Origin of the sequence: Micromonospora sp. WMMD710 (genome assembly GCF_029626045.1) — a bacterium.
Taxonomy (GTDB): domain Bacteria; phylum Actinomycetota; class Actinomycetes; order Mycobacteriales; family Micromonosporaceae; genus Micromonospora.
On the sequence record NZ_JARUBD010000001.1, the window covers coordinates 4,746,239 to 4,802,219 of the forward strand.

The 55,981-nt window shown below is 71.7% G+C and carries 57 protein-coding genes and 2 pseudogenes (2 of these 59 cut by a window edge); 21 read left to right on the forward strand and 38 right to left on the reverse strand.

What is annotated here, in order from left to right; genetic code table 11:
* From O7620_RS21860 to O7620_RS21870, 3 genes are all read right to left on the reverse strand, one after another.
* Positions 1–147, reverse strand: the 5' portion of a protein-coding gene (locus tag O7620_RS21860) for a hypothetical protein (protein WP_278124807.1). Its footprint begins 507 nt before the window's first position; only the first 147 of its 654 coding nucleotides appear in the window; it begins with the start codon at positions 145–147; the stop codon falls past the left edge of the window.
* A 74-nt stretch (positions 148–221) separates the two neighbouring features.
* On the reverse strand, positions 222–1,103 hold the full coding sequence (locus O7620_RS21865; RefSeq protein WP_278124809.1) for a hypothetical protein: 882 nt from the start codon (positions 1,101–1,103) through the stop codon (positions 222–224).
* A gap of 6 nt (positions 1,104–1,109) precedes the next feature.
* Complete coding sequence (locus O7620_RS21870; protein ID WP_278124810.1) at positions 1,110–1,421, reverse strand: hypothetical protein; 312 nt, start codon at positions 1,419–1,421, stop codon at positions 1,110–1,112.
* A 61-nt stretch (positions 1,422–1,482) separates the two neighbouring features.
* Between O7620_RS21870 and O7620_RS21875 the strand changes: the two genes are divergently transcribed.
* The 4 genes and pseudogenes from O7620_RS21875 to O7620_RS21890 all read left to right on the forward strand — a co-directional run bounded on the left by O7620_RS21875 (position 1,483) and on the right by O7620_RS21890 (position 5,657).
* A complete protein-coding gene (locus O7620_RS21875) occupies positions 1,483–3,207 on the forward strand; it encodes a DEAD/DEAH box helicase family protein (RefSeq protein ID WP_278124811.1) in 1,725 nt (574 codons plus the stop codon).
* Between the two features lie 32 nt (positions 3,208–3,239).
* On the forward strand, positions 3,240–3,830 hold the full coding sequence (locus O7620_RS21880; protein WP_278124813.1) for a helicase-related protein: 591 nt from the start codon (positions 3,240–3,242) through the stop codon (positions 3,828–3,830).
* 53 nt (positions 3,831–3,883) lie between these two features.
* Positions 3,884–4,261 (forward strand): annotated as a pseudogene (locus tag O7620_RS21885) (hypothetical protein); the annotation flags it as partial.
* A gap of 133 nt (positions 4,262–4,394) precedes the next feature.
* Positions 4,395–5,657, forward strand: coding sequence for an ATP-binding protein (locus O7620_RS21890; protein ID WP_278124816.1), 1,263 nt, complete (start codon positions 4,395–4,397; stop codon positions 5,655–5,657).
* Positions 5,658–5,703: 46 nt separating this feature from the next.
* On the opposite strand, the gene O7620_RS21895 is transcribed toward O7620_RS21890, so the two are convergent.
* The 4 genes from O7620_RS21895 to O7620_RS21910 all read right to left on the reverse strand — a co-directional run bounded on the left by O7620_RS21895 (position 5,704) and on the right by O7620_RS21910 (position 8,579).
* Complete coding sequence (locus O7620_RS21895) at positions 5,704–5,931, reverse strand: superoxide dismutase (RefSeq protein ID WP_278124817.1); 228 nt, start codon at positions 5,929–5,931, stop codon at positions 5,704–5,706.
* A 39-nt stretch (positions 5,932–5,970) separates the two neighbouring features.
* Entirely contained in the window at positions 5,971–6,171 is a 201-nt protein-coding gene (locus O7620_RS21900) for a Fe-Mn family superoxide dismutase (RefSeq protein WP_278124818.1), read from the reverse strand.
* A gap of 2 nt (positions 6,172–6,173) precedes the next feature.
* Positions 6,174–6,584: a hypothetical protein gene (locus O7620_RS21905; RefSeq protein ID WP_278124819.1), complete on the reverse strand. Its 411-nt coding sequence runs from the start codon at positions 6,582–6,584 to the stop codon at positions 6,174–6,176.
* A gap of 636 nt (positions 6,585–7,220) precedes the next feature.
* Positions 7,221–8,579 carry a glycoside hydrolase family 6 protein gene (locus tag O7620_RS21910; RefSeq protein WP_278124820.1) on the reverse strand — a complete coding sequence of 453 codons (1,359 nt, stop codon included), beginning with the start codon at positions 8,577–8,579 and terminating at the stop codon, positions 7,221–7,223.
* A 260-nt stretch (positions 8,580–8,839) separates the two neighbouring features.
* Here O7620_RS21910 and O7620_RS21915 point away from each other — a divergent pair, with 260 nt between their 5' ends.
* On the forward strand, positions 8,840–10,042 hold the full coding sequence (locus O7620_RS21915) for a low temperature requirement protein A (RefSeq protein WP_278124822.1): 1,203 nt from the start codon (positions 8,840–8,842) through the stop codon (positions 10,040–10,042).
* A 64-nt stretch (positions 10,043–10,106) separates the two neighbouring features.
* On the opposite strand, the gene O7620_RS21920 is transcribed toward O7620_RS21915, so the two are convergent.
* From O7620_RS21920 to O7620_RS21960, 9 genes and pseudogenes are all read right to left on the reverse strand, one after another.
* Complete coding sequence (locus O7620_RS21920) at positions 10,107–11,378, reverse strand: cellulose binding domain-containing protein (RefSeq protein WP_278124823.1); 1,272 nt, start codon at positions 11,376–11,378, stop codon at positions 10,107–10,109.
* Positions 11,379–11,721: 343 nt separating this feature from the next.
* Positions 11,722–12,867 (reverse strand): alanine racemase, encoded by a 1,146-nt coding sequence (locus O7620_RS21925; protein ID WP_278124824.1) that lies wholly within the window; start codon positions 12,865–12,867, stop codon positions 11,722–11,724.
* Positions 12,864–14,462 (reverse strand): IucA/IucC family protein, encoded by a 1,599-nt coding sequence (locus O7620_RS21930; RefSeq protein ID WP_278124826.1) that lies wholly within the window; start codon positions 14,460–14,462, stop codon positions 12,864–12,866. Before O7620_RS21930 ends, O7620_RS21925 begins: the two co-directional genes overlap by 4 nt.
* Complete coding sequence (locus tag O7620_RS21935) at positions 14,459–16,084, reverse strand: IucA/IucC family siderophore biosynthesis protein (RefSeq protein WP_278124827.1); 1,626 nt, start codon at positions 16,082–16,084, stop codon at positions 14,459–14,461. The genes O7620_RS21930 and O7620_RS21935 overlap by 4 nt, the downstream gene beginning before the upstream one ends.
* A complete protein-coding gene (locus O7620_RS21940; RefSeq protein WP_278124828.1) occupies positions 16,081–17,253 on the reverse strand; it encodes a siderophore biosynthesis protein in 1,173 nt (390 codons plus the stop codon). The genes O7620_RS21935 and O7620_RS21940 overlap by 4 nt, the downstream gene beginning before the upstream one ends.
* A gap of 15 nt (positions 17,254–17,268) precedes the next feature.
* Positions 17,269–17,499, reverse strand: a complete 231-nt coding sequence (locus O7620_RS21945; RefSeq protein WP_278124829.1) for a hypothetical protein — start codon at positions 17,497–17,499, stop codon at positions 17,269–17,271.
* Positions 17,500–17,507: 8 nt separating this feature from the next.
* Positions 17,508–17,861: pseudogene (locus tag O7620_RS21950) on the reverse strand (MFS transporter); the annotation flags it as partial.
* The gene (locus O7620_RS21955) at positions 17,858–19,117 is read right to left on the reverse strand and encodes an MFS transporter (protein ID WP_278124830.1); all 1,260 of its coding nucleotides are present in this window, start codon (positions 19,115–19,117) and stop codon (positions 17,858–17,860) included. The pseudogene O7620_RS21950 and the gene O7620_RS21955, both read right to left, overlap by 4 nt.
* A complete protein-coding gene (locus tag O7620_RS21960) occupies positions 19,114–19,824 on the reverse strand; it encodes a siderophore-interacting protein (protein WP_278124831.1) in 711 nt (236 codons plus the stop codon). Before O7620_RS21960 ends, O7620_RS21955 begins: the two co-directional genes overlap by 4 nt.
* Before the next feature lie 137 nt (positions 19,825–19,961).
* Here O7620_RS21960 and O7620_RS21965 point away from each other — a divergent pair, with 137 nt between their 5' ends.
* Positions 19,962–20,522, forward strand: coding sequence for a GNAT family N-acetyltransferase (locus O7620_RS21965; protein ID WP_151491636.1), 561 nt, complete (start codon positions 19,962–19,964; stop codon positions 20,520–20,522).
* Positions 20,523–20,533: 11 nt separating this feature from the next.
* Here O7620_RS21965 and O7620_RS21970 read toward each other — a convergent pair whose 3' ends face one another.
* From O7620_RS21970 to O7620_RS21980, 3 genes are all read right to left on the reverse strand, one after another.
* Positions 20,534–21,160, reverse strand: coding sequence for a hypothetical protein (locus O7620_RS21970; protein ID WP_278124832.1), 627 nt, complete (start codon positions 21,158–21,160; stop codon positions 20,534–20,536).
* Between the two features lie 90 nt (positions 21,161–21,250).
* Positions 21,251–21,850, reverse strand: a complete 600-nt coding sequence (locus O7620_RS21975; protein WP_278124833.1) for a DUF305 domain-containing protein — start codon at positions 21,848–21,850, stop codon at positions 21,251–21,253.
* A gap of 30 nt (positions 21,851–21,880) precedes the next feature.
* Positions 21,881–23,773: a sigma-70 family RNA polymerase sigma factor gene (locus tag O7620_RS21980; protein WP_278124835.1), complete on the reverse strand. Its 1,893-nt coding sequence runs from the start codon at positions 23,771–23,773 to the stop codon at positions 21,881–21,883.
* A 331-nt stretch (positions 23,774–24,104) separates the two neighbouring features.
* On the opposite strand from O7620_RS21980, the gene O7620_RS21985 reads away from it, so the two are divergent.
* Together O7620_RS21985 and O7620_RS21990 are read left to right on the forward strand one after the other, a co-directional pair.
* Positions 24,105–24,290, forward strand: coding sequence for a hypothetical protein (locus tag O7620_RS21985; RefSeq protein ID WP_278124837.1), 186 nt, complete (start codon positions 24,105–24,107; stop codon positions 24,288–24,290).
* A gap of 236 nt (positions 24,291–24,526) precedes the next feature.
* The gene (locus O7620_RS21990) at positions 24,527–25,333 is read left to right on the forward strand and encodes an RNA polymerase sigma factor SigF (RefSeq protein WP_278124838.1); all 807 of its coding nucleotides are present in this window, start codon (positions 24,527–24,529) and stop codon (positions 25,331–25,333) included.
* A 65-nt stretch (positions 25,334–25,398) separates the two neighbouring features.
* Here the strand turns inward: O7620_RS21990 and O7620_RS21995 are convergent, their stop codons facing one another.
* The 7 genes from O7620_RS21995 to O7620_RS22025 all read right to left on the reverse strand — a co-directional run bounded on the left by O7620_RS21995 (position 25,399) and on the right by O7620_RS22025 (position 31,275).
* Positions 25,399–26,466, reverse strand: a complete 1,068-nt coding sequence (locus tag O7620_RS21995) for a DUF2855 family protein (protein ID WP_278124840.1) — start codon at positions 26,464–26,466, stop codon at positions 25,399–25,401.
* 63 nt (positions 26,467–26,529) lie between these two features.
* The gene (locus tag O7620_RS22000) at positions 26,530–27,753 is read right to left on the reverse strand and encodes a PP2C family protein-serine/threonine phosphatase (RefSeq protein ID WP_278124841.1); all 1,224 of its coding nucleotides are present in this window, start codon (positions 27,751–27,753) and stop codon (positions 26,530–26,532) included.
* Positions 27,754–27,929: 176 nt separating this feature from the next.
* Positions 27,930–28,103, reverse strand: coding sequence for a hypothetical protein (locus tag O7620_RS22005; RefSeq protein WP_167627081.1), 174 nt, complete (start codon positions 28,101–28,103; stop codon positions 27,930–27,932).
* 318 nt (positions 28,104–28,421) lie between these two features.
* Positions 28,422–29,453 (reverse strand): medium chain dehydrogenase/reductase family protein, encoded by a 1,032-nt coding sequence (locus tag O7620_RS22010; protein ID WP_278124842.1) that lies wholly within the window; start codon positions 29,451–29,453, stop codon positions 28,422–28,424.
* Positions 29,454–29,541: 88 nt separating this feature from the next.
* Positions 29,542–30,084 carry a TetR/AcrR family transcriptional regulator gene (locus tag O7620_RS22015; RefSeq protein ID WP_278124843.1) on the reverse strand — a complete coding sequence of 181 codons (543 nt, stop codon included), beginning with the start codon at positions 30,082–30,084 and terminating at the stop codon, positions 29,542–29,544.
* Between the two features lie 42 nt (positions 30,085–30,126).
* Positions 30,127–30,459 (reverse strand): nuclear transport factor 2 family protein, encoded by a 333-nt coding sequence (locus O7620_RS22020; RefSeq protein WP_278124844.1) that lies wholly within the window; start codon positions 30,457–30,459, stop codon positions 30,127–30,129.
* A 36-nt stretch (positions 30,460–30,495) separates the two neighbouring features.
* Positions 30,496–31,275 carry an SDR family oxidoreductase gene (locus O7620_RS22025; protein WP_278124846.1) on the reverse strand — a complete coding sequence of 260 codons (780 nt, stop codon included), beginning with the start codon at positions 31,273–31,275 and terminating at the stop codon, positions 30,496–30,498.
* 104 nt (positions 31,276–31,379) lie between these two features.
* On the opposite strand from O7620_RS22025, the gene O7620_RS22030 reads away from it, so the two are divergent.
* Positions 31,380–31,895 (forward strand): helix-turn-helix domain-containing protein, encoded by a 516-nt coding sequence (locus O7620_RS22030; protein ID WP_278124848.1) that lies wholly within the window; start codon positions 31,380–31,382, stop codon positions 31,893–31,895.
* A 4-nt stretch (positions 31,896–31,899) separates the two neighbouring features.
* Here O7620_RS22030 and O7620_RS22035 read toward each other — a convergent pair whose 3' ends face one another.
* Positions 31,900–32,775 (reverse strand): helix-turn-helix transcriptional regulator, encoded by an 876-nt coding sequence (locus tag O7620_RS22035; protein ID WP_278124850.1) that lies wholly within the window; start codon positions 32,773–32,775, stop codon positions 31,900–31,902.
* Between the two features lie 130 nt (positions 32,776–32,905).
* Here O7620_RS22035 and O7620_RS22040 point away from each other — a divergent pair, with 130 nt between their 5' ends.
* The gene (locus O7620_RS22040) at positions 32,906–33,775 is read left to right on the forward strand and encodes an oxidoreductase (protein WP_278124852.1); all 870 of its coding nucleotides are present in this window, start codon (positions 32,906–32,908) and stop codon (positions 33,773–33,775) included.
* Between the two features lie 11 nt (positions 33,776–33,786).
* Here O7620_RS22040 and O7620_RS22045 read toward each other — a convergent pair whose 3' ends face one another.
* Positions 33,787–35,334 carry an MFS transporter gene (locus O7620_RS22045; protein ID WP_278124853.1) on the reverse strand — a complete coding sequence of 516 codons (1,548 nt, stop codon included), beginning with the start codon at positions 35,332–35,334 and terminating at the stop codon, positions 33,787–33,789.
* Between the two features lie 106 nt (positions 35,335–35,440).
* Between O7620_RS22045 and O7620_RS22050 the strand changes: the two genes are divergently transcribed.
* From O7620_RS22050 to O7620_RS22070, 5 genes are all read left to right on the forward strand, one after another.
* Positions 35,441–35,920 carry a helix-turn-helix domain-containing protein gene (locus O7620_RS22050; RefSeq protein WP_278124854.1) on the forward strand — a complete coding sequence of 160 codons (480 nt, stop codon included), beginning with the start codon at positions 35,441–35,443 and terminating at the stop codon, positions 35,918–35,920.
* Positions 35,921–36,018: 98 nt separating this feature from the next.
* On the forward strand, positions 36,019–36,516 hold the full coding sequence (locus O7620_RS22055) for a PfkB family carbohydrate kinase (protein WP_278124855.1): 498 nt from the start codon (positions 36,019–36,021) through the stop codon (positions 36,514–36,516).
* A gap of 47 nt (positions 36,517–36,563) precedes the next feature.
* The gene (locus tag O7620_RS22060; protein WP_278124857.1) at positions 36,564–37,448 is read left to right on the forward strand and encodes an SMP-30/gluconolactonase/LRE family protein; all 885 of its coding nucleotides are present in this window, start codon (positions 36,564–36,566) and stop codon (positions 37,446–37,448) included.
* Positions 37,449–37,552: 104 nt separating this feature from the next.
* Positions 37,553–38,656 (forward strand): L-dopachrome tautomerase-related protein, encoded by a 1,104-nt coding sequence (locus O7620_RS22065; RefSeq protein WP_151490157.1) that lies wholly within the window; start codon positions 37,553–37,555, stop codon positions 38,654–38,656.
* A 40-nt stretch (positions 38,657–38,696) separates the two neighbouring features.
* Positions 38,697–39,224 carry a YetF domain-containing protein gene (locus O7620_RS22070; protein WP_151490159.1) on the forward strand — a complete coding sequence of 176 codons (528 nt, stop codon included), beginning with the start codon at positions 38,697–38,699 and terminating at the stop codon, positions 39,222–39,224.
* Between the two features lie 28 nt (positions 39,225–39,252).
* Here the strand turns inward: O7620_RS22070 and O7620_RS22075 are convergent, their stop codons facing one another.
* On the reverse strand, positions 39,253–40,008 hold the full coding sequence (locus O7620_RS22075) for a dienelactone hydrolase family protein (protein WP_278124860.1): 756 nt from the start codon (positions 40,006–40,008) through the stop codon (positions 39,253–39,255).
* Between the two features lie 182 nt (positions 40,009–40,190).
* Between O7620_RS22075 and O7620_RS22080 the strand changes: the two genes are divergently transcribed.
* The 4 genes from O7620_RS22080 (at position 40,191) to O7620_RS22095 (ending at position 42,110) form a co-directional block, all read left to right on the forward strand.
* Complete coding sequence (locus O7620_RS22080; protein ID WP_278124861.1) at positions 40,191–40,685, forward strand: SDR family NAD(P)-dependent oxidoreductase; 495 nt, start codon at positions 40,191–40,193, stop codon at positions 40,683–40,685.
* A gap of 95 nt (positions 40,686–40,780) precedes the next feature.
* Positions 40,781–41,185: a hypothetical protein gene (locus tag O7620_RS22085; protein ID WP_151490165.1), complete on the forward strand. Its 405-nt coding sequence runs from the start codon at positions 40,781–40,783 to the stop codon at positions 41,183–41,185.
* Complete coding sequence (locus tag O7620_RS22090) at positions 41,182–41,685, forward strand: universal stress protein (RefSeq protein ID WP_278124862.1); 504 nt, start codon at positions 41,182–41,184, stop codon at positions 41,683–41,685. The genes O7620_RS22085 and O7620_RS22090 overlap by 4 nt, the downstream gene beginning before the upstream one ends.
* Before the next feature lie 74 nt (positions 41,686–41,759).
* Complete coding sequence (locus O7620_RS22095) at positions 41,760–42,110, forward strand: SAV_915 family protein (protein WP_151490180.1); 351 nt, start codon at positions 41,760–41,762, stop codon at positions 42,108–42,110.
* Here O7620_RS22095 and O7620_RS22100 read toward each other — a convergent pair.
* From O7620_RS22100 to O7620_RS22135, 8 genes are all read right to left on the reverse strand, one after another.
* Positions 42,011–44,020, reverse strand: a complete 2,010-nt coding sequence (locus O7620_RS22100; RefSeq protein WP_278124863.1) for an FAD-dependent oxidoreductase — start codon at positions 44,018–44,020, stop codon at positions 42,011–42,013. The genes O7620_RS22095 and O7620_RS22100 overlap by 100 nt on opposite strands.
* A 100-nt stretch (positions 44,021–44,120) precedes the next feature.
* Positions 44,121–44,801, reverse strand: coding sequence for a response regulator (locus tag O7620_RS22105; protein WP_151490191.1), 681 nt, complete (start codon positions 44,799–44,801; stop codon positions 44,121–44,123).
* Positions 44,802–44,803: 2 nt separating this feature from the next.
* Positions 44,804–47,350 carry a DUF4118 domain-containing protein gene (locus O7620_RS22110; protein ID WP_278124865.1) on the reverse strand — a complete coding sequence of 849 codons (2,547 nt, stop codon included), beginning with the start codon at positions 47,348–47,350 and terminating at the stop codon, positions 44,804–44,806.
* Between the two features lie 72 nt (positions 47,351–47,422).
* On the reverse strand, positions 47,423–48,304 hold the full coding sequence (locus O7620_RS22115) for a potassium-transporting ATPase subunit C (RefSeq protein WP_278124866.1): 882 nt from the start codon (positions 48,302–48,304) through the stop codon (positions 47,423–47,425).
* A complete protein-coding gene (kdpB, locus tag O7620_RS22120; protein ID WP_278124867.1) occupies positions 48,304–50,499 on the reverse strand; it encodes a potassium-transporting ATPase subunit KdpB in 2,196 nt (731 codons plus the stop codon). Before kdpB ends, O7620_RS22115 begins: the two co-directional genes overlap by 1 nt.
* Before the next feature lie 20 nt (positions 50,500–50,519).
* The gene (gene kdpA, locus O7620_RS22125; RefSeq protein ID WP_278124869.1) at positions 50,520–52,175 is read right to left on the reverse strand and encodes a potassium-transporting ATPase subunit KdpA; all 1,656 of its coding nucleotides are present in this window, start codon (positions 52,173–52,175) and stop codon (positions 50,520–50,522) included.
* Positions 52,175–52,264, reverse strand: coding sequence for a K(+)-transporting ATPase subunit F (gene kdpF, locus O7620_RS22130; RefSeq protein WP_036390805.1), 90 nt, complete (start codon positions 52,262–52,264; stop codon positions 52,175–52,177). Before kdpF ends, kdpA begins: the two co-directional genes overlap by 1 nt.
* A 306-nt stretch (positions 52,265–52,570) precedes the next feature.
* Positions 52,571–53,611 (reverse strand): SAM-dependent methyltransferase, encoded by a 1,041-nt coding sequence (locus O7620_RS22135; protein ID WP_151492784.1) that lies wholly within the window; start codon positions 53,609–53,611, stop codon positions 52,571–52,573.
* 72 nt (positions 53,612–53,683) lie between these two features.
* Here O7620_RS22135 and O7620_RS22140 point away from each other — a divergent pair, with 72 nt between their 5' ends.
* Positions 53,684–54,487: a zf-HC2 domain-containing protein gene (locus O7620_RS22140; RefSeq protein WP_278124871.1), complete on the forward strand. Its 804-nt coding sequence runs from the start codon at positions 53,684–53,686 to the stop codon at positions 54,485–54,487.
* 24 nt (positions 54,488–54,511) lie between these two features.
* Here O7620_RS22140 and O7620_RS22145 read toward each other — a convergent pair whose 3' ends face one another.
* Positions 54,512–55,165: a TetR/AcrR family transcriptional regulator gene (locus O7620_RS22145; RefSeq protein ID WP_151492782.1), complete on the reverse strand. Its 654-nt coding sequence runs from the start codon at positions 55,163–55,165 to the stop codon at positions 54,512–54,514.
* Positions 55,166–55,401: 236 nt separating this feature from the next.
* On the opposite strand from O7620_RS22145, the gene O7620_RS22150 reads away from it, so the two are divergent.
* Positions 55,402–55,981, forward strand: the 5' portion of a protein-coding gene (locus O7620_RS22150) for a peptidoglycan recognition family protein (RefSeq protein WP_278124873.1). Its footprint extends 575 nt past the window's final position; only the first 580 of its 1,155 coding nucleotides appear in the window; its start codon is at positions 55,402–55,404; the stop codon falls past the right edge of the window.

A 55,981-nucleotide genomic window follows, 5' to 3' on the forward strand; every position in this document is an offset into this window, starting at 1 on the left:
CCGTCTCGTACCCGAATACCAATTTTGGAATGTATTTACACTTAAATCGGAGCGGTTGTTCGCAAGAAAGGTAGCAACGCTTACCTTCCACGGGTTGTCGATGATTTCGTCGGCGAAGCGTTCGAGAAGCTGTTTGTCGCTGAGCATGTGGCTCCTTGGGGTGTGGTGATCTCGCGTCAGTGTCGCGCCAAAGAGTTCAACGGATCATGCTCGGGCCAGGTTCAACGAACCCGGTCGCGTTCGCGCCGCTCGGCGTCGAGGCGTTCCCGTTCGGCGCGCAGGTCGGCGGCGGTGGCGAGTAGTTCCCCGGCGGTGCGGGCGGTCGTCGGGGTGGACGCTTCGGTGGGCTGCGCGTCGCGGTAGCGGCGCAGCAGTCGGTTGCGCAGGTGGCTGTCGCCGTCGGTGATCAGGTCGGCCAGGATGGAATCCTTGTCCCGTACAGGCAGCCCGACGACCCAGGTGCGGAGTTGCGCGGCGGTCGGTTCACCGGAGGCGGCCGGCGTCGACCCGGTGGCCGCGGCCGCGATCAGGTCGGGGTCGATGCGCAGGAACTCGGCGACGGCGGTGAGGGCCGCGTCGAGGCTGCCCAGCCCGGCCGGGGCGGGCGGTTCGGGCTCGTCGTCGGCGATCTCGGCGGACTGTACGCAGCGCAGCCAGGCCAGGTAGAGCAGGCGCAGGTCACCGGCGGCGAGGCCGGCCCGGACCGGGATGATCGAGGTGAGCAGGCCGTGGCCGTCGAGGTCCCACTCGTCGTCGCCGTCCTCGTCCTCGTCGTGCAGGTCGACGATGACGTGCGTGCCGGCGGTCCAGGCGGACGCGCTGTCACCCTGGCAGTACCGGGCGACGGTGGCGGGGTCGAGCACGTGTTTCGGTAGCCGCAGCATGAGCTGGCGGGTGCCCCAGTTCGCCAGGTACAGGTGCGCGTCGAAGTACCGTTCCATCAGCGTGCGCGGGTCGCCCTTGAAGTCGCCCCACTCGTAGGTGTTCACGAAGCTGGTGGCGGTGATGTCGGCCCGGGTGGACAGCGACCGCAGCTCGGCCCGTTCCCGGCCGGTGAGGGGCCGGTCGACGGCGGTGAACTCGTAGTACTGGTACTCGCTCACCGTGGCCTACCTTCCGGCCCAGTGTCGGTAGGCGTCGATCCACGCGGCGCCTACGGGCGCTGGGGTGGGTAGCGGCAGGTCGAGGAGGTCGATCTTCTGCCGGTGGCGGTCTCGGGCGCAGACCGCGACGATAGTGTCCGCAGTCAGCTCGATCTTGCGCACGGTGGCCTCGACGCCGAGGACGGTGGTGGTGAACGGCACCGCCAGATGCTCTTCGATCATGGTGAACAGGCCGGTGAGCTGTTCGTCGTCGCTGTACGCGTCGACGGTGGCTTCCTCGATCATCGCCTCCAGCGCGGCGTTTGCCTTCGATGCCATTGGCGGAGGATAGCGGACCGGTGCCGGGTTGTTCGGAGTCCGATGCGCGAGGATGGTCGGCATGGGTTCGGTGGCCGAGTTCGTCGATCTTCGGCGGGAGGTGGAGCGGTTACGGGCCGAGAACGCCCGGCTGGCGCGTCTGCTGGAGTTACGCGGTCAGGACACGTCTGCGGCACCGGAGCAGTTGTCCGCGCCGGTTGAGCCGCCAGGGCTGGTCACCATGGCTTCGCCGACTCGGGACAAGGTGGCGTTGTTCGCCGACCGGTTCCGGGCCAGGGCCGACGTGTACGCCGTGCGGTGGGACAACGCCCGTACCGGCGCTGCCGGTTGGATGCCCGCGGTCGCCGGTGGCTGGCGTAAGGGTATGGACCGGCGGGGTGCCACCTACCTGCCCCGCACGACGGAGGTCGTCGCGGCGCATCTGGTCGGCGACGTGTTCATGGGCCTGTACCCGCTGATGCCCGGCAACACCTGTCACTTCGTCGTGGCCGACTTCGACGGTCCGACGGCGATGCTCGATGCCCTCGCGTACGTTAAGGCGGCACGGGCCAGCGCGGTGCCGGCCGCGTTGGAGATCTCCCAGTCGGGCCGCGGAGCCCATGTGTGGGTTTTCTTCACCGGCGCTGTTGCTGCGGCCACCGCGCGGGCCGTGGGCACGGTCCTGCTGCGGGAGGCGATGGTGCTGCGCGGGTCGGTGGACCTGCGCTCGTACGACCGGCTGTTCCCCAACCAGGACGTGCTGCCCGAGGGTGGCTTCGGCAACCTCATCGCCGCACCGCTGCAGGGCCGCCGCCGCAAGGACGGGCTGACCACCTTCCTCGACCTCGGCACGCTCGAGCCGCACGCCGACCAGTGGGCGTTCCTGTCGACGCTGGACCGGCTCAGCCCCGGCGACGCCGAACAGATCGCCCGGCAGGCCAAGCAACCCGTCACCGGCGCGGACGTCGCTACGATGAGCCGGTCTACCGCGACCCAGGTCCACCCTCCACTCCCTGCGGTGGTCCATGCGGAGGTAGGCGCCGGGTTGAGCATCGACGCGAAGCAGCTCACGCCCGCCGCGCTGGCGACGTTCAAGCACGCCACCGCGATGGCGAACCCGAAGTTCTACGAGCTGCAGCGGCTCCGCAAGTCCACCTGGGACACCCCACGCTTCATCCAGGGCTACGACCTGACCTTCGATGACCGCCTTGTCCTCCCGCGGGGCCTGCGGCACACCATCGCCACCATTGTCGAGCGCGCCGAGTCACGGTTGGCCGTCACGGACGCACGGAACCCCGGGGCCGAGATCGACGCCGCGTTCACCGCCGAACTCACCGGCAAGCAGGCCGACGCGGTCGGCGCACTTCTCGCCCACGACGACGGGATCCTGGTCGCCCCACCGGGCTCCGGCAAGACCGTCATGGCCTGCGCCGTGATCGCCGAACGCAACACCTCCACCCTGATCCTCGTCGACCGCAAAGCCCTCGCCGACCAGTGGCGCACCCGCATCGAGCAGTTCCTTGGCATCAAGCCCGGTCAACTCGGCGGCGGCCGACGCAAGCTCGCCGGCACGGTGGACATCGCACTGCTGCCCTCCCTCGCTCGACGCGACGACGTCGCCACCCTGACCCAGGGGTACGGGCACGTCATCGTCGACGAATGCCACCACCTCGGCGCCGCAGCCTACGAGCACTCGGTCAAACGGATCGCCGCGCAGTTCTGGCTCGGCCTCACCGCCACCCCCACCCGACGCGACGGCCTCGGCCAACTCGTCACCTGGCAACTCGGCCCGTCCGCCACACCCTGACCGACGAGGAACACGGCACCCTCGCGGCAGCGATGCACCCCGACGCCGGACCCCGTCGAGCGCTGCACATCCACGAGACCACCTTCCAGCCCGGCGACATCGACCTGGACGCCCCCGGCGCGCTCGCCGAGGTGCACCGAAGACTCGCCCTCGATGAGTCACGCAACGCTCGGATCGCCGATGACGTCGCCACGGCCTTGGCGCGCGGCCGCAACTGTCTCGTCCTGACCCGACGGGTCGCCCAGGTCGAGGCACTCACCGCCCTGCTCGCCGCACGCGGACACCAACCGCTCGTGCTCCAAGGCGCGATGAGCACCCGTGAACGACGGACCGTTGTTGACCGGCTCGACGGCGCCAAGGCCGGCGACGGCCTGCTCGTCATCGGCACCACACCGTTCATCGGTGAAGGCTTCGACGCCCCCGCCCTCGACACCCTCTTCCTCGCCGGCCCGATCTCCTACGACGGCCTACTCGTCCAATGCGCCGGCCGCGTCATCCGCGCCGCGCCCGGCAAGGACCTCGCCGAGGTCCACGACTACCACGACCCAGCCACCCCCATCCTCGCCGCCTCACTCCCACGCCGCATGCCCGGATACCGGGCACTCGGCTTCACCCGCACATGAGTGCATCCGATCGCGATCCCCATCGCTGGTCCCGCCGGCTCTGGGGTGTGACCAGACGAGCGACCAACCTCAGCCGGCGCAGGACGTCACCCCAGCCGCCGGCGGACTACCGACCCTACGGCGACCGGCGGCCCTACGTGGTGGCCGAAACCCTTGCCAAACTGCACGGCCCGACCGGAGGCACGGTGATGCTTCCGCGTCATCTCGACTGGTCCGGGCACGCCGAGTACGACCTTGACCGGCCCGCACGGCTGACCAGCATGTACAGGGTGGTGCTCACCAAAGCCAGCATCGTCGAGGACCTGAACACCTGGCTCGACGCCGACCTCCTCCGACGGCTCTGGCCCACCCTCTGGCTGCCATCCCAACTCCGCCAGCGCTGGGAGGAGACCTTCCCCGAACTCGCCATTACCCGCAACAACGTGACGTAGCGGTAGACCTTGCAAGAACGCCCCAGCGGCCGCGCAAATCGAACACCGAACCGCCGCATTTCGAACGCATCCTTACCGCAAATCGAATGCGAAGGCCCTCGCAGATCGAAATCTTACTGGCTATCATGATGTCGTGCCGACACCGCACCTGATTCCACGTCGGGCCGCCGCGCAGGTCGACGCCGCGCTGGCCGACACCCGCGTCGTCCTGATCAGCGGGGCACGCCAGACAGGCAAGAGCACGCTGGTCCGCATCGTCGCCGGCGATCGTCTCGCCGAGCGCCGCGATCTTGATCGGGCTCAGGACCGGGCGGCGGCGATCGCCGATCCAGTCGGATTCGTGGACTCCTCCGAGCTCTTGGTCATCGACGAGATCCAGCGCGCTCCGGAGCTCCTGTTGGCCATCAAGGCCGCCGTCGACGAGGATCCCCGTCCTGGCCGGTACCTGCTCACCGGATCGTCTCGGCTGTTCGGAATGGTGGCTGCGCCGGACGCGCTGCCTGGCCGGATGGAAACGGTTGAGCTCTGGCCATTATCCCAAGGCGAACTCGACGGAGCACTGGACGGATTCATCGATGCCGTCTTCACGCTCGGCCCGGACCTGCGACACGAGTCGGACGTGACCCGCGCCGACTACGCAGCCAGGATCGTGCGCGGCGGCCTACCCGAGGCCACCACCCGCACCGACCCACGCCGCCGCCAACGATTCCTCGACGCCTACGTCCAGGCGCTCATCGACCGCGACGTCCGGCAGCTGTCCGACATCCAGCACAAGGGCGAGCTACGCAAACTGGTACGCCTCCTCGCGGCCAGGTCCGCGACCGTCATCGCCGCCAACTCCCTCGAATCCGCCCTCGGACTGAGCCGGCCGACGATCGCCCGCTACCTCCAGGCGCTGGAAGAGATCTTCCTGATCAAACGGATTCCCGGCTGGTCCCGCAACATCGGCACCCGCGCCACCGCCGCGCCAAAGCTGATCTTCGTCGACTCGGGCATCGCCGCCAACGAGACCGCGACCGACGCCCGGGCACTGCTCCGGCCGGGAGCACCGTTCGGCCCGCTGCTCGAATCCTTCGTCCTGTCCGAGCTGTCCCGGCAGCTCACCTGGTCCGAGCAGCCCGTCGACCTGGCCCACTACCGCGACCAGAGCAGGTACGAAGTCGACGCGGTGCTCGAGAACCGAGCTGGTCAGGTGGTCGGGATCGAAGTCAAAGCAGCCACCACCGTCGGACCCGACGACTTCCGCGGACTACGCCGACTCGCCGACCGCCTCGGCGACGACTTCCTCGCCGGCATCGTCCTCTATACCGGATCGTCCACGCTGCCGTTCGGCGAAAGACTCCGCGCCATGCCGGTCAGCGCCCTATGGCAGGTTTCCGCCTCGACAGCAGGCTGACCTCGCTCGCAGGCCGCTCCTCAGCCGTCATGGGAGTGGGCATGCCTCAGCCGGGCGGGGGCGGCGGTGTGGCGGCCACGAGCAGGGTGAGTTCCCGGACCAGGTCGTCCAGGGACTGACCGGTCTGCGCGCGGACCAGACCGAGGGCGAGGTCGGCCAGCAGGTAGAAGCCGAGCATGCGGGCCTGGTCCGAGTCGAACGAGGCCAGCAGCGCCTCCGCGCCGGCGAGGTCACCGCGGTGGCGGGCGGCGATGACCCCGGCGGCGCGTTGCACGAGGTCGGCGGCGACCCGGAACCGGACCGGTCACGCCGGTCAGAGCTTCGGCGCGGCGGCGCGGGCGGCCTCGAAGCGCGCGGTGACGTCGGCCCAGTTGACCAGGTTCCACAGCCGGTCGACGTAGTCCGGGCGCACGTTGCGGTACTGCAGGTAGTAGGCGTGCTCCCACGCGTCGAACACCAGCAGCGGCGTGGAGCCCTGCCCGACGTTGCCGTGGTGGTCGTAGACCTGCTCCACGATCAGCCGCTGCCCCAGCGGCTCCCAGGCCAGGACACCCCACCGGAGCCCTGCACGCCCTTCGTCGCCGCCGACAGTTGGCCGGCGAAACCGTCGAAGGAACCGAGGTGCTCCTCGATCGCCGCGGCCAGCTCACCGTCGGGGCGGTCACCGCCGTCCGGGGACAGGTTGTTCCAGAAGATCGAGTGCAGCACGCGCCCCGACAGGTTGAACGCGAACGTCTTCTCCAACCCGACCAGCGCCGCGAAGTCACCCTTGTCCCGGGCCTCGGCGAGCTGCTCCATGGCGTCGTTGCTTCCCTCGACGTACGCGGCGTGGTGCTTGCTGTGGTGCAGCTCCAGGATCTCGCCGGACATCGCCGGCTCCAGCGCGCCGTAGTCGTAGGGCATGTCGGGCAGAGAGTAGACGGCCACCAGCAGCTCCTCACACCATCGTCGTCGCAGAGTTGGGCGGGCACCCCGGCGGTGGTGCAGATCATCGCGTTGCCGGAGCACCCGCCCACTGCTGCCGCCATTACGTAGTTGCGAAGCTTTTGCTATCAACACGGTCCAGAGTGGGGTGCGGCCGACGCCGGGCCGGGCGCAGCGGGTCGCAAGAGACCGCCACGGCGGTCGATGGGAAAGTGGCGCTGAACAGTGCTTACGCACTTTGCTGAGCTGCCGCAGGCGATCACAGCGGCGCGCGGGTGCGACCGGCGCAGGAAGCCTGGAAAGAGAGAAGCCGCAGGTCATCGGCCTGCGGCTACACACGGAGCGTCGGGTTAGGAAACCGATGCTCTATCCCCTGAGCTACGAGGGCGCGAGGGCACAGTCTCGCGACCTTGGGGTCCACCTGAGGTGGCAGGGAGTGGCCCACGTCCACCCCGTGTCACCCGGATCACCGTTCGCCCAGCCCAGGGCCACGCCTCGAACACACCAGACCGATTCCGGGCCGGCGGTCGGCCGCCGGTGAGCCGGGTTGACGTTCCGGCGCCGGCCGTTTCGCCGCTGAACGGGACGGGCCCGGCGCGAAGGGTGGTCCTCCGGGCCGGGCCGCGTCGTCGGGTGGGGTCAGGCGGTCGCGCAGGTGGCCGTCACGCCCGGGCCGGTGCCGGTGCCCTGGAAGCCGAAGTTGGTCGACTGCCGGCCGAGGATCCGTCCGTTGTAGCTCACGTTGGTGAACCCGACGGTCCCACTGGTGCCGCTGGCCTGGGCGTTCCAGGTGCCGGTGACCGTGGTGCCGGCGGGCAGCGCGATGGTCACGGTCCAGCCGTTGATGTCCGACTTGCCGGCGGTGACCGTCACGCTCGCGGTGAAGCCCCCGGCCCACTGGTTGAGCGCCACCGACGCATAGCAGCCGTCACCGGCCGGCGGCGTGGTGTTCGGGGGCGGGGTGGTCGGCGGGGTCGTCGTCGGCGGGGTGGTGGTCGGAGGCGTGGTCGTCGGCGGGGTGGTCGTCGGTGGCGTGGTGGTGGGCGGGTTGGGCGCGCCGTTGGCCAGGCTGAAGGCCAGGTCGGGCTGGAACGAACCGGCCGTGTAGCGGCAGCCGTCGGCCTCGCCCGGGGGCTTCACCCAGAGGTACGCGTCGATGTTGCTGTCGCCGGTGCTGGTCGTCGGGTACTGCCCGATGCGCCGGTCGGTGTTGTCGTCGCCGCACCAGTCTCCGCTGGCACCGCCGTTGCGGCTGGTGTCGATGACCTGGCGCTTGCCCGTGATGCCCATGCCGTTGAGGGCGGAGATGACCGAGCGGCCGAAGTTCGCCTCGTTCGAGGTGGAGTTGTAGTTCGACACGTTGGTGAAGAAGCCGTCGGCGTACTGCACCCCGGCCGCCCGGAGCCGGTTGGCCGTCTCACCCGCGCTGTTCCAGGTGGAGTGGCCGCCGTCGAGGTACACCTTGGCGTTGGGGTTGCCCGACTTGATGGTCCGGGTGGCCGTCGTGATCGCCTGGTTGCGCGCGTTGAGCTCGCTGCCGCTCAGGCACGTCTGCAGGGCGAGCGAGTCGGTTTCCAGGATGATGATGACGGTCTGGTTGCCGAGCCCTCTGGCGAAGTTGGACACCCACGTCTGGTACTGGTTGAGGTCCGGTGCCCCACCGGCGCTGGCCCCGCCGCAGTCCCGGTTGGTGATCTCGTACACCGCCAGCACCGGGATCTGTTGCGCCGCGTTGGCGGCGCCGATGACCTCGGAGACCTCGGACTGCACGGTCGACGGGTTGAAGTTGGCGAACCAGCGGGCCTGCGGCTGACTCGCGATCTTGTCGCGGATGACGGCGGTACGCGAGTCGCCGGGGTTGGCGGCGACCCAGCGGACGACCGCCGAACTCGGGTCGCGATACAGCGATCCGGACAGCGTGCCGGCGGAGGCGCTGCCGACGGTGAGGCAGACGCCGACCAGGGTGGCGCCCGCGACGGCCGCCAGGCTGGCTGCCACCGATCTGCGGCGGAGCGAGGAGAGGCTAGCCACGACGTGTTACCTCCAGATGACATTGATGTATCCACATTGATGGGAGCGTTCCCATGGACGGTAGCGGAGGCTTGCGTCGCTGCCAAGATGTAGAGACTTGTCGATGAGTGCAACGGCCGGGATTCAGCCGGACCACCGGCGGCACTCGTCCGGTATCGGCTCAATGATCCGCAAAGCGTGGTACCAATACCCGGAAGACGGACGATGCCGGCAGAAACGGACGGTCCATGTCGACAAGGGCGGCAGCGCTGCTTCGTAAGCCAGGGCAACCGCAGCGGCCGAGCCTGCTGGAACTCTTCTTCGACCTGGTCTTCATCTTCGCTCTCAACCGGGTCTCCCAGCGGCTGGTCGAGGATCTCACCGAAGGGCGGATGGTCCTCACCGAAACGGGCGAGAGCCTGCTGTTACTGCTCGCCTTCCTGGTGCTCTGGTTCGTCACGGCGTGGGTCACCGACATCTACGATCCGCAGCGGCCACAACTCCAGTTGCTGGTGTACGCGGCGATGCTCGGCGCCCTGATGATGGCGGTCGCGGTGCCGCGGGCGTTCGGCGACGGGAGCCTGGTCTTCGCCGGCGCGTACGTTGCGGTCCACCTCGTCCGCGGCTCCGTCCTCGTGCCGGTGCTGCGTGGCCACCGGGCTCAGCGGAGGGCGGCGGGGGTGCTCCTCTGGTTCAGCGTGTCGGCCGTGCCGTGGATCGCCGGCGCGATCCTGCCGGATCCGGCCCGCGGGCCGCTGTGGGCGCTCGCCATCGCCATCGACGGCACGGCACTGCTGCTGTTCTACCCCGCCCCCTGGACCCTGCCCACCCCCGGCCAGTGGCCCGTCCTGGCCGAGTACCTGTCCGAGCGTTACCGACAGTTCTTCATCATCGCTCTCGGTGAGCTGATCCTGGCGACCGGCTCGGCCTACAGCGACGCGTCCTTTCGTAGCGGTGGAGCCGCGGCGGCGCTCTCGGTCTCGTTCATCACCACCGTGCTGCTGTTCCGGGTCTACCTCTTCAAGGCGGGCCAACTGCTGCCCGAGGCGATCAACGCGTCCTCCGACCCCGCCCGCCTCGTCCGGGAGGCGTTCCTCGCGCACGTCCTGATGGTGGCCGGCATCGTGGCCGTCGCCGTCGGGTACGAACTGGTGATCAAACATCCGTGGGGGCGGACCGAGGCGGCCTGGGTTCTCGTCATCCTCGGCGGGCCGATCCTGTTCCTGGTCGGACGTGCGCTGGCCGAATACGCCGTGTTCGCCCGCGTGTCCCGCTCCCGGCTGATCGGGGCGCTGGCGCTCGTCGCCGCCGCGCCGGCGATGACCCATCTGCCACCGCTGGCCGTGGCCGGCACCGCCGTACTCGTCCTCGCGTGCATCGCCACCTCCGACACGTTGCGTGCCAAGGGCAGGCCCTCCGAGCGCCCGTCCCCACCCCGCTTCAGACACTGACCAGCCGCTCCCCGGGCCACCTGTGGGCCCGGAGCCCTCTGGCTCCGGGCCCGGTCAGCCCTGCTCAGGGGCTGGTGCAGGTGATGGCGCCGGGTGCGGTGGCACCGTTACCGGTGGCGGTGTATCCGAACGTGGTCGAGGCGTTCGGGCCGACCGTGCCGTTGTACGCGGCGTTCCGGACGGTGACGCTGCCGGTGGTGCCCGTGTTGGTGCCGTTCCACAGGCTGCTGATGGCTTGACCACTGGCCAGGGTCAGACCCACGGTCCAGCCGTTCAGTGTCGTGGTGGTGGTGTTGGCGACGGTCACCTCGGCCTGGAAGCCGCCGGGCCAGGTGTTGAGCGTCCGGTAGGTGGCGGCGCAGGTGCCCGGCTCGCCGGTGGGCGGCGGGGTGGTCGGGGGCGGGGTGGTGGGCGGCGGGGTCGTCGGGGGCGTGGTCGACTCGAACTGGCTGAAGAACCTCCAGATCTCGCCCGACGTCCACGTCCGGGAGTCGTTGGGGCTGCCGGACCCGTCGACCGGGCTGGGGGTGTGGTCCCCGTCGAACGCCGCCCACTGGACCGGGTAACCGGCCCGGCATCCCGAGTAGGTGGTGGTGATGTGGGTGAGGCTGCCGCGGCTCGGTTCGCGTGGGCTCTGCGCGGTGCAGCCGTTGTTCCGGACGAACGTGTCGCGCAGTTGCCGACCCTGCGAGATGTTCAGGACGCTGTCGTAGATGCCGTGGATGCCGAAGTAGGCCACGGGCTGGGTGCCGCCGTTGCAACCGCTGAGGTTGGCGCCGGACAGGACGGTGACCGCGCGGATGACGTCGGGCCGGGCGCAGGCCACCGCGTAGCTCATGGCCCCGCCGTAGCTCCAACCCAGGGCGAAGCGCTGGCTCGTGTCGACGCACAGGTCGTTCTCGATCTGGCGGGAGATGTCGTCGAAGAGGGTCAGGTCCCGACCGTTGGTGTTGGCCCAGCCGGCGTTGAGGCCCTGCGGCGCGACGAAGATCGTGCTGTTGTTCGACAGTGGCTGAAGCCCGTAGTAGCCGGCTGAGGTGACGTTGTTGGCCGAGCCGTTCAACCAGTGGAAGCCGAAGATCAGCCGGTAGGGGCGGTTGCGGTCGTACCCGTCAGGGATCCGCAGGTTGTAGGTACGGCTCTGTCCGCTGCTCTGGATCGTGCGCGTCCCGCTGGTCAGCGTGGGGGCCTTGCCGCAGCCGGCGGTCGCCGCGAGGGTGCCGTTCGTCGCCACTTCCGCCGCGTGCAGGCCGCCGCTCAGTGCGCCGCCGGCGGCGGCCGCGAGGAGCACCGCCGCGGCCGCGATGGAGGTGAGGAGATGTCTACGTTTCGCCATTGCATGACTCCTTGCGAAGGGGCGTCAGGTGCCGGTGGTGGGTGCGATGCCAGTCGCCCGCGATCCACCTGGCGCCAGGAGTCGAGCCGGGCCGAGGGCTGCCTGCGGCGGGGCTTCGGAAGCTGGACATGCGGCCGGGGCGACGTCGTCCGGCGACCTGCTGGGGTCGCCGGGCATCGACGGTGTGGCCCGGACCGAGTCACCGACCGGGTGGGCGGCGGGAGGGTGGAAACCCCCTCGGCGCGTCCACGCCGGCTGGTTGAGGTGACCGGGAGCGTGCCCTTCGCTCCCCGGGAGAAAACATAGCATGTTATCGATAACAAGCGATGTCTCGGGGCGGGGTTCAGGACGGTGGCGACCCCGCCGCCCACCCGGCTGCCACCTCGTCCGGATCGCCGATGCGGAACAGGGGAGGTTCGTGCAGCAGGAAGTCGCGGTGGCTGATGTTCCAGGCGTACGCGCCGGCCATGGCGAAGGCCAGCACGTCACCCACGCCGATCGGCCCGGCGGTGGCCGACCGGGACAGCACGTCCTTCGGAGTGCAGAGCTGCCCGACCACGGTGACCGGCCCGCCGTCGGTGCGCGGGCCGTCGGCACCGCTGCGCCGGTACACCCGGAACGGCTGCGCGTGCCCCTTGGCCGCCGGCGTGCGCAGGTGGTGGGTGCCGCCGGCCACCACCACGAACCACTCGCCGTAGGAACGCTTCACGTCGATGACCTCGGTGAGGTACGCCCCGCAGTAGGCGGTGACCGACCGCCCCGGCTCGATGCGCAGCCGCAGACCCGGGTACGCGTCGGCGACGCCCGCCAGCGCTCGGCCGTAGCCGGCCCAGTCGAATCGCCCCGCCGGATCGGTGTAGTCGACGGCCATGCCCCCGCCGACGTCGACCTCGGCGGCGGCGACGTCGGCGACCGCCCAGCGGACCACGGCGGCGGCGACCGCCCCGGCGAGTGGGGCGTCCAGCCCGCTGGCCAGGTGCGTGTGGACACCGCGTACCTCGATGCCGGCGGGCGGGCGGCGGGCGCACTCGACCGCGTCGGCCGGGTCCATGCCGAACGGGCTGGGGCCGCCACCCATGACCAGGCTCGCGCCGGGCGCGTCGACCGGCAGGTTCACGCGCAGCAGCACCTGGGCCGTCCGGCCCGTGGCGGTGGCCAGCGCGCCGAGCCGCCGCAGCTCGGCCGGTGACTCGACGTGGATGCGGCGCACCCCGGCGGCGAGGGCGGCGGCGAGGTCCTCGTCGGTCTTGCCCGGACCGGCGTACGCGGCCGGCGCCCGGCCCGGCAGCACCTCGGCCAGCCGGCGCAGCTCGCCACGGCTGGCGGCCTCGAACCCGTCGACGACTCCGGCGAGGGTCCGCAGCACGCCCGGATCCGGGTTGGCCTTGACCGCGTAGAGCAGCTCGACCCGCCGGGGCAGCGCGTCCCTGATCGACCGGGCGTGCGTGGCCAAGGCGTCGAGGTCGTGGACGTAGAGCGGTCGGGTCACCGTGGCCCGGCCAACGGGTTGGGCACCGACACGAAGGGCGCGGCGCGATCGGCGGCGCGGCGCCACCGGACCAGCAGGTTCGCCTTCGCCACCAGCGGCTCCCCGTCCAGCAGCGCCCGTAGTTCGGGAGGGTCGTCGAGGTCGGCGGCCACCGCCGCGACGACGGCGCGCAGCTCCCGCCACAGCCGCGGTTCGATCCCCGGCCACGCGTCGGCGAGCGCACCGCACAGACCGGCCAGGTGGTTGACGAAGAGGCAGTACACGACCCTGCGCCGGGCGGACCGCGCGTCGTAGCCGACCTGCGGTGGGACGCCGTCCGGCCAGCTGGTCCAGCGGCCGGTGTCGAGTTTGACGCCCTCCAGGTCGCGCAGCAGCATCCGGACCGGCCGTCGCGCGGAGTCGAGCACCACCACGACGTTCTGCAGGTGCGCCTCGTGCACCACGCCGTGACCGAGCCAGCAGTGCAGGACGGCCGGCACCAGCAGTTCCACGTACTCCCGCCACCAGGTGACCGGGTCCGGCACCGCCAGCGGTGCGGCGGCCAGTGCCGCCGCCAGGATCGGGGTGTCCCCCGGTCGCAGATGTGGGCGCAGGCCGGTGCGCAGGATCGTTCCGTACGCCTCGTCCGCCCCGGCGACGTCGACCGTCCGGTAGGCGGGCTCGGCGAGCAGCCCGACCCCGTCCGGCATCGGCACCTGGGCCAACAGGTCGGTCAGGGCCACCGCCCCGGTGAGTTCGTAGCGGGCGTTCTTGCGCAGACAGTTGGTGATCCGTACGTGCAGGCTGGTCTTGACGAACAGGTCCGCGTCCGGCGCGTAGACGGTGCGGACGCTCGCCGTCGGCCGGACTTCAACACCGCCCTCCCCCAGGTCACGCAATCCCGGGTAGGTCGGTGGGATCAGCGACAGCTGCCACGGATGCACCGGCAGCACCCGGTGCCCGGCCGGGGACGGCGGCGGGTCGAGGGCGGCGACGAGCGCATCGAACGGTCCGTCGCCCGCGACGAGATCATCCGGTACGGCGAGCCAGCGCAGCCGGAACGCGGTGCGCAGTTCCGGCGCGTACCCCTGCCAGCGGTCCGGATCACCACTGCGCCACTTGGGCGCGGGGTGGTGCGGGTGGCCGTGGACCAGCGACTGTTCGGAGTCGACGTACGCGTCGATGGCGGCGTCGCTGGTGGGGGTGGGATCCCACGCCGGCCGATCGGCCAGCAGCCGGGCCACGGTGTCGCGGCTGGCCCGGACCTGGCCGACGAACTCGTCGTTGGCCAGGCCGGTACGCGCGGTCAGTTCCGCCGCGGCCAGGCCGGCCAGTGCGTCCGCGTCGACGTCCTCCCACCGGTTGCCGTCTGTCATCCGCTGCACCGGGCCGTCGTAGCGGTGCGCGCCGAGTGGCGAGACTCGCGTGACGGCGCACCGCAACGAGACGTCGAGGTGCCGCAGCAGCAGGTGCGCGCAACCGTCGAGCACGGTCGTGTCGCCGGCGGGGAGGCCGACCTCGCGGACCAGGCAGCCGTAGACGGCGTGGGCGGCGGACAGGTCGGCGAGCTGGCGGGTGTCGACGCCCGGCCGGGAGCGCAGCCGTGCGCTCGTCATGGTGTCTCCCGGAGGTAGTTCGGGCCGGTGCGCAGGTAGTACTTGTTGATGTCGGTGCAGCCCAACCGCTGCTTGGGCAGCAGGGTGCCGGCGGTGAGCATCGCCTTGACAGGTAGTCGAGCGGCCCGCAGGACCCGCTCGGTGAAGGAACGCACCTGCGGCCCGTCGCCCCAGCGGTCCCGGGCGGCGGCCAGTCGGGGTGCCAGCGCCTCGGCCGGCGCGGGTACGGGCAGGCCCCGCGCGGCCAGCGCGATCAGGGGTGCCGCCGCGGCGAGGTGCAGCGTGATGGTGATGAACACGTCGGCCAGTTCTCGCGGATCGCGCGCCCACATCCGCTCGTCGGCCAGCGGAAGCCCGGCCGGCCCGTGGTGGCGGGGGTCGAGGCGCGCGCCGTCGTTGTCCTTGTAGAGCAGGCCGACCGTCTCGTCGGGGCGGATCAGCAGGTGGATGTTCTGTGGATGCGCTTCGAGGGCCACGCCGTGCCGGAGCCAGAGGAAGACGTGCCAGTCGAGCAGCAGGTCCAGATAGGACTCCAGCAGCGCCTCGGGCCGGCCCGAGCTGACGCGTTCGAGGACGGTGCCGGCGACCGGATCGGGTGCGGCGAGGGCCGCGACCGGCACCACCTGGACCCCGTCGAGGTCCCGGGGGAACCGCCGCAGCAGGAAGCCGCGCCGCTCGTCGGCGTCGACGTGGGCGTGGGTGCTCTCGTCGGCGTGCCGGATCCGGCCGGTGAACGCCGGCTCCCCGTCGGCGATCCGGTCGAGCAGCCCGGCGACGGCCGCGCCGTCGGCGAGTGAGCCCGGGTCCAGCGTCCGCCGGTTGCGGGCGCCGAGACTGGCGGTGGGCAGCGGCAGCTTCAGATGCAGGTACGGGTCCTCATCGAGCGCCACCGTCCGCATCGACAGGGTGGGCCGTACGGAGATCGCCGGCAGCGCGACCGACGGTAGCGCGTCGCGTGCCGCGGTCAGCGGATGCGCCGGCATCAGCACCTGATCCGGACGCGGCGCGGGCGGCCACCACGGCGGGAGGACGCCGGCCAGTCGCACCTCCTCGGCGGGTGCCGCGTACCAGCGCAGCGTGAAGCGCGGGGCGTGCTCCGGGGCGTACCGGAGCAGGTCGTCGTCGGTCAGGCCGTGCCGGCAGCGGTCGGTGGGGTAGACCGGGTGGCCGTGGTGGGCGGCGAGCACGTCGTCCAGGAGCGCCCCCGGCATGCCGGTACGGGTCGTGCGGCGTTCGACGGCCACCGTGGCGAACACCTGTGACCGGGCGGCGGCGGCGAGGCGGCGGGCGCGCAGGTCGGCGCGACATTCCGCGCCGAAGTCCCGCCAGCCCGCCTCGGCCTCGACGTCGTCGTGCGGAGCGAGCAGCGTCAGCAACCCGTCCACGGTGTCGGTCCGGTGGGTGCCCGTCCCGTCGACGACGTACACCGTCGGCGCGGCGCTGCGCAGGGCCTGCTGGAAGCCGTCCGCCCGCACCGGGATGCGCACCAGGCCAGCGCCGTGCGACACCTCCCACCAACCCGACCCGACCGCCCGGCCACGGCTGGCCAGGCCGAGGTGATCCTCACGCAGCAGGGCGTCCAGCACCCGCGCGAACACCTCCCGCTCACAGTCGTCGTTCACTCGACAATCGTCCACTGGAGATCGCGGCGGAAGTCGGTCAGGGACGCCCGAACGCTGACCCGGTCCGGACCGATCCCGTGCAGGACGGCGAGATAGTCCCGGTTCGTGCCGGTGTGGTCGGCGACCCGGCCCACCTTGCGCAGCGGCCGGCAGCCCAGCCGGACGTCACCGTGCATCAGGTCGATCGCGCCGGGTGCGACGGCGAGCCGGCCCGGCCGGTCCGCGCAGACGTATTCGACCCGTGCGTACCCGTCCACGGTGGCCGGCAGGTCGAGGGTGGCCAGCGGCTCACCGAGGTGCAGCCGGATGACGTACTCGAACAGCGGCACACCGAGCAGGTCGGCGAGGATCAGGTCCATCCGGTCACCGATGAGGCGGTAGTTCACCTCGATCAGCCGGACCCGGCCGTCGGAGACGACGTACTCGGTGTGGCAGGCGCCGAAGCCGACACCGAGCGCGTCGAGCCGGGCTCGCAGGTGGGCCTCGGCCTGCTCCGCCGGGGGCGACCAGTCGAGGCTCTCCTCGGTGAAGGTCGGCGGCGGGCCCAGGGCGGTGCGCCACCCGCCGAGGGAGGCCAGTGCCGTGCCGTCGCCGAGGGTGTCGAAGGTCCGCAGTTCGCCGGTCAGGTACTCCTCGACCACGAGCGCCACGTCCGGCCGGCGGCTGCGGATCTCGGTGACCCGGGCGGCCAGTTCCCGGTCGTCGGCCACCAGGTAGGCATCCTCGCTGGCCACCCCTGAGCGGGGTTTGAGCACCGCCGGGAACATGCCTTCTCCGACGGTGGGTGGGGCACCCGGGTCGAGGGCGACGGTGCGTACCCGATCGAGCCCGGCCGCCGCGACCACCCGGCGGGCCTCGACCTTGTCCTTGCAGATGCGGGCGGCGTCCGGGTCCTTGCCGGGCAGCCCCAGTTTGCGTGCGGCGACCGCGGTGGCCTCCTGGAGGTGGTCGCTGTTGGACAGCAACGCCGCTGGCCGCTCCGCTGTCGTCGCCGCGACCACCGCCGCCGCCTCCCGGACCGCGCACCGCACCACCGACGCCGTGCAGGACGGCCACTCGCCGGGCCGGTCGGTCAGCACGGTGACCGGCAGCCCGAGCGACGCCGCCGCCGGGAGGAAGCCGTCCAGGACGGCGTCGGTGGGGTTGAGCGCGGTGATGTACAGCCGCATTAGGGCAGCCTACCCTTATTGAGTTGATACGGGACGATCTGCCCGGTGCAACAATCCGGCGGCCACCAGCCCGCCGAGCAGGACCGCCGCCGCACCCACCAACTGCCCGGTCTCCAGCGCCGAGGCGAACGCGGCGGTGACGGCCTCCCGCTCCGGCCCCACCCGCGAGGCGGTGAGGGCCGCGGGGAACGAGCCGGCACCGGCCAGCGCGGCCGGCAACAGCGCGGCGAACCGGGCGTTCAGCACGGCACCCAGCCCGCCCGTGCGGCGATCAACTGTCCACTGGTCGAGGCGAGCCCGGCGGCCAGCGAGCCGACCCCGAACAGCACGAGCCCGGTGAGCAGCATGCGGCGACGCCCGTACCGGTCGGCCGCGCTGCCGGCGGTGAGCAGCAGCCCGGACAGCACCAGCGCGTACGCGTTGATCATCCATTGCACGTCGGCGGTGCTGGCGTTCAACTCGGTGGCGAGCACCGGCACCGCCACGGTCAGCACGGTGTTGTCCAGCACCACGACGAGTTGGGCGAGGCACAGCACGGCCAGGATCAGCCAGCGGTGCGGAAGCCGCGCCGCCGCCGGGTCGGCGGCGACCGATCGGACTGTGGTCACGCGGCTGCCTTCACGCCGTCCGTCGACGGGTGTTCGGTGGCCGGCCCGTCGGCCGGGTCGGGGGTGCGCGGGAACCGCCGCTGGTGGGCGAGCCCGAGGACCACCCCGGCGGCCACCAGGACGATGGCGGCGACCGCGACCGAGGGGTAGCCGACCCGGTCGGCGGCTGCCAGACCGACGGACGCGGCCACGAACGAGCAGATCAGCCCGAACGAGGACAGGACGGTGAAGTCGGTGCCGCCGGTGCCGGGCCGGGAGTAGTCCATGTTGACCGTGTAGAGCACGACGTTGGCGACGGTGTAGGCCACCATGAAACAGCAGAGCGCGACGACCGTCGCACCCAGCGGTGCGCGTCCGCTCATCAACGGCAGCAGCAGCAACGTCGACACCGCGAGGGCCGCGCCGCCGACCACGAGCACACCGCCGCGCCCGAACCGCCCGATGCCCAGCCCCGCCACCAGACCGGCCACGATGGCCGGTGCGCTGGTCACCACGCCGGTGACCACACCGATCCGGCCCAGGGACCAACCGGCGTCGACCAGGGCCGGGGTGACCAACGCGTACGCCATCCCGGCACCCACGTAGACCAGCGGCACCACACCGAAGGTCCACCAGCGGCAGCCCGGCTGGCCGAACACCGACAGCAGCGCCCGGTACGCCACACCGACCCGGGCGACCCGGTCGGTGCGGACCGGTTCCCGGAACCGCCACACCACCAGCAGGCCTACCGCCGTCAGCACGGCCAGCAGCCCGATCGCCGACGCCCAGCCGAACCGGTCGTAGACCAGGACGCACGCACCGCCGCCGAGCAAATTGCCGAGGTAGCTCGCGGCTACCTGGATCCCGTTGCCGGTCCCCCGCGTCGACTCGCTGAGCAGCCGGACGGCGACCGCGTCCACCGCGATGTCCTGGGTGGCGGAGAAGAAGACGTACGCGGCACAGATGGCGATGACCGGGCCCAGCGCGTCGGCCGGGCGGGAGAACGGCAGCAACGCCAGCAGCGTGAGCACCAGGGCGCCCTGGAGCACGAGCAGCCAGGACCGGTAGTGGCCTCGGTGCCGGGAGCCGTACCGGTCGAGGATCGGCGCCCAGAGGAACTTGATGGGCCAGATCAGGCCGACGACCTGGAGCAACGCCAGGGTGTCCAGCGAGGTGCCGCCGTCGCGCAGGATGGCGGTCAACCCGACGGTGATGAACCCGATGCCGAGGTACTGGGTGACGTAGAGCGCGGTCAGGGTGCCGAGCCGGTCCCTCATGCCGCTCTCCAGTACCCCAGGGAGGTCAGCCGGTCCTTGTCGACGCCGAGCGTCCGCCGGATGTGCTTGGTGATGCCGCGGGTGCTGGCCGCCTCGCACGCCACCCAGTAGTGGGCCGCGTCGGTGGCCGGCAGCGCGGCGCAGACTGTGTCGACGAGGTGTCGACCGTCGTCGCGCCGGGGCACCCAGGTGACCTCGTGGTGCTCCCGGGCGCGTGGCGTGAGCGCCTTCTCGCCCTCGTGGGCGTACTCCAGCCAGACCGTCGCGGGGATGTCGGCGCCGGCGTCGAGCAGGCTGTTCACCGCGGGCAGCGACGCCGCGTCGCCGATGAGGTAGAGGTGGCCGGGCGCGGGATCGGGCAGGTCGAACGCGCTGCCCTGGACGGTCGCGCCGATGGTGTCGCCGACCTGCGCGGTGGTGGCCCAGCGGGCGGCGCAGCCGTCGTGGATGGCGAATTCGAGGCTGAACCGGCCGGTCGCCGGGTCGGGATCCACCAGGGTGTACGCCCGCTGGTGCGCCCGGCCGTCGTTGTCGAACCACAGCCGGATCCACATCGTGGGGTGGACCCCGCACGCCTCCAGCAGGCCACCGCCGTCGACGAGCAGCCGCTGGTAGTGCCCCTCGACCGACTCGGTGCCCAGCACGGTCAACCGAAAGTCCCGGCCTCCCATGGCCTTGAGGACCAGGGCCTCCCAGTTCCGTTTCACGCACCCCTCCAGGTAAGGTCAGCCTTCGTTAGGGGAGGGTAACCTAAGTTGAGCGCTCCGCGGAACATGCGTACCCCTCTCGTTGCGACCCCCGCCGCGGCCCCGCGCCGCCACCTCGGAGCAAAGGACAGCGCCCGATGACGTACCTGGAGAAGATCGACGGCCTCGGGGACCTGTCACTGGTGACCGTGGACTCCGACCGGCACGCCGCGCTCCTGCACCGCTGGGTCACCCGACCCCGCAACGCCTTCTGGGGAATGGGGTCGCACACGCTGGACGAGGTGCGGGAGATCTACGCCTTCGTCGACAGCCTGCCCACGCACCACGCGTACCTGATCATGGTCGACGCCGAGCCGGTCGGCCTGTTCCAGACCTATCAGCCCGAGGCGGACCCGGTCGGCGAGCGCTACCCGGTCCAACCCGGCGACGTCGGCATGCACCTGCTGCTCAGCCCCGACCGGCGACTCGCCCGCGGGCTCACCAACGCCGTCGGCCCCGCCCTCGCGCGCTTCCTGTTCCGCGACCCGGCCGCCCAGCGGATCGTCGTCGAGCCCGACGTCCGCAACCATCTCGCGCTGCGCCGACTGGAGATCGAGGGCTTCACCTTCGACTCGGAGATCGACATGCCGGACAAGCGTGCCCAGCTGGCGTTCCTCACCCGCGCCCGGTTCGAGGCGGACCACCCGACGCCGGCCTGACCGGCGGCCCGTCAACGGTTGGCGTTCCAGAAGCCGACGAGGGTCGCGGTCCACCACCCGACCTGGGAGATGGAGGCCGCCGCGACGCCGGGCAGCAGGGCGGCCCGGGGCGCAACGCCGTCCATCTCGGCGAGTCGGTCCCGGACCCGGCCGAGGAACAACCCGTTGACCCCGACCGCCAGCACCGCGAGCAGCTTGACCCAGACCAGCCCGGACGACGTGTCCGGCCCCAGGGCGGCGCCGCTGACCACCAGGCCCAGCAGGCCCAGCCAGATGAGCGGATGCGCACCGTGCGCCGCGGTGAGCACGGTGCCCAGCGGCTCACGGCGCAGCAGCCACCGCAGGCTGAACCAGTCGACGGTCAGCACCGCGCCGAAACCCACCACCAGGCAGCTCAGGTGGCAGAAGAGCGCCGCCATCCGCCAACCCGGGGACAGGGTGAGGTGCGGCGCGACCAGGATCGCCGCCAGCCAGCCGAGGGTCATCGCCAGGATCGCGCCACCGACGGCGGTGCCACCGGCCGAACGGCGGTGACCGCCACGCCAGCGGGCCGGCGGCGCGGCGCCCACGACGGGCGGTGACCCGACCCGGGTACGGTGCGTCGCCGTGCGCCCGGCACGGCGCGCCGGGGCCGGCATGGCGGCACGGTGCGCGGGCAACGAGGCCCGTACCGGGCGGACAGCGGAGTGCAGATCAGACGTCCGCACCGACCGGCCCCCCGCGCGTCGTCATGTCCCCTCCGCGAGAGCACTCAGCTCGGCGGCCCGCGCCTGCTGGATCCGGCCCGCGAGCGCCTTCAACTCCGGGCTGCCCCCGGCGCTCTGCTCACCCCGGCACAGCACCATGGTCTGTTCGAGGTGCGCGCGCAGCAGGGCGACCGCCCGGGGCCACACCTCCGCGTCGGGCACGCCGCGCAGCTCGGCGAGGTGCGCGTCGGTCACCATCCCCGGCATCTGGTGCCCTTCGTGGACGTTCTGCTCCGGCACGTTGCCGGCGGCGAGCAGCCCACGCAGCTCCCGCAGCTCGCTTTCGTGCGCGGCCCGGACCGCACCGAGACGGGCCGCCAGCCGGGCGTCCGAGCCCACCGGTCGGGTGCCCAGGTGGTCGATCAACGCGAGCAGGCCCTCGTCCATCGGGATCACGAGTTGGATGAAGGCGTCATCGGTGCCGTTCAACAGCACCGGCGTGGTCGACACGGGCGCGGCCGAGGGGACCGCCGCAGGCTCGTCCCCGCCGCCCCACCCCTGGGCGAGACCCACCGCCAGCGCGGTCACGACCAGGGCCGCGACCACACCGGCGATCCGCCGGACCGGACCTCTGGTCGTCATCTGGTGCTCACCCACACGGTCCGTACCCACTCAGCGGGCCGTTTGGAAGGCGCGCCCGACCAGGGTCGCGTCGGTCGCGCCGCGGAACAGCCCGGACCGGTCCTTGTCGGTGGCGGGCAGACCGAACCAGGCGTAGCGCTGCACGTACGGGAGTTGGCTCAGCATGGAGGTGGCCGAGGTGAGGAAGGCGGCCTGCTGCTCCTGGCCGGGGAACTGCTGGCCGCCGCCGTCGAAGCGGATCAGCGCGAACTCGGTCAGCCAGATCGGTTTCCGGTACCGCTCGTACACGTCCTGCAGGTACTGCCGGAGCTGGTCGACGGCCGTGGCGGTGGTGAAGTCGGCGCCGAACCAGTGCAGCGTGATGAAGTCGACCCGATGCCCGCGGGCCTGCGCGCCGGACATGAACCGCCCCAGCCAACCTTGCGGGTCGGCGCCGCCGGAGGCGACCGCCGGGCTGCCCAGTCTGCTGCCCGTCGCCATCAACTGCGGCCACAGATCCAGCGCCTGCTCGACCGTCATGTTGGACTGTTCGCGCAGGTCCGGCTCGTTGAACGTGAGCAGGTACGGCCCGGCCGCCCGGGCTCGCGCCAGCTCCGGCGCGGTGACGTTCTCCGCGCCGCGGATCATCGGTACGAAGGTCACCCCCGGCGGGGTGGTGATACCCGGGTGCTGGGTGCCCCAGGTGTAGTACCAGCCGGCCTTCGAGCTGGCCAGGGCCTGGCTGACCCCGGCGAAGTTCCACACCCCGACGCCCTTGCGGGCGGAGCTGATCGTGGGCGCGGCGGCCGGAGCCCGCGACGAGGGTCGCGCGCTCGGGGTGGGTGCCGCGCTCGGGCTGGCGACGGCGGTGGGCGCCGCGGGCGGTGGGGCGGCCCAGGAGGGTGCGGACGGGTCGTCCGGCCAGGTCACCACCAGCGTGGTGATGGCCAGGACGACGGCGGCGACCCCGACGGCGAGCGATGGGAGCAGGCCACGAGGCCGGTTCAGCGCGCGGTTGACGAGCGTGTGACCGCCGTCGCCGTCGGTGGGCACCCCGGCGGGCGGGGTCGTCCCGGCGGTGCCCCCGCTCGCCGGGTCCGGCAGGTGGAGACCGTCGGCCGGCGAGGCGGCCGGCGGCAGCGCGACACCCGGCAGGTGAGCGCTGAGACCGGCCGGCAGCGGCAGCATCGGCAGACCGGCGAGCAGCCGGTCGATCGGCAGGAGGCTCGCACCGAGCCGCCCGCAGAGCGCGCAGTCGCGGACGTGCCGGGCGAGCCGTTTGCGCCACAGCGGGTTGGGCGCGCCGTCCCACTCGGCCGTCACGGTGCGCAGCTCCGGGCAGCCGGGACGGGCCCGCAGGGCACGGACGACGGCGCGGGCCGTCTGGATCTGGTCCTTCATCCGGTGGACCCGCACCGCCACGTGCCCCGGGGACAACCCGACCGCGTCGGCGACCTCGGTCCGGTCGAGCGCGCCGGTCTCCTCCAGCCACCAGAGCGAGAGCAACTCCTGATCGTCCGGGTCGAGCCAGCGGGTGGCCTCGGCGACCTCGCGCCGCTGGTCGGTGAGGCCGAGCCGGAGGATCGTCATTCCCGCGAAGTCGGACGCGGGGTCGGGCACGTTGTGGATCGCGTCGAGCCCGGCGTCGCGGCTGAGCGCGACACGCCGGCGCTGTTCCCAGTCGCGCACCTGACGGATCGTGATCGCCACGAGCCAGGACCGGAACGCGGCCGGGTCGTTGAGCCCGGGCAGGTGCCGGATCACGCGTACCAACGTCTCCTGGACCACGTCGTCGACGTCGGCGTGGCCGCGCAGCGCACGCCCGACGATGTTGTAGACCAGCGGGAGCGAGGCCGCTACGACGTCGTTGAGGGCGCGCTGGTCGCCCCGGCGGGCGGCGACGACCGACCCGACGTCGGGTAGTCCCCGACCGGCTGACGACATGGGTCTTACTCCTTCGTGCTCATCATCAAAGGCGGTCGCGTGGTGCGTGCTGACCGCCTCTATCGGAGACGTGCGGTGGGCGGTCGGATTACGGAAATTCTCGGCTCGGTCGCGGGTCGGCCGCGACCTGGGGATGCCGTGCGGTTCCGACGGCGACGCGTGACCCGTGACGACGACGGGTAAGGTGCGGGGTGTCGGTGTCGCCGGGCGGTCGCCCGGAATCGGGACACCCTGATCGGGCGCCAGTCTGAGCGCCGGGTCGCCACCCAGGTCGTACGGCGAGAGTTGCCGAGGCCCAGACACACCCCTTAGTGGAAGACAGGAATCCTGCATGACATCGAACGACAACGATCTGCCGGCCTTGTTTCTCGCCACCTCGAACGCCGACGGCCTCGACGGGTCGGCGGTGACCTTCGACGCCAGCGAGGAGGCCATGCGACGGCTACGCCACCCGTTCGCGGTGACGCCGGCCCGGCCGACCAGCAACGCAGGGGACGACGGGGATCAACGCGACTGACCCCGCCATTACACGCGACCAGCCCCACCAGCGCGGCATAGTACTTTCGGCTAGTAATCGATCAGCGTTTCGGGTAGTGTCCGGATCATCAAGTGCACGACATGACGCGGTGGTGAGGCCCGTGCTCGTGGCCTTACGACAGCGCACTTCGCCCCGTACGTGCGCCCCGGCGGCAGCCGGTTCGGAGACTCCTCCGGTCGACTCGATCGACGGGCACGTGCTGGAGGGACCACCTGATGGCCACCACCTTCGGATCGACGATCAGCACCCGCGTCGGCCAGCGACGCGGCGACCAGACGCCGGACGACCTCCTGGCCGCCCTGACGGCGGCACCAGCCGACGATCCGCGCCGCCCGGCACTGCGGGACCGCACCATCGAGGCGTGGCTACCGCTCGCCCGACACCTCGCACGCCGGTACGCCGGGCGCGGCGCGTCCGACGACGACCTGGCCCAGACCGCCGCGGTCGGGCTCATCAAGGCCGTCGACAACTTCGACGCCAGCCGGGGCGTCGACTTCAGCGGGTACGCCATCCCCACCGTCATCGGCGAGATCAAGCGGTACTTCCGTGATCGCACCTGGGCCGTCCGGGTGCCCCGCCGCCTTCAGGAGCTGCGCCTGTCGATCAGCGCGGCCAACAGCACCCTCACCCACACTCTCGGCCGGTCACCGACCGTGGCGGACATCGCCTCCTACCTCGACGTGTCCGAGGAGACCGTCCTGGAAGGACTGGAGGGTGCGCGCGCCTACCGGGCCACGTCGCTGTCCACGCCGACCGGAGCCGACGGCGGCCGGGAGCTCGGGGAGACCCTCGGCGGCGACGACCACGAGTTCGACCTCGTCGAGATCCGCGTCGCCCTCGGCCCCGCCCTCGCCACGCTGCCGGAGCGCGAGCGCGAGATCCTGAGCCTGCGCTTCCACGGCAACCTGACCCAGGCCCAGATCGCCGACCGGATCGGCATCTCCCAGATGCACGTCTCGCGGCTGATCACCCGCTCGTTGGCCGCCCTGCGCGACCAGCTCTCCACCGACAGCGGCTTCTAGCCGCCGTCCGCCACCGGAGCTGGCCGTGGACGCGTTGCGCGGCGAGGTGGTCCCCGGACGGGCCGTCAGAGCTGAACGACGTGACCCACCCGCGGTGGCGTACGACCCGCGAGGACGTCGAGCCACGCATGTCGCAGGGCCTCCGGCCCGACGCCTTCCTGAACGTCGAGCCACCCGCCCGCCACCGCGGTGAACCGCCGCCACGCCTCGGCGAACCGCCGGTCGAGCCCGTCACGGCCCCAGTCCTGGCTGCGTTTGCGCATCTGGACGGGTGCGAAGAACACCTCCTCGGCGGCGTCGGCGTTCGGAGTCTGGTTGGTCAGGCCGACGGCGATGTCCCGGACCAGCAGGTCACCGAGGTGCCGGCGGAGTGCGGCGCGGGTCGAGGGCGCGCCGGACAGGTCGAGGTAGACGCTCGCGACGGCGTCGAGAGCGCCGATGTCGTCGTACGAGACGACCTGGTCGTAGCAGCCGAGCGACCGGGTGAAGGCCACGTTGCCGGGTGAGGTGAGACCGACCAGGCGCGGGCCGCGCCCGTGCAGCTCGAACGCGGCCGCGTACGCGGTCTCGCTCGACGCCGACGACAGCAGCAGCGACTCGGCGCCGTGGAAGCCGTTGTCGCTGACCTGGTCGGCCAGCATGAACGAGGTGAAGAACAGCGGCCGGAACAGGATCAGCAGATCCTCCTGGTCGGGCTGGTACGCCGGGTCGGCGCCGGTCGACCGGTACGCGTTGTACGGCGAGGGCAGGTCGGCCCGGTGCGGGCTGGCGTCGCGGAACCCCGACGCGTCGACCCGGTCCGGCCGCACCAGCAGATGGCCGGCGGGCGGCAGGTAGCCGTACACCCGCTGCCCCACGTCGACCCCCGCGACCGTCGACGCGACCACCTCCGCGAAGCCCCAGAGCGGGGGAAGCCCCCATTCCGGCCCGAGCCCGCGCGGGCCGGGCGGGAAGAACTCCCAGTAGCGCATGGCGTCGCCGAGCACCGCGTAGGTCACGTTGTTGGCGCTGAGGCCGACGCGGTCGACCCGCAGGAGCGCCTCCCCGTCGGACGGGACGGCGGTCGTGCCGTCGACGAGCGTGCTCTGGCCGAGGTCGGCGCGGGCCACGGCGAACGTCCACGAGGGATCCATGGCCTGACGCTAGACAGCACCGGGAACGCAGACAAGTGCACTGCGAGTGCAAAATCCCACTCGCTAGGGCGACCCGGTGGCCGGCGTGACGAGGTCGCGCAGGTGAGCCAGCGGGGTGTGCGGCGGTTGCCACTCCAGGAACACGGCCGTGGCGTCGTCGTCGAGTTCGTCGTCCTGGTAGGTGACGACGGCGCGCACCAGCCGGCGCATCGTCTCCGGGCTGGGCAGACCGTCGTTGAGAGCGCGGTTGACGAAGTCGACGAGCCGGTCCAGCCCGAACCGCTCACCGTCGGCGCTGCGCGCATCGGTGATGCCGTCGGTGTAGGCGAGGATGCGGTCGCCGGGATGCAGATCCTCCACGTGCACCTCGGGGCGTCGGCCCGACAGGTGGCCCAGACCCAGCGGCAACGCGGTCGGCCCCGGCAGCTCCCGGATGGCCTTGCCGTCGCGCAGCAGCATCGCTCCGGGATGACCGGCGTTGATCATCTGCAGCCGCCCGGTCGTCCGGTCCAGCTCGGCGAGCAGCGCGGTCGCGAACAGGTTCGGATGCTCGGAACGCACCCACCGGTCGATGCTGATCGCGGTGTCGACCAGGTCGAGGCCGCACCGACGGGCGTTGCGGTAGGCGCTGACCACCAGGGAGGCCAGGGTGCTCGCCTTGATGCCGTGCCCACACGTGTCGAACAGCCCGACGCTGAGCACGTCGCCGTTCAACGCGTAGTCGAAGATGTCCCCGCCGACGTCGTAACACGGCTCGAGGATGGCGGTGACCACCATGTCGTCGGTCGCGAAGGTCAACGGCGGCAGCAGTCCCCACACGATCTCGGCGGCGACCTGCATCGGGAGCCGACGCCGCATCCGCTCGACCACGTCGCCGTAGGGCCGGCGGTTCACCAGCAACTGGGCGACGGTGACGGCCACCTCCCACGCCGGACCCTCCATGGCCCGGTCGCCGGCGGCCGGCGTGACGACCTCGAGCACACCCATCCGCTCGCACCCCAGCAGCAGCGGGACCCAGATCCGGTCGGGGTTGTCCGGGGCACGCTGGACGTCGAGGGTGGTGAACGCCCGGCCGGCGAGTGTCGTCTCGATCGACAGCTCGTGGCGGACGAGGCCGGCACCGAGCAGCGGCACGAGCAGGGTCTGCGTGTAGTCGGCCAGGTAGACCACGATCTCGGTGGCGTTGATCGCCGCCGCGGCGCCGGTGACCAGCAGAGACAGGTCGTCCGGCCCACCCCGTGGTGCGTTGAGCTGCAACGACCGCACCGCGTCGCCGGCGTCAACCACGCTCCACCTCCCCCTGTGTCCGGCGACGGAGACGAGCAGACCGGGTGCCACCACCGTAGGAGCACGACGGCGGCGACGCCACCCGGCCCCGGCCCTCGCGTTCGCGCCCTCCGTACGTCACCCCGCTGACCCCATCCACCCCACTCATCAGGCGATCGGGCCGAGAAGCGCAACCCTCACGGGGATGGCGCGTCGGCGAGGTCGGCCGGGTCGAGGTGCAGGGTGGCGAGCAGCCCGGAGTGCTTGGCCGGGTCGACCCGCTCCGGCAGCTCCCGCTCGACCCAGTCGGCCCGCGCCTGCTGGCCCCGGTCGCGAAGTGCGCTGACGATCCTGTTTCGGGCGATTCTCATCTGGTGCTCCCCCTGGTTGGCCGTGCGGTCGTGCGCGCGTACGGCGATCACGAACTGTGCGATGACCGGTGCATCTCACGGCGGGGACGTGGTCGGCGACGAACCAGCACGACAACACGTCACGGCGATGGGGATGGCGATCGGTTACGCCCCGAACGGGCTGGTGGCGACGGCATCTGCGGCCACCGGAGGCCCCGGGCGACATGTTCACCGTACGCCCTCCCGGTGCGGGCCGCACGGGCTGGCCACCCGACCGGCCCATTTCGACCAGGCCAGCAATGTCGACCTGGTCGAGGATGCCGTCGAGACAGCCGGAGGTCAGGGCTCCAGCACGACCTTGCCGGCGCGGCTGCGGGTCTCGGCGAACACCATCGCGGCGGACACCTCGGTGAGCGGGTAGCGGGCCGCGATCTGCGGCACGATCACTCCCTGTCGCAGCAGGTCGAGCACGGTGCCGAGGTCGGTACGCAGGCGACGTCGGAACGCCGTGGGGCGGGTCAGGCGGCCGGCCCAGAAGTTGTAGAACCCGGCCCGGTGCCCGTTCGGCAACGCGTTCCAGGTGTAGAGGCGGGCCAGCAGCTTCACGAAGACCCAGACGATCGACGTGGCGGAGCCCAGTGCGGAGGCGTTGCCGTAGACGACCAGCTTGCCGCCGGGGGCGAGCAGGTCGTACGAGGTACGGACGCCGGGACCGGCGACCGGGTCGAAGACGGCGTCGACGCCACCCGGCGACAGCTCGCGGACGCGCGCGGCCAGGTCCGGGTCGCGGTAGTCCAGCGGTTCGACGCCGAGTGCGCGCAGCGCGTCGTGATGCTTCGCGGCGGCGGTGCCGATGACCCGCAGGCCGAGGTGGCGTCCGAGTTGGACGAGCACCGTCCCGACCCCGCCGTTGGCGCCGTGCACGAGGATGGTCTGCCCGGCCCGCAGCTCGGCGCCGCGCAGCAGCTGCCAGGCGGTCACACCGTTCACCACGACGGTCTCGGCTTCGGCGGGGTCCAGATCCGCGGGTACGGGGGGCAGGTCGTCGACGTCGACCACCAGGTGGGAGGCCCAGGCGCCGGTCTTGGTGACCGCCGCGACCCGGGTGCCGATCAACGAGTCGTCCCCGTCGGGCCCCACCGACCGGACCGTGCCGACCAGGTCGTAGCCGGGCACGAACGGGAACTTCGGCTGGCCGGGGTAGAGGTTACGGCGCATGGACTGCTCGGCGTACGAGATGCCGGTGGCCTCGACCTCGACGAGCGCCTGCCCCCGGTTCGGGACGGGCATCGCGCGTCGGTGCAGCCGGAGCCCGTCGGGCTCCACCACGCCGGGCAGCACCACTTCGGTGATCATCGTGTCGGTCGTCATCAGGTACTCCTTTGTTTGTAAGTGTGCACTCACACACTTCGCAGGCTGAAAAAGTGGGCCGCTTCCGCGGCCCGGTTCGGGAGTCGGGTCAGGGGTGGCGGATGCCGGCGGTCAGCGCCCGCGCCCACGGCTCGGGGACCTGCTCCAGGCCCACGGTGACGATGAGATGACAGAGCTGGCCGTACGCGAAGAACTGCTGGACCTGCGCGTCGCTGACACCGGCCCGACCCTGCACGAAGGTCGCCACCCGCCGGTAGCCGGCACGCACCACCTCGGCGATCTCGGGGACGTCCGCGACGGCCTGCGCCTGCACCTGGAAGAGCAGGAGATCACGGTCGGCGATCAGCTCCGCGTAGGCACCGCCCATCGCGTCGAGGACCTCCTCCGGGCTGGTGCCACCGGCCCGCTCCGCTCCGGCCTCGATCGCCTCGGCGATCCGCTCGAAGCACGCCTCGGCGGCCGCCACGAACAACCCGAGTTTGCCGGAGAAGAGCCGGAACACGTACGCCTCGGAGATGCCGGCGGCGGCCGCCACGGCGGTGACCGGCGTGGCGTGGAAGCCGGTGCGCGCGAACGCCGACACGGCGGCGTTCAGGACGGTGACCCGGCGGGCCTCGGCGGTCGATCGCATGTTTGTAAGTGTGCACTCACAAACTAACGCCGTCAACCCCCGTCAGGGCGCGATGCGCAGCACCCGGATCGCGCTGTCGTCGTAGTCGCTGAAGCGGTACCGGAGCCCGGCGAACGGGCTGCCCGGGAAGTCGCCGGTGATCGTCGCGGTCACGACCGTGCCAGCGGGACCGTCCTGCACGTCGGTGACCTCGTACGACACCAGTGGCACCGCTCGGCGCCACTGCCGGATGGCCGCGATGCCGCGGTACTCGGCCGACTCGTCCTCGACGACGGCGTCCTCGGCGAACAGGGCGAAGTAGTCCTCGGAATCCGGTCGCCCGGCGAGTTCGAAGTAGCGGCGGATGATGGCCGGCACGGACTGGTTGGCGCTCACTGCGGGTGTCCCCTCTGTACGTCGGATCACGGTCGATCAGACCGTCGGAATGGTGCCGCCGTCGATGACGTGCTCGGCGCCGACGATCGCCGAGGCGCGGTCGGAGACCAGGAAGGCCACCAGGTCGGCGACCTCCTCCGGGCGCGCCGGACGGCCCAGCGGGATCCCACCGAGCGAATCCATCAACTGGCCGAGGGCGGTGTCACGGTCGACGCCGTTCCCGGTGGCGAGGCGCCCGATCAGCGCATCCGCCGCGGCGGTCTGGATGAAGCCGGGCGCGACGCTGTTGACCCGGATGCCGTACGGCGCGACCTCGTTGGCCAGACCCTTGCTGTACGCGGTCAGCGCCGCCTTGGCCGCCGCGTACCCCAGGGTGGCCTCGTACATCGGTTTACGGCGCTGGATCGAGGAGACGTGCACGATCGCGCCCGAACGCCTCTCGATCATGCCGGGCACGAGCCGACGGTCGAGCCGTACCGCGCCGAGGAGGTTGATGTTCAACTCCTGCGCCCAGTCCTGCTCGGTGAGCGCGGCGAAGCCGCCCGCCGGCGCGTGCGACCCGCCGACGACGTGGACGACGATGTCGGCACCGCCCGCGCCGAGCAGTCGCTCCGCCACCACCTCGGCACCGTCGACGCTCGACGTGTCAGCGGCGACGAACCGGTCCGCGAACTCGAAGCCTTCGGGCATGCCGCGGGCGCTGACCCACACGTCCGCGCCGGCCTCGCGCAACCGGGTGGCGATCGCCGCTCCGGCACCCTTCGTTCCCCCGGTCACCAGGGCGCGTCGGCCGTGCAGTGAATCCCGGTCGGGCATCTGTCACTCCTCTCTGGGCAGCATGAAGCGGACGTCGTACAGTTACTTCTGAAACAGCACCGACTAACTTCGACACTAGCACCCACTCGGGAGAGGGCACATCTGTGGCTGGGAAGATCCGCTTGGAGGACCGCGAGTGCCCGCTGTCCAGCGCGCTGGGCCATGTGGGCGAGTGGTGGACGCTCCTGATCTTGCACGACGCTTTCGACGGGTACACCCGGTTCGACCAGTTCCAGGCCAACCTGGGAGTCTCGTCCAGCATCCTGACCAGCCGGCTCAGGACCCTCACCGAGCAGGGACTACTCGAACGTCGCCGCTACCAGACCCGTCCCGACCGCTACGAGTACGTCCTCACCGACCTCGGGCGCAGCCTGCGTCCCGTCGTCGTCGCGCTCGCCGCCTGGGGGAACTCCCGCCTCGACCCCGCCGAGCGCAGCATGATCCTCGTCGACCGCGACACCGGCGTGGAGGCCGATCCGGTCATCGTCGACCGCACCACGGGACGCCGGCTCGACGACACCGACTTCGTCTTCGCCGCCGGCCCGGCCGCCAGCGAGACCATGCGGAAGCGCTACGAGCACATCCGTACGCAGGCAGCCCCGGACCAGCACCAACCCTGACCGGTCAGTCGCTCAGCCCCGGGGTGGACTCCACTCGGAGGCTGTCCGGGTTGTCGTCCGGCGTGCTGGCGGCGATCGACCCCAGCAGGGCCAACGAACGCGCCGACTCCGACCCGGGCTCCGCGTGGTAGATCACCAGGAGCTGGCCGTCGGCACCGGCGACCGCGAGCTTGTCGCAGTACAGGTCGAGGTCACCCACCTCGGGATGGCGTAGCCGGCTGACCACGCCCTCCCGCCGACGTACCTCGTGACGCGCCCACAACCGCCGAAAGCAGTCACTCTTGATCGACAGCTCACCCACGAGCGCCGCCAGGCGAGGATCGTCGACGGCCTCGCTCGAGTCGGCGCGCAGCTGCCCCACCGCGTTCACGGTCGCCCGCCGCCAGTCGCGGTGGAACTCCCGCTCGGCCGGGTCGAGAAAGGTCGCCCGGAGCCGGTTGGTCCCCGGGACGAGATTCGGCGACAACGCCCGCGCCATCCGGTTCGAGGCCAGGATGTCCAGGTAACGGCCCTGCACGAAGGCCGGCATGGGAAGCTCCCGCACCAGGTTCAGGACGCTGGCCGGAACCCGCTCGGTCGTCGGCCGGACCGCCAGCCGGGACCGGGTCCGGGTCAGACCGATCATGTACGCGGTCGTCTCCGCGTCCAGCCGCAGCACCCCGGCGAGGGCATCGAGGACCTGCACCGACGGGTGCCGCTCGCGGCCCTGTTCCAGCCGCAGGTAGTAGTCGGCGCTGATGCCGGCCAGCATCGCCACCTCCTCCCGGCGCAGGCCGGGCACCCGGCGCAGCCCCACGCCCGGGCCGAGCCCGACGTCCTCGGGCCGGACCTGCTCCCGGCGTGCCCGCAGGAAGTCCCCGAGCGGATTGGTCGCGTCCATGCCCTCGACGGTATGCCGCCCGGCCGGGCGGTGACTGGCCGTGTCACTACCAGGAACATCTCGCCCTGCCGGGCGGCCGGTTGTCGGTGCACAGTACACGTATCCACTCCGAACACGGACAGAGGACGACATGAGCGAGAACCTTCCCGGCGGTGCCCTGACCCTGGCCGACGGCCTCACCCTGAGCCGGATGGGCTACGGGGCGATGCAGTTGGCCGGCCCCGGCGTCTACGGCCCACCCCGCGACCGCGAGCAGGCCCTCGCCGTGCTCCGCGAGGCGGTCGACCTGGGGGTCCGACACATCGACACCAGCGACTTCTACGGGCCCGTGGTGGTCAACGAGCTGATCCGCGAGGCACTGCACCCGTACCCCGAGGATCTGCACCTGGTCACGAAGGTCGGCGCGCGCCGCGGCGCCGACCGCTCCTGGATCCCGTCTCTCGAGCCGGACGCCCTCAAGGCCCAGGTCCGGGACAACCTGGACCACCTCGGCCTGGATGCCCTCGACGTGGTCAACCTGCGGGTCGGCGTGGCGGAGGGCACCGGCGACGCGCCGCTCGGGGAGCAGTTCGCCGCCCTGGCGGAGCTGCGGCAGGAGGGTCTGATCCGGCACCTCGGGCTCAGCAACGTCACGCTCAACCAGCTCACCGAGGCGCAGGCCATCGCGCCCGTGGTGACGGTGCAGAACCTCTACAACGTCGCCAACCGGCAGGACGACGCCCTGGTCGACCGGTGCGCGGCGGAGAATATCGCGTTCGCCGCGTTCTTCCCGCTCGGCGGGTTCACGCCGTTGCAGTCCGGCACGCTCACCGACGTGGCCGCCCGGGTGGGCGCCTCGCCGCAGCAGGTCGCCCTCGCCTGGCTGCTCCAGCGCTCCCCCACCACCGTGCTGATCCCCGGCACGTCGAGCCTGGCGCACCTGCGGGAGAACATGGCCGCGGCCGACCTGAAGCTGCCGGCCGACGCGATCGAGGAGCTGGACAGCATCGGCGTCGCCTAGCGCAGCCGGCTTCAGTGCTGGTGCGGGCGGTTGCGGATGAGGGTGAGCGCGAGGACGGCGGTGACCAGGAAGACGATGCCGGTGATCCGCAGACCGGCCTGGACTCCGGTGGTCATCGCCTCCGCGAGTGCCGACCGGACCGGGTCGGGCAGCGGCTGGTCGCCGGTGGCGCCGGCGGCCACCGCCGCCCGCACGGCCGATCGGGTGGGTTCTTGCACCTGGTGTGCGGCGAGGCGGTCCGGCAGGTTGGCCAGCATCGTGGTGGTGAGCAGCGTGCCCAGCAGGGACGAGCCGAGCACCGAGCCGACCTGCCGGGCCGCGTTGACCGCACCGGAGGCCATGCCGGCCTGGGCGGGCGCGACGCTGGCCAACGCCGCCGCCGTCGCCGGGGCCACCACCAGACCGCTGGCGGCACCGAACAGGGCGAACAGCGCCCAACGGTGATCGAATGTCGTGGTCGCCCCCTGTGCCGCGAGCCCGAAGGTGGCCACCGCGCCGAGGACCAGGCCGAGGGTGAGCGGTGCCTTGAAGCCGGTGCGCCGGATCGTCCGCCCGGCGGCGAAGGCCACGAGCACGTACCCGCCGAAGAGCACCAGCATCCGCCAGCCGGTGTCCAGCGGGGTGAGGGCCTGGGCACGTTCGTGGAACAGGACGAGCAGGATCGCCACACCGGTGAAGCCGAACAGCGACACCGCGGCGACGACCATGACGGCGCTGAACGACGCCGACCGGAACAGCCGTACGTCGAGCATCGGCGCGGTGGTGCGCAACTCGACCAGCACGAACGCGACCAGCGCGGCGGCCGAGACGATCCAGGCGGTCGCCACGACTGGGCTGGTGTAGCCGTCGCGCCCGCCCTGGATCATGGCGTAGACGGAGGCGGCGATGGCGAGGGTGCCGAGCAGCAGGCCGGGGAGGTCGAGTCGGCCCGCGCTCTGCCGGGACTCGGCCACCCCGATCGCGGCGACGACGAGGGTCACCACACCCAGCACGATCGTCGACAGGTAGACGCTGTGCCACTGGTGGTCCCGCAGCAGCGTACCGGCGATGAGCGGCCCGATCGCGAGCCCGATCCCGGAGGCGGCCGACCAGGCGGTGATGACCTCGGTACGGCGGTGCGGGTCGGTGAACGTCGCGCCGAGGATCGCCAGGCTGTTCGGCAGGATCAGGGCCCCGCCGAGTCCGGCGATCAACTGCCCGACGAGCACCCAGGCGACGGTGGGCGCGCTGGCCACGACGGCACCGCCAACGATCATCGCGACGACACCCGCGCCGAACATGCGCCTGCGCCCGTAGCGGTTGCCCAGAGTGGCTGCGGACAGCACCAGGCTCGCCACGACCAGGGTGTAGGCGCTGGGGATCCAGATCACGGTGGTCGGGTCGACCCGCAGGTCGCGCTGGATGCTGGTCAGGGCGGAGACCGTCGCGGTGATCTGCAGGAACGTGATCATCGCACCCAGGCACATGGCGACCAGGGTCATCGGGCGGGAGCCACGGACGGATGAGCGGGCGGTGACGGCCGGTCCGGATCCGGACGGGGCCGTGATGCCAGTGGTCACGAAGTGTCCTCGGGTCGATGGAGGCTGGCTTTCATCCTGGCAAGTCAGCAGCTCCCCAGTGAAGCATGCTGGCTAACTCCAACGCAAGTCAGGTAGGCTGGGTGGCATGGAGGACCTACGGGACGACCGCGACTCCTGGTCGATGGCGAACTGCTCGGTCGCACGGGCGATGGACATCGTGGGCAGCCGGTCGACGATCCTGATCATGCGCGAGGCGCTGCTCGGCACCCGACGCTTCGACGACTTCGTCCGCCGGGTCGGGGTCGGCGAACCCGCCATGGCGGCCCGACTCAAGGAAATGGTCGCCGCCGGCCTGCTCGAACGGATCCCGTACCGGGAGCCCGGGCAGCGCACCCGCCACGAGTACCAACTCACCCGCAAGGGCGGCGACCTACTCCCCGTCATCACGGCGCTGCGCAACTGGGGCGACACCTGGAGCGCCGACGAGGCCGGCCCCGGCATCCTCGCCACCCACCACAACTGCGGCGAGCCCGTCCGTGCCGTGATCCGCTGCGCGGCCGGACACGACGTCGAGAGCGGCGACATCGACATCACCGCCGGCCCGGGCCTGATCCGCCGCGACTGACGCCACACCGCCAGGTCAATCACTGACGCTGGCGTCCGGACGACGGTGCCTACGCGACCGCGCGGTCCCGATGAGGGCGCTGCCGTGACCAGGCGGTGGTGGAGGCCGTACGGCGTGCCGGAGCGGCGGGCAGCACCGTCAGCCTGGACGTCAACCACCGCAACCGCCTCCGGTCGGTCAGCGACGCCGCCGCCGCACTGCGACCGCTGCTGCCCTCGATCGACCTGGTCGTCGCCTCCGACGACGAACTCGCCGTGCTGACCGACGCGACCGACCCGGTCGCGGCACTGCGCGAAGCCGGCGTCACCGAGGTCGTCGTGAAGCACGGTGCCGACGGAGCGACCAGCCACAGCACGACCGGCACGGTGCACCGGCCGGCCCGGACGGTGCCGGTGGTCGACACCGTCGGCGCCGGCGACGCCCTCGTAGCCGGGTTGCTCTCCGGCTGGCTGGACGGCCTCGACGCGCGAGCCCGGCTGGACCGGGCCGTCACCACCGGCGCGTTCGCGGTCGCCACCAGGGGTGACTGGGAGGGCCTGGCGGACCGGAGCGAGCTGACGCTGCTCGACCACGGGCCTGGCGGTACGGTCCGCTGACCGGCGCGGCGGCCGACGCCGCCGTCGGAGATCGTTGGAGGAACGCGATGGAGCTGACCGAACCGACCGTCTGGAGCACCGACCGGTTGGAGCTGGGCGAGGGACTGCGCTGGGTCGACGGCCGGCTGGTCCTCGTCGACCTGCTGGCCGGCCGGCTGCTGGAAACCGGCGGCGACACCCCCGGCCCGCTGCGGGAGCTACGCCGCCTCGACGTTCCGCTCGGCGCCGTCGCCCCGGTGACCGACCGGCCCGGCGACTGGCTGGCCGCCGCCGGGACCGGCGTCACCCTGCTGCCCGCCACCGGCGACCCCCGACCGGTCGCCGACCTGGTCGGCGACGCGCCCGAGCCGACCCGCATGAACGACGCCGTCGCCGACCCGCACGGCCGCTTCTGGGCCGGCAGCATGACGTACGCCGGAGTGCCCGGCGGCGGCACGCTGTACCGGCTGACCCCGGGCGCGGCACCGGTACCCGCGGTCACCGGCATGACCATCCCGAACGGCCCGGCGTTCGACGCCGCCGGCACCACGATGTACCTGGCCGACTCGCCACGCGGCGAGGTCGACCGGTTCACCGTCAACCCGCGCACCGGTGACCTGCACGGGCGGGAGCCGTTCCTGCGGCTGGCCCCCGCCGACGGCGGCCCGGACGGCATGACGGTCGACGCGGCGGGCCACCTCTGGGTCGCCCTCTGGGGCGGCTCGGCGGTACGCCGTTACCGGCCGGACGGCACCCTCGACCGGGAGATCCGACTACCGGCAGCCCAGCCGGCCGGCATCTGCCTCGGCGGCTCCGACCTGCGCCGACTCTTCATCGGCACCGCCCGCCTGGGGCTGACGTCGGCCGGTCCGGCGGACGGCGCACTGCTCGCCGTGGACGTCGAGGTCCCCGGCCTGCCCACCCCGCCCGCCACCGCACCCGAGGCCAGCTGACCGTCCCGGCCAACGCGTCAGGCATACCGGACGCCGGGGCGGGAATAGCGGCACGACGGCAACCGGCAGAGGGGCGAGACGATGAGCACCGTGGGGCGGGCGTCATGAACGGTCCGGTCGGCGACGAGCCGGTCGGGGAGCTGGAGCTGGTGCACACGTTCACCGGCCCGATGCCGACCGGGGTGAGCGTCTCGCACCAGGGCCGGATCTTCATCAACTTCCCGAGGTGGGGCGACGACGTGCCAGCCACCGTCGTCGAACTGCGCGACGGCCGCGAGGTGCCCTACCCCGACCAGGCGTGGAACGAACCGTCCGGCGACGACGACGCGGGGGCGTTCGTCTCGGTGCAGAGCATCGTGGTGGACCCGGCGGACCGGCTCTGGGTGGTGGACACCGGCAGCCCGAAGTTCCAGCCGACGAAGCCGGGTGGGCCAAAGCTGGTCCGGATCGACCTGGACACCGACACGGTCGCCCAGGTGATCACCTTCCCGAGGGACGTGGCACCCGCGTCGACGTACATCAACGACGTCCGCTTCGACCTGCGGCGGGGCGAGTCGGGGGTCGCGTACCTCACCGACTCGACGGACTCCGGGCCGAACGGGATCATCGTGGTGGACCTGGCCAGCGGAGCCTCCTGGCGGCGACTGCACGACCACCCGTCCACCAAGGCGGAGCCGTTGAAGAACTACCGCCCGTTCGTCGAGGGCCGGCCACTCCTGTCCCGACCGCCGGACGGGCCGCCGAAGCCGCTGGCGATGGGCTCCGACGGCATCGCCATCTCGGCCGACGGCAGCCGGCTGTACTACTCCCCACTGATTTCCCGACGCCTGCACAGCGTGTCCGCCGAGGCGCTGGCCGACCCGTCGGTCACGCAGGAGGCGGTGGCGGCGACGGTCGTCGACGAGGGGGACAAGGCCACCGGGTCGGACGGGTTGGAGTCCGACGACGCGGGGCGCCTCTACCTCACCTCGTACGAGCACAACGCGGTGCTGCGGCGGCTGCCGAACGGCGAGTACGAGACCCTCGTCCACGACCCTCGGTTGCTCTGGCCAGACACCATGTCGGTGGCCACCGACGGGTACCTCTACGTCACCGCCAACCAACTGCACCGGCAGGCGCAGTACCAGGGTGGCAAGGATCTGCGGCGCAAACCGTACGGGCTGTTCCGCACCCGCATCGACGCCGGCCCGGTGCTCCTGCGCCGCTGACCGGTAGGCATGGCTGGTCGGGTGGCGGGTAGCCCCTCGGGTGGCCGACTGGCATGAGGTGTTCGTCCCGGACACCCCGCTATTGGAGATCGTGGTCCGGGGCAGCGTCATGTACCTCGCGCTGTTCACCCTCCTGCGGGTCATCCTCAAGCGGGAGAGCGGCACCACCGGCGTCACCGACCTGCTGGTCATCGTGCTGCTCGCGGACGCCGCCCAGAACGGCATGTCCGGCGGCTACACCTCGGTCACCGACGGGGTGCTGCTGGTCGGGGTGATCATCGGTTGGTCGTACCTGCTGAACGCCGTCGCCTACCGCTGGCAGGCCGCCGCGCGGCTGATCCGACCCGGGTCGCTGGTGCTGGTGCGGGACGGGCGGGTCATGCGGGCCAACATGCGCCGGGAGCTGATCACCAACGAGGAGCTGCACACCCTGCTGCGCGAGCAGGGCGTCGTCGACCTCTCCCAGGTCCGCGAGGTGCGGATGGAGGCCGACGGCCGGTTCAGCGTGACCACCCGTACACCCGGTCGGCCCCGCAACGACCTCGACGCCCCGGGCGGCCTCGGCTGACGACCGGCCCGGGACAGGGCCCGCGGCCTCAGCCGACCGGCAGGGTGCGGTCCAGCAGATCGAACAGGGCGGCCCAGTGGCGTTCGGTGGCCTGCTCGTCGTACGCCGGGGTGTCGGACATGGTGTAGCCGTGGTGCGCTCCCGCGTACACCTCGGAGCGGTACCGCACGCCGGCGGCGTCGAGTGCCTTCTCCAGCGTGGCGACCTGCTCGGGCGTCATCGACTGGTCGGCGTCGGCGTGGCCGAAGTACACCTCGCCGATGATCGAGCCGACGCCCAGGTGAGGGCTGTCCGGCGCGTCGGTGACAATCCGCCCGCCGTGGAAACTCGCCGCCGCGGCGATCCGGTCCGGGTGCGCCTCGATGGCCCGCAGCGCGTTCGTGCCGCCCATGCAGTAGCCGGTGATCGCCACCGGGCCCGACCGGACGTCGTCGCGGGCGGCCAGGAACTCGAGGTACGCGGCGGTGTCCCGGCTGATGACGTCGGCGGTCAACGCACCGATCAGCGGCATGATCTTCTCGAAGATCGCGCCCCGCTGGTCGGCCTCGGCGAGTCGGGACAGGTCGAACAGGGGCGCCCGGCCGGCCCGGTAGAACAGGTGCGGCGTCAGCACCAGGTAGCCCCGGGCGGCGATCCGCTCCGCCATCTCCACCAGGCGCGGGCGTGGCCCGAAGGCGTCCATGAAGAGCAGCACGGCCGGGAACGGGCCGTCCCCGTCCGGTCTGGTCAGGCAGGCGTCCGCCACGCCGTCGCTGGTCGGGATGTCCACCGTCGTCGTCTGCACCGGGCCTCCTCGTACGCCGATCTTGGTCCGTCCGGAACGTTACTCGCCACGCCGGCGGGCCCGACAACGGTCCGCCAGACCGGGACCGCCGATCCCTGGACAAGGCCACCCTGGGCAACGGTCGGCGGCCGGCCCAGTGTTGTCCGCGACCGATGAGGGACATCGTTGACCGGGGAGTTGCCATGCTCGACCTGACCGTTCCGGACCTGACTGGAAAGCTCGCCGTGGTGACCGGCGGCAGCGACGGGCTGGGCCTCGGCCTGGCCACGCGGCTGGCGCGGGCCGGTGCCGAGGTGGTGCTGCCGGTCCGCAATCCGGCCAAGGGCACCGCCGCGCTGCAGACCGTCCGGGCCGCCGCGCCGGACGCCGTCGTGTCGACCCGGCAGTTGGACCTCGCGTCGAAGCTGGCCACCCTGCACTTCGGGCTGGAACTCGACCGGCGCAGTCGGGCCGGCGGCTGGGGCATCCTCGTGCACTCGGTGGACGCCGGGCTGCTGCCCGCCCTCTACGCGGCCACCAGCGCGCAGGCCCGGGGCGGCCGGTTCTACGGCCCGGACGGCCTGGGGCAGTTCACCGGCAGACCGACCGAGCTGGCCGTCTACCGTTCGGCGCGCGACACCGACGACGCCGCCCGCCTCTGGAGGGTCTCCGAACGGTTGGTGGGCGTCGAGTTCTGAGCCCGGCGTGAACGGCGCGTCAAGAATGGGCGGTGGCCCGTCGAAACGGCGTATCGACGGGCGCTCCGCCGCCGTTGCGTGGCGACGATGGGTCCATGAGTCCTTGGCGGATGACACGCTGGGAACGCGGGAACCCGCCACCCGGCGCCGACACAGACAGCAGCCCTGACGAGCCCGTCACGAGGGCGGGCGGGCCGGAACGCCGGCATGAGGCGCTGGTCAGCGTCCGGCTCGGGCCGTCCGCGCCCGGCAGCCACCTGGTGGAGTACCTGCGCCACGAGCCGTGCGCCGTCGACGCCTGGTGGATCGCCGCCGACGTCGACGCGATGGTGCGGCTCTCCGCCGACAGCATGACCGTGCTGCACCGCGCCGTGGCCGACCTGCGCCGGCGCGCCGGCGTGGAGGTGGTGGTGGCGCACCACATCCTCCGCGCCCTCGACCTGACCCCACCGGTCGACGTACGGGAGGACGCCCCGGCATGGGCGGTGTCCGCCGCATGAGCCGCCCCACCGCTGCCCGCCGGATCATCGTGGGCGTCGACCGGTCGTTCGCCGGGATGCAGGCGTTGCGCCGCGCCGTGCAGTTGGCCCGCCGCGACGGCGCGCAGGTGGACGCCGTCCGCGCGTGGGTCTTCGCGCCGACCTGGCGGCCCGGCACGCTGACCTGGCACTGGCAGGACGAGTGCGACCGCGCCGCCCTGGCCTATCTGCGCGGCGTCTTCGACGCGGCGCTGGGTGGGATGCCCGGCGACGTGGCCGTGCGACTGGTGGCGGCCCAGGGGTACGCCGGGCAGGTGCTGGTCGACCACGCGGACCGCGAGTCCGACCTGCTCGTCGTCGGCAGCCCCGAGCGAGGCCGCTTCGGCCGTTCGCGGGGGCACGTGACCCGGTACTGCGTGAAACGTGCCGTCGTACCGGTCATCGCGGTGCCGGCCCCGTCCTGGGCGCGGGCCGCGACGATCCGCCGCTTCTCTCGCGACCTCGAACGATTCAGTCATTGACCCCCTCGGGATCGACACGTTTGGAAGGGACCACATCAACCATGGACGAGGGCCCGAGAATCTACGCCGTTCCGGTGCGTGACCTGCCGGGACGGATGGTGCGGACGGTGCGGACCGGACGCTCACCGCAGGGTCAGCGGGTGGGCATCGCGTTCACCCGCGCGGATCTGCTGGTCGCCGCGATGGGCGCGGAACAGCCGTGGGAGGAGCTGTGCGAGTCGGCCCTGCGCGGCATGCTCCGTCCGCTCGGCATCGACGTGATCCAGGTCGACCCGCTGCTGGTCGCACCGCCTCTGCACCCGGTCGACCCGGCACCCCGTCCCGGTCAGGCGCGGACGAAGCGCACCGCGTCGGCGATCACGTGGCCGTCGGTGTCCTCGGTGCGGATCAGCACGCTCCCGTCGGTGCCCGCCGTGAACGGGTAGGTGCCCAACGGCACCCACTGGCCGCCGGACTGCCGCTGGTCGACGATCCGGGTGGTCACACCGCCGGAGTACGCGATGTCCACCGGCACGTTGGTCGCCCGGTTCGGGTCGGCGGTCCAGCGCAGGTGCACGGTCCACGAGCCGGAGGTGGGCAGCGTGGGGCGGAAGCGCAACCGGTTGACGCCCTTGGCGGTGTTGCCGTCGTGCTCGTAGTCCGGGCCGTAGTAGCCGCCGATGCTGGTGCTGCGCAGCCACGTTCCAGCCCGGGTGATCCCGCTGGACGCCGCGTTGTCCAGGATCACCTCGCTGGTCGAACCCCACTCCAGCACCGCGCCGTCCTGCCGCAGCCGGGACTGCAGGGTGGGCACGGGCACGGCCTGCACGGCGAGGTTCCCGGTGAGCGCCAGGGACGCCGCGGTGGCCGCGGCCTGCCCGAGGATCATGAACACCGGTTCCATCCGGATCGAGCCGTACGCGATGTGGCTCGCCGAGAGGCAGACCGGCACGAGCAGATTGGCGCACTGGGCCTGGTGCGGCACGATCGAGCGGTAGCTCACCGGGTACGGCGCGGGCACGCTGATCTGCACGTCCCCCTCGTTGCGGACCTTGCCGTCGACGACCACCCGCTGACAGTTGTGCGAGTCCATCGTGTAGCTGGCCAAGCCCACCGAGTCGGTGGCCCGTACACGGCCCCGGCAGTCGGCCTCGGTCATCACGTACGCGGAGACCATCCGGCGGGCCTCGCGGATGTAGAGCAGCGGCGGCCAGCCGCCGGTGCTGGTGAACTCGTCGACCGGCAGCCCCCACCGGGCGGTCGAGTCGCGGACCGGCGCCGGCAGTCGGGGGTCGTTCGCCAGGAACCACATCAGCCCCTGCTGGTACGTGCGGTGCTCGGCGATGATGCTCTCCCGCGCGGCCCAGCTCGCCGTCGGGTACGCGTGGTTGAAGCCGATGTGGTCGGTGGACACCGCCCCGTTGTTGTTGGAGTCGGTCTTGCCGCCGCCGACGGAGTGGGTGGTGAAGTACGGCCCGGTGTAGCCGGCCTGGATGTGGCGCAGCAGCAGCTCGTATCGGATCGGGTCGTAGCCGGACGGCTTGCCGAACGGGATCCGGTTGGCCGCCTGGGTCAGGCACATCCGGAAGCAGTACGCCTGGATCCGGTCGTCGCCGCTGCACTGCGGGGCGAGGGGGGTGGCGGAGATGCCCGGCAGCAGCCCGCTCGCGGGTGAGCCGGCCGTCACGTACGGGTCGACGGGGTAGACGAACTGGTGGGTGTTGCGCGACTGCACCCCGTTGATCGTCTCGCCGTAGGTGTCGTTGGACTCCCGCCCGACGGTGAAACCCACGCCGGCCATGGCCAGCAGGTCACCCTCGTAGGTGGCGTCGACGAACACCCCGCCGGAGTAGACCGACCCGTCCTCGGTGCGCAGTTCGGTGATCCGGTTGCCGCTGCGACCGAGGCTGGTCAGCCGGGCATTGACGACCACCGGAACGCCCGCCTCGGCCAGCAGGTCGGCGAAGACCTCGGCGGCGACGTGCGGTTCGAAGGTCATCCGCAGCGGCGACGTCGGCGTGAGCGTACCGCCGTGGTACTTCACGTACACCCGGCGGTAGAACTCGGCGGCGAGCCCGCCGATGGACGCCTGGACGCCGGTGTCGGTGGCGCCGAGGCCGGCGGTGCTCAGCCCACCGACGTGGCTGGTGGGCTCCACCACGACGGCGGTGCGGCCCAACCGGCGCATGGTGATCGCGGCGGCCAACCCACCGGAGGTGGCACCGTAGACGACCAGGTCGGCGGTGGTGACGGCGGCGCGGGCGGGACCGGCCCGGAACGGGTCGGTGAGACCGGCCAGGACGAGGCCGACGCCGCCGGCGGTCAGCAGCCGACGACGGGACAGGGGCACAGACACGGCGGGCTCCCGAGGGGTAACCGGAGGGGGACGGTTACAGAAGCACGCCGCTGCCGCTGCGAACGAAATTCTTCAATCTCTGGCGGCAGGTGTCAACGGGTCACGGTCGGAAGCGGTAGCCCATTCCCGGTTCGGTGATGAGGTGGCGGGGGCGGGCCGGGTCATCCTCCAGCTTGCGTCGCAGCTGGGCCAGGTACTGCCGCAGGTAGTTGGTCTCGTTCTGGTATTCCGGCCCCCACACGTCCTGCAGGAGCTGACGTTGGCTGACCAGCTTGCCGGGGTGGCGCAGCAGCTTCTCCAGCACACTCCACTGGGTGGGGGTCAGCTTGACCTCGGCGCCGTCGTCGCGCCAGACCCGGTGGTCGGCCAGGTCGACGGTGTGCTGGCCGATCCGCAGCGCGGGCACCGCGTCGCTGGGCGCGGCGAGCCGCCGGGTGACGGCGCGGATGCGGGCCAGCAGCTCCTCCACCCCGAACGGCTTCGTGACGTAGTCGTCCGCTCCGGCGTCGAGCGCGGCGACCTTGTCCTCGCTGCCGGCCCGCCCGGACAGCACGATGATCGGCACGCTGGTCCATCCGCGCAGGCCACGGATCACCTCCACGCCGTCGATGTCGGGCAGGCCGAGGTCGAGCACCACCAGGTCGGGCGGGTGACTGGCGGCGGCCTTCAACGCGGCGGCCCCGGTGCCGGCGACGTCCACGTCGTACCGGCGGGCGCGCAGGTTTATCCGCAGGGCGCGCAGGATCTGCGGTTCGTCGTCGACGACCAGGATGCGGGTCATTCCTACGGCCCCTCCGAGTTGGTCTGCGCGGCGGCGGGGAGCCGCAGCACCATGGTGAGGCCACCACCGGGTGTGGTCTCCGGGGTGATGCTGCCACCCATCGCCTCCGCCAACCCCCGGGACAGGGCGAGCCCGAGACCGACGCCGGTCTGGTTGTCCCGGTCGCCGAGGCGCTGGAACGGCAGGAAGACGTGCTCCCACTGGTCCTCCGGGATGCCCGGCCCCCGGTCGATGACCCGCAGCTCCACCTGACCGGCGTGGGCGCTGGCGGTGATGGTGGGCGGCTGGTCGGGCGGGCTGTACCGCAGCGCGTTGGCGACGATGTTGACCAGCACCCGTTCCAGCAGGCCCGGATCCGCGGCGGCGGCCGGCAGGTCGGCCGGGATGTCCGTGCCGACGGTCGCGGCCGCCGGGCCAAGTTCGTCCAGGGCCAGGGGTACGGCGTCCTCCAGGCCGATCACGGTGGCCGAGATGCCCAGCACGCCGGCCTGCAGGCGGCTCATGTCCAGCAGGTTGGCGACCAGCCGGGCGAGCCGGTCCAGCGACTCCTCGGCGGTCTCCAGCAGCTCCTCGCGATCGGACTCGTCGAACTCGATGTCGTGGCTGCGCAGACTGGTCACGGCGGCCTTCGCCGAGGCCAGCGGCGTACGCAGGTCGTGGCTGACCGCCGCGAGCAGCGCGGTGCGCATCCGGTCGGCGGCGGCGAGGGGTCGGGCGGTGGCGGCCTCCTCGGCGAGGCGCTCCTGGCGCAGCGCGACGGCGGCCTGGGCGGCGAACGCCTCGACGATGCGCCGGTCGGCGGCCTCCAACCGCCGGCCGCTGAGTACGACGGTGATCCGCTCGTCGACGGGCACCGCCGTCTCACCGCCGTCGGGTGTGCAGGCCGGCTGATCGCCGACGCTCGCCACCACGCACCAGGCGTGCTCCTCGCGTGCCCGGTCGGGGCGACCGCCGGCCTCCTCGGCCAGCTCAAGCACGCTCACCGCGCGCAGCCCGAACGTCTCCCGGAGCTGGTCCAGCAGGGCGGGCAGCGGGCGTTCGCCGCGCAGCACGCCACCGGCCACGGCGGCGAGGGTCTGCGCGTCGGCGGCGGCGCGGGCGGCCTCCCGGGTACGCCGGGCGGCCACGTCGACGATCCAGCTGACCGCCAACGCCACCGCGACGAACACGGCCAGGGCGAGCAGGTTGTCGGCCTCGGCGATGGTCAGCGTCCGGTACGGCGGGGTGAAGAACCAGTTGAGCAGCAGCGAGCCGCCGAGCGCGGCGACCAGCGCCGGCCACACGCCACCGACCAGCGCGACACCGACGACCCCGGCGAGGAACAGCAGGATGTCGTTGGTCAACGTCAGGTCGGGCAGCGTCTTCAGCAGCAGGGTGAGCAGCGGCATGCCCAGCACCGCCAGGCCGAAGCCGAGCAGCCGGCGGCGCCGGGACAGCGCCGCCGGCACGGCCGCCGCCCGCCGTCCCTTACCGGCCTGCTTGTGGGTGACCAGGTGCACGTCGATCGAGCCGGACAGCGCGGTGGTGGTCACCCCGACACCCCGGGCGAAGATCTGCGCGAGGCGGCCCCGCCGGCTGGCGCCGAGCACCAGCTGGGTGGCGTTCACGCCCTGCGCGAAGTCCAGCAGCGCGGCCGGCACGTCGGTGCCGAGCACCTGGTGGTACGTGCCGCCCAGGCTCTCGACGAGGACCCGTTGGCGGGCCAACTGTGCCGGGTCGGCGCCGGCCAGGCCGTCGCTGCGGGCCACGTGCACGGCGAGCAGGTCGGCGCCCTTGCTGCGGGCCGCGACCCGGGCCGCGCGGCGGATCAGTGTCTCGCCCTCCGGGCCTCCGGTCAGCGCCACCACGACGCGTTCCCGGGCCTCCCAGGTGGCCGCGATGCCCTGCTGGCTGCGGTACCGGTCGAGCTGCTCGTCGACCTTGTCGGCCAGCCAGAGCAGCGCCAGCTCGCGCAGCGCGGTGAGGTTGCCGACCCGGAAGTAGTTGCCCAGCGCGGCATCGATCTTGTCGGGTCGGTAGATGTTGCCGTGCGCCATCCGCCGCCGCAGCGCCTCCGGGGTCATGTCGACAAGCTCGACCTGCTCGGCGGCGCGGACGATCTCGTCCGGCACGGTCTCCCGCTGGGTGGTGCCGGTGATCTGCGCGACGACGTCGTTGACCGACTCCAGGTGCTGCACGTTAACCGTGGACAGCACGTCGATGCCCGCGTCGAGCAGCTCCTGGACGTCCTGCCAGCGCTTGTCGTGCCGGGAGCCGGGCACGTTGGTGTGCGCCAGCTCGTCGACCACCGCGATCTCCGGCCGGCGGGCCAGCACGGCGTCCACGTCCATCTCGGTGAACTCGGCGCCCCGGTACGTCATCGCGCGGCGGGGCACCTGCTCCAGGTCGCCGAGCATGGCCGCGGTGTGCTGCCGGCCGTGGGTCTCCACGAAGCCGATCACCACGTCGGTGCCGCGGGCGGCGCGCCGCTGGGCCTCCTCCAACATGGCGTACGTCTTACCGACGCCGGGGGCGGCTCCGAGATAGATGCGCAGTTCTCCGCGTGGCACGGGAACATCCTCCCTGTTCAGATCGGCCGGCGGGGCCGCGCCCGGTCGGCACGGCCCCGTCTGCGCGTGTGCTCAGCGTGCGGCGAACTGCTTGTCGAGGGCGAGGTTGAGCTCCAGCACGTTGACCCCGGGCTCACCCATGAAGCCGAGCCCGCGACCGTCGGTGTGCTCCTTGACGAGCTTGCGGACCGCCGCCGGGTCCGCGCCGCGCTCCCGCGCGACCCGGTTGACCTGCAGCTCGGCGTACGCCGGGCTGATCTGCGGGTCGAGACCGCTGGCGCTGGCGGTGACCGCGTCGGCGGGCACCGCCGGCTTGGCGGGCGCGTCGCCACGGATCGGGGTGATGACCCCGCCGTCGGCCACGTAGTCCTCGCCCGGCTGGGCCAGCTCCACCGCGACACCCTCGTACGAGGTCACGAACGGGGTGGCCGGGGCGGCCTGGTTGACGCTGACCACCCGGGTGACCTTGCCGGTCAGGCCGTCGGCGCGGAAGACCGCGAGCACCGCGCCCACCCCGTCGGTGGTGCAGAAGGGGCGCCGGCCGTCGACGCCGTTCAGCTCGCCGACCTCCTTGCTGCGCCCGCACACCTGGGTGAGCAGGCTCTCGCTGGACTCCTCCGGGTCGGTGGCGATGGTGTCGACCACGCTCTCCGGGCCCAGGTTGCTGGCCGAGGTGGAGGTGGGGTCGTAGCCGTCGCCGGCCGCCGACGGGCGGGACTGGAAATAGCGGGCGACGGGGTTGCCGTCCGCGTCGGTGAAGGACTGGCCGATCAGCGAACTGCCGATCGTCGTCCCGCCCGAGGAGATCAGCGAGCCGTCGGCCTTGTGGTTGAGGCCGGGCAGCTTGCCGACCGCCACCAGGGCCAGCGGGTAGACCAGGCCGAGCAGCACGGTGAAGACGAGCACCGCGCGCAGGGCGGCAAGGTGTTGGGCGATCCAGGTGGGTAGGCGCATCACGAAATCCCCGGGATGAACTGGATGAGCAGGTCGATGAGCTTGATCCCGATGAACGGCACGATGATGCCGCCCAGACCGTAGAGCCAGAGGTTGCGGCTGAGCAGCTTCGACGCGGCGGCCGGCCGGTACCGCACGCCCCGCAGGGCGAGCGGGATCAGCGCGATGATCACCAGGGCGTTGAAGATGACCGCGGACAGGATCGCCGACTCCGGGCTGGACAGCCGCATGATGTTGAGCGCGTCCAGGCTCGGGTAGAGGCCGGCGAACATGGCCGGGATGATCGCGAAGTACTTCGCGATGTCGTTGGCGATGCTGAACGTGGTCAGCGCGCCACGGGTGATCAGCAACTGCTTGCCGATCTCCACGATCTCGATCAGCTTGGTCGGGTCGGAGTCGAGGTCGACCATGTTGCCGGCCTCCTTGGCGGCCGACGTACCGGTGTTCATCGCCACCCCGACGTCGGCCTGGGCGAGCGCCGGCGCGTCGTTGGTGCCGTCACCGGTCATCGCGACCAGCCGGCCACCCTCCTGCTCCCGCTTGATCAGCGCGAGCTTGTCCTCCGGCGTCGCCTCGGCCAGGAAGTCGTCCACCCCGGCCTCGTCGGCGATGGCCTTCGCGGTCCGCGGGTTGTCGCCGGTGATCATCACGGTTCGGATGCCCATCCGGCGCATCTCGTCGAACCGCTCCCGCATCCCGGATTTGACGACGTCCTTGAGGTGGATGACACCCAGCGCGCGGGCGGGCTGGCCGTCGACGTGCTCGGCGACGACCAGCGGCGTGCCGCCGGTGCCGCTGATCGCGTCCACGATCTCGCCGACCTGCTCGGTCGGGTGGCCGCCGTTCTCCCGTACCCACTTCATCACCGCGGCGGCGGCACCCTTGCGGACCCGGCGGGCCGTGCCCACCGCGCCGCCGTCCACGCTGCCGTCCGGGGTGAGGTCGACGCCGCTCATCCGGGTCTGCGCGGTGAACGGCACGAAGGTGGCGTTCGGCATCACGCCGGGCTCGCGTTCCCGCAGCCCGAACTCGTTCTTCGCCAGCACCACCACCGAGCGCCCCTCCGGGGTCTCGTCGGCCAGGCTGGACAGCTGCGCGGCGTCGGCCACCGTGGCGGCGTCGACCCCCTCGACGGGTACGAACTCGGCGGCCTGCCGATTGCCCAGCGTGATGGTGCCGGTCTTGTCCAGCAGCAGGGTGTTGACGTCGCCGGCCGCCTCGACGGCCCGGCCGCTCATGGCCAGGACGTTGCGCTGGACGAGGCGGTCCATGCCGGCGATGCCGATGGCGGAGAGCAACGCGCCGATGGTGGTCGGGATCAGGCAGACCAGCAGCGAGATCAGCACGACCCCGGTGACGCCGGAGTCGGTGATCGCGCCACTGTCCGGAGCGGCCGCCTGGTACGCCTTGGAGAAGATCGCCAGCGGCTGGAGGGTGACCACGGCCAGCAGGAAGATGATCGTGAGCGCGGCGAGCAGGATGTTCAGCGCGATCTCGTTCGGTGTCTTCTGCCGGTTGGCGCCCTCGACCAGGGCGATCATCCGGTCGATGAAGCTCTCCCCCGGCTTCTGGGTGATCTTCACGATGATCCGGTCGGAGAGCACCTTCGTGCCGCCGGTGACCGCGCTGCGGTCACCGCCGGACTCCCGGATGACCGGGGCCGATTCGCCGGTGATGGCCGACTCGTCGACGCTGGCGATGCCCTCGACGATGTCGCCGTCGCCGGGGATGATGCCGCCCGCCTCGACCAGGACGACGTCGCCCTGGCGCAACTGCGGGGCGGGCACCGCCTCGTCGCGGTAGGTGTTGGCCCGCGCGCCCGGCTTCCAGTCGATCAGCCGGGTGGCGATGGTGTCCTGCTTGGCCTGCCGCAGGGCGGCGGCCTGGGCCTTGCCCCGGCCCTCGGCGACCGCCTCCGCCAGGTTGGCGAAGACCACGGTCAGCCAGAGCCAGACGGTGATCGCCCAGGCGAACACCGACGGATCGGTCACCGCCAGGACGGTGGTGAACGCCGCGCCGATCTCCACGATCAGCATCACCGGGTTGCGCCACAGGGTGGTCGGGTTGAGCTTGCGCAGCGCGTCCGGCAGGGACCGGATGAGCTGCTGAGGGTCGAGCAGGCCCCCACCGACCCGGTTGCCGTGGGTACGCGGAGTGCCGGGGAGCTGCTCTGTTGGGGCGGACGTGACGGACATGTCCTCGTTCCTCATGATGGTCAGAGCCCCTCTGCCAGCGGGCCGAGCGCGAGCGCGGGCAGGAAGGTCAGCGCGACGAGGACGACAGTGACGCCGACGACCATGCCGATGAACAGCGGTCGGTGGGTCGGCAGGGTGCCCTCGGACGCCGGGGTGGGTGCCTGGCGGGCCAGCGAGCCGGCCAGCGCGAGCACGAAGATGAGCGGCAGGAACCGGCCGAGCAGCATGCACAGCCCGAGCGCGGTGTCCCACCAGGTGGTGTTGACCGTGATGCCGCCGAACGCGGAGCCGTTGTTGTTGCTGGCCGAGGTGAACGCGTACAGCACCTCGGAGAGGCCGTGCGGGCCGACGTTGAGCGCGGTCGAGTTGTTGCCGGTGGCGAACGCCGCCGCCGTGCCGACCAGCACCAGGATCGGCGTGATGAGAAAGTAGAGCGAGGCGAACTTGATCTCCCGCGAGCCGATCTTCTTGCCCAGGTACTCCGGGGTACGACCGACCATCAGGCCGGCGATGAACACCGTGATCACGGCGAGGATCAGCAGACCGTAGAGGCCCGAACCGGTGCCGCCGGGCGCGACCTCGCCGAGCATCATATTGACCATGGCCATCATGCCGCCGAGCGAGGTGAACGAGTCGTGGAACGAGTTGACCGCGCCGGTCGAGGTGAGCGTGGTGGCGGCGGCGAAGGTGGCCGAGTTCGACACGTCGAACCGCACCTCCTTGCCCTCCATCGCCGCACCGACCGCCTGCGGCACCGTGCCGTGGCCGGCCAGCTCGAAGATGTTGGTGATGGCGACGCTGGCGAACGCGAGGATGCCCATCACCGCGGCGATGGCGTAGCCCTGTCGGTTCTGCCCGACCATCCGGCCGAAGACCCGGGGCAGGCTGAACGGGATCAGCAGGAGCAGGAAGATCTCCAGCCAGTTCGTCCAGGTGGTCGGGTTCTCGAACGGGTGGGCGCTGTTGACGTTGTAGAAGCCGCCACCGTTGGTGCCCAGCTCCTTGATCACTTCCTGGCTGGCGACCGGGCCACCGGTGATGGTCTGCGTGCCGCCGGTCAGGGTGGACACGTCGGTGCCGGCGGACAGGTTCTGCACCACCCCACCGATCATCAGCGCGATGGCGCCGAGCACCGCGATCGGCAGCAGGATCCGCAGCACGATCCGGGTCAGGTCGACCCAGAAGTTGCCGAGCTGCCCGGTACGGCTGCGGGCGAAACCGCGTACCAGCGCGACCGCCACCGCGATGCCGACCGCCGCCGAGACGAAGTTCTGCACGGCCAGACCGGCCATCTGCACCAGGTGGCCCATCGTCGACTCACCCGAGTACGACTGCCAGTTGGTGTTCGTCACGAACGACACGGCGGTGTTCCACGCGCCGTGCGGCACCACCGCGTCGAAGCCCAGCGACAGCCACAGGTGGTTCTGCACCCGCTGGAACAGGTACAGGAACAGGATCGAAACCGCGGAGAACGCGAGCACGCTGCGGGCGTACACGCCCCAGGTCTGCTCGGCGGCCGGGTTGACCCCGACCAGCCGGTAGATGCCCCGTTCCACCCGGGACTGCTTCGTGCCGGCGACCGCCCGGAACATGTAGTCGCCGAACGGCTTGTAGACGGCGGCCAGGGCGGCCACCAGCGTCAGCACGAAGATGACGCCCGCTGTTGTCATGGTCATCAGAAGCGCTCCGGGAACAACAGGGCGAACACCAGGAACGCGCCCAGGACGATCGCCAGCACCAGACCGACGGCGTTTACCGCGTTCACAGCTTCTCCACCGCCCGGACCACCAGGGCGAGCACTGCGAACAGCGCCACCGTGAGGACCACGAACACCACGTCAGACACGCTGACTCCTCTTACCGGAAAGGTTCGTCGCGACCGCCTTCCGGTCGCGCCGGGCAATCAAAGCCCCACCACCCGCCGGACGGCAGGGGTCATAACGCGACCATGACGGAGCCGAACCTTTTCTTGACGCGGTTTTCACACCTGCTTACTGAACAGGTGAAATACGGCACAGACCCCCAATGGGGGTGGCGGCGTGGTGCGGGGTGGGCAGAGGTGCGAGGCCGGGTCAGGCCGGGCGGCGGGCCACCAGCACGTCTCGCATGATCGACTGGTCGACCCGGTGCCGCAGCGCGCGGTAGGGCTCCGCGTCCACCACGGTCAGGCCGGCGTCGGCCAGCGCCGCCGCCGCGTCGTCCCGGCTGGCGACGTGGGTGTTCCAGGAGATGCCGAGCGCCCCGCCGGGGCGCAGCAGCCGCGCCCAGACCGGCGCGGCGTCCGCGAGCAGCGCCAGCGGATCGCGGGTCAAGCCATGATCGGCGGTACGACTGCCGTGCTGCACGCCGTACGGGGCGTCCGCGACGACCAGGTCGACGGTCTCCGGGCGGAAGAACTCCGCCGAGCGGGTGGTGTCGGCGTTGACCACGTCCAGCAGCTGCGTGCGACCGGCCTTGTGCTCCTCGCGGGTCGGGGCCACCTCGATGCGTACCCGCCGGCCGACCACCTTGCGCTCCCGCCGCACCGGCCCCGACTCCAGCACCCGGTGCTTGACCCGCTTCTGCTTCAGCCAGGTGGTGATGAACGCCCGGTACGCCTCGACGTCCTTCTGGTCCCGCTCGATCCCGGCGGCGTCGAAGCCGTACATCAGGGCCTGGTTGAGGGTGGTGCCACGACCGCACAGCGGGTCGAGCACCCGGAAGCGCCGGCTGGTGAACTCGCCGGCCCAGTCCGAGGCGAGCAGTGTGACGTTGAGGAGCAGCTTGGTGAACTGCTCGTTGGTCTTGCCCGGGTACTTCTGGATGGTGAGCAGATCGTCGTCGTACCGGTCCAGTCGGCTCCACTCGATCGGGCGCAGCAGCTCGCCGACGATCTCGAACAGCGCGTACCCGGCGGAGAGGTTGCCCAGGACGGCCAGGTCCCGTTCGGTCAGCCCGTCACCGGTGAAGGTGACATAGGACGCCCCGCCGACCACCTCGGTGTCCAGCTCGCCGACCCGGCCGTCGAGCGCCGTGCGGCCGAAGATCTCCAGCTCGGCCCGGGTGAGGTCGATGGCGGAGCGGGCGTACACCCGGTTGGTGGCGGGCAGGATCAGCAGGCCGTAGCGCGTCATGATCCGGCGAGTATTCCACAACACGCCCGGGTCGCCGGGAACCGGAGCGGCCACTGGAGCGACTACCGGTACATGGGGTGTGAGCAGTGGCGGGAGGTCCTGTCCGCGCAGTTGGACGGGGAGGAGACCGCCGCCGAACGGACGGCGGCGCAGGGGCACCTCGACGAGTGCGCCGAGTGCCGGGCCTGGTTCATGGCTGCGGCCGCGGTGACCCGTCGGGTTCGTACCCGATTGGTCGTTGAGGTGCCCGACCGGACGGCGGCGATCCTGGCCGCGGCCGCCGAGGCACCGCCGGCCCGCCGCTGGTGGTGGCGGCCCCGGATGCCCCGACGTGGCCCGCTGGTCGCCGCGCTGCGCGCGACGCTCGGGCTGCTCGGCGCGGTGCAGTTGGTGCTCGGCCTGGCCCAGGTGGGCCGGGGCGCGACCGCCGATCATGTGCATGCCGCCGGTCAGCACCTGTGGCACGAGTCTGCCGCCTGGAACGTGGCGGTGGGTGCCGGCTTCCTCTTCGTGGCGGTACGCCGCACCCCGCCGGCCGGTCTGCTGCCGATGCTCAGCGCGTTCGTCGGCACCTTGCTGCTGCTGTCGGTCAACGACCTGGCCACCGGGTCGGTGGGCGGGGAACGACTGATCAGCCACGGCTTCCTGGTGGTCGGCTACCTGATCACCGTGCTGCTGTCCCGGCCCGGTCTGCGCCCCGGCGGGCCGGCACCGCAGCGGCAGCCGACGCCGTCCCGCTGGCGGTTCGGGGCCGACGAGGTGGAGCGACCCCTGCGGGTGGTACGCCCCGAGTCGTATCCGGCGCAGGCCGCCGACCGTTTCGCCGCCCCGGCTGCGCGTACCGGCCAGGCCAGGCGTGCCGGTCGGGCCGCCTGATCCCGCGACCGTGCGCGCCGGTGACTAGGCGCGAGGATCGGCCGGGCGCACCGGCTCGCCGGCAGCGATGACCTGCGGGACGACCTGTTCGACGATGGTCAGCAGGGTCGTCGTGAGCAGCAGGTGCACCTGGGCGCGGGTCAGCGCGCCACGCTGGAGCCATTCGCGGGCGGTCGACGTGGCCAACCCGCAGTACGCCCGGACCATGCCGCGAAGCTCCTCGTGGTGCACGGCCTGACCAGCCAGCCCGACGGCGACGAGCATCCGGTCAGCGGCCACCTCCTCGGCCTCGGCGAGCACCCGCTCCACGTCGGCGTCACCACCCATCCCCCGGGCGGTTACCGCCGCCAGCCACGAGGTGCTGTGCCGGGACACCACGTCGAGGAACCACGAGACGCTCGCGTCGACCCGCGTCCGCAGGTCACCCTTGGGCAGCCGTTCGAGGGCGACCTCCGGGATGGTCACCATGACCCGGACGACCTCCAGATAGAGGTCCTTCTTGGTGCCGAAGTAGTGGTTGACCAGCCCTCGGGCGACGCCCGCCTCCCGGGCGACGTCGGTGGTCGACACGTCCGCGTACGGCCGCTCGCCGAACAGCCGGACCGCGCAGGCCAGGATCTGCCCGCGCCGGGCGTCCGGCTCCAACCGGCGGCGGCGAGGGGCGGTCTCGACACTCATCTGCCCGACCCTAGCGGCAGCTCCGGGCCAGCCGCCGCTCATCACCTCGGTCACGCGGGATGATCGGCTCGTGCGGCTCTTCACGGGCAATAAACCAATCGTCTAGAGTGCCGCTTTAGCGTCTGCAACGCCCCATCCTGGTGATGTGTCCGAAGGGCCTGCCAGGGCACCAAGGCTCAGGCTGACGGCTCGGCATGCCGGCTGGCGCCTGAGGCATCGAGCAAGGGAGCAGCATTGTGGTTTCTCGACGTCGAGTCCTCTCCGGCGCGGCCGGCGCGGCGGTTGGCCTCTCGGCCGCTGGCACGTTCGCCGGGTCCGCGACGGCGGCGCCGTCCACCTCCACCGAAGTGACGTCGCCGCTGGCCGCCCCGCGCGGTCGCCTGATGAGCAGGACGGTGGTGACCTCACCGGCCATCCCGCTGACCCATCTCTCCATCAAGCACGGCGGCCCCTCGGCGGCGGTTCGACTCCGCACCGGCAAGGGGTGGAGCGACTGGCTGGAGCTGAACGCGTGTCAGAACGGCCGGGACGGAGCCCTGGCAGCGGCCCGCTCCAACGTCGTGGTCGCCAACGGCGCCACCGCGTACGAAGTCCAGGTCGCCGACGGTTCCGACGCCACCGTGTCCGAACTGAACATGGTCGACGGGCCCCGGCGGAGGATCCCGAACCCGCAGACGAACAGTCTTCCGGTGCCGCGAGGTGGCCGGCAGCCGACCTACCTGCCCCGCGCACGGTGGGGTGCTGACGAGTCGCTCCGCTTCGCCGACGACGGCAGCGAGCGGTTTCCGACCGAGTTCTTCCCGGTGCAGACGCTGA

Excerpts from the sequence above, each read along its gene's own strand:
- O7620_RS21870 (WP_278124810.1), bottom strand. The coding sequence starts at position 1,421 with ATGGCATCGAAGGCAAACGCCGCGCTGGAGGCGATGATCGAGGAAGCC.
- O7620_RS21875 (WP_278124811.1), top strand. The coding sequence starts at position 1,483 with ATGGGTTCGGTGGCCGAGTTCGTCGATCTTCGGCGGGAGGTGGAGCGG.
- O7620_RS21880 (WP_278124813.1), top strand. The coding sequence starts at position 3,240 with ATGCACCCCGACGCCGGACCCCGTCGAGCGCTGCACATCCACGAGACC.
- O7620_RS21915 (WP_278124822.1), top strand. The coding sequence starts at position 8,840 with ATGTCGACAAGGGCGGCAGCGCTGCTTCGTAAGCCAGGGCAACCGCAG.
- O7620_RS21920 (WP_278124823.1), bottom strand. The coding sequence starts at position 11,378 with ATGGCGAAACGTAGACATCTCCTCACCTCCATCGCGGCCGCGGCGGTG.
- O7620_RS21930 (WP_278124826.1), bottom strand. The coding sequence starts at position 14,462 with ATGACGAGCGCACGGCTGCGCTCCCGGCCGGGCGTCGACACCCGCCAG.
- O7620_RS21940 (WP_278124828.1), bottom strand. The coding sequence starts at position 17,253 with ATGCGGCTGTACATCACCGCGCTCAACCCCACCGACGCCGTCCTGGAC.
- O7620_RS21955 (WP_278124830.1), bottom strand. The coding sequence starts at position 19,117 with ATGAGGGACCGGCTCGGCACCCTGACCGCGCTCTACGTCACCCAGTAC.
- O7620_RS21965 (WP_151491636.1), top strand. The coding sequence starts at position 19,962 with ATGACGTACCTGGAGAAGATCGACGGCCTCGGGGACCTGTCACTGGTG.
- O7620_RS21970 (WP_278124832.1), bottom strand. The coding sequence starts at position 21,160 with ATGCCGGCCCCGGCGCGCCGTGCCGGGCGCACGGCGACGCACCGTACC.
- O7620_RS21975 (WP_278124833.1), bottom strand. The coding sequence starts at position 21,850 with ATGACGACCAGAGGTCCGGTCCGGCGGATCGCCGGTGTGGTCGCGGCC.
- O7620_RS21980 (WP_278124835.1), bottom strand. The coding sequence starts at position 23,773 with ATGTCGTCAGCCGGTCGGGGACTACCCGACGTCGGGTCGGTCGTCGCC.
- O7620_RS21985 (WP_278124837.1), top strand. The coding sequence starts at position 24,105 with ATGACATCGAACGACAACGATCTGCCGGCCTTGTTTCTCGCCACCTCG.
- O7620_RS21990 (WP_278124838.1), top strand. The coding sequence starts at position 24,527 with ATGGCCACCACCTTCGGATCGACGATCAGCACCCGCGTCGGCCAGCGA.
- O7620_RS21995 (WP_278124840.1), bottom strand. The coding sequence starts at position 26,466 with ATGGATCCCTCGTGGACGTTCGCCGTGGCCCGCGCCGACCTCGGCCAG.
- O7620_RS22005 (WP_167627081.1), bottom strand. The coding sequence starts at position 28,103 with ATGAGAATCGCCCGAAACAGGATCGTCAGCGCACTTCGCGACCGGGGC.
- O7620_RS22010 (WP_278124842.1), bottom strand. The coding sequence starts at position 29,453 with ATGACGACCGACACGATGATCACCGAAGTGGTGCTGCCCGGCGTGGTG.
- O7620_RS22015 (WP_278124843.1), bottom strand. The coding sequence starts at position 30,084 with ATGCGATCGACCGCCGAGGCCCGCCGGGTCACCGTCCTGAACGCCGCC.
- O7620_RS22025 (WP_278124846.1), bottom strand. The coding sequence starts at position 31,275 with ATGCCCGACCGGGATTCACTGCACGGCCGACGCGCCCTGGTGACCGGG.
- O7620_RS22035 (WP_278124850.1), bottom strand. The coding sequence starts at position 32,775 with ATGGACGCGACCAATCCGCTCGGGGACTTCCTGCGGGCACGCCGGGAG.
- O7620_RS22040 (WP_278124852.1), top strand. The coding sequence starts at position 32,906 with ATGAGCGAGAACCTTCCCGGCGGTGCCCTGACCCTGGCCGACGGCCTC.
- O7620_RS22050 (WP_278124854.1), top strand. The coding sequence starts at position 35,441 with ATGGAGGACCTACGGGACGACCGCGACTCCTGGTCGATGGCGAACTGC.
- O7620_RS22060 (WP_278124857.1), top strand. The coding sequence starts at position 36,564 with ATGGAGCTGACCGAACCGACCGTCTGGAGCACCGACCGGTTGGAGCTG.
- O7620_RS22065 (WP_151490157.1), top strand. The coding sequence starts at position 37,553 with ATGAACGGTCCGGTCGGCGACGAGCCGGTCGGGGAGCTGGAGCTGGTG.
- O7620_RS22080 (WP_278124861.1), top strand. The coding sequence starts at position 40,191 with ATGCTCGACCTGACCGTTCCGGACCTGACTGGAAAGCTCGCCGTGGTG.
- O7620_RS22085 (WP_151490165.1), top strand. The coding sequence starts at position 40,781 with ATGAGTCCTTGGCGGATGACACGCTGGGAACGCGGGAACCCGCCACCC.
- O7620_RS22090 (WP_278124862.1), top strand. The coding sequence starts at position 41,182 with ATGAGCCGCCCCACCGCTGCCCGCCGGATCATCGTGGGCGTCGACCGG.
- O7620_RS22105 (WP_151490191.1), bottom strand. The coding sequence starts at position 44,801 with ATGACCCGCATCCTGGTCGTCGACGACGAACCGCAGATCCTGCGCGCC.
- O7620_RS22115 (WP_278124866.1), bottom strand. The coding sequence starts at position 48,304 with ATGCGCCTACCCACCTGGATCGCCCAACACCTTGCCGCCCTGCGCGCG.
- kdpB (WP_278124867.1), bottom strand. The coding sequence starts at position 50,499 with ATGTCCGTCACGTCCGCCCCAACAGAGCAGCTCCCCGGCACTCCGCGT.
- kdpA (WP_278124869.1), bottom strand. The coding sequence starts at position 52,175 with ATGACCATGACAACAGCGGGCGTCATCTTCGTGCTGACGCTGGTGGCC.
- O7620_RS22135 (WP_151492784.1), bottom strand. The coding sequence starts at position 53,611 with ATGACGCGCTACGGCCTGCTGATCCTGCCCGCCACCAACCGGGTGTAC.
- O7620_RS22140 (WP_278124871.1), top strand. The coding sequence starts at position 53,684 with ATGGGGTGTGAGCAGTGGCGGGAGGTCCTGTCCGCGCAGTTGGACGGG.
- O7620_RS22145 (WP_151492782.1), bottom strand. The coding sequence starts at position 55,165 with ATGAGTGTCGAGACCGCCCCTCGCCGCCGCCGGTTGGAGCCGGACGCC.